Origin of the sequence: Serratia aquatilis, assembly GCF_044865145.1 — a bacterium.
GTDB lineage: Bacteria > Pseudomonadota > Gammaproteobacteria > Enterobacterales > Enterobacteriaceae > Chania > Chania aquatilis.
This window is the reverse complement of the sequence record NZ_CP173186.1, coordinates 865,070-922,740: the sequence shown is the minus strand read 5'-3', so window position 1 is coordinate 922,740 and position 57,671 is coordinate 865,070. Positions and strand designations below refer to the sequence as shown.

At 53.2% G+C, this 57,671-nt stretch carries 46 protein-coding genes and 2 pseudogenes (1 of these 48 cut by a window edge); 37 read left to right on the top strand and 11 right to left on the bottom strand.

Going from position 1 to position 57,671, the window contains the following annotated elements; all coding sequences use genetic code 11:
- The 8 genes in view from gspJ to gspC are tightly spaced (at most 16 nt apart) and all read right to left on the bottom strand, a layout consistent with a single transcriptional unit that may run on beyond the window.
- A protein-coding gene (gene gspJ, locus SAQUA_RS04245; RefSeq protein WP_380678143.1) for a type II secretion system minor pseudopilin GspJ crosses the window boundary here: on the bottom strand, positions 1-444 show its 5' portion. 156 nt of this gene lie to the left of the window's left edge; only the first 444 of its 600 coding nucleotides appear in the window; it begins with the start codon at positions 442-444; the stop codon falls past the left edge of the window.
- Entirely contained in the window at positions 441-806 is a 366-nt protein-coding gene (gspI, locus tag SAQUA_RS04240) for a type II secretion system minor pseudopilin GspI (RefSeq protein ID WP_380678141.1), read from the bottom strand. The genes gspJ and gspI overlap by 4 nt, the downstream gene beginning before the upstream one ends.
- Positions 803-1,336, bottom strand: a complete 534-nt coding sequence (gspH, locus tag SAQUA_RS04235) for a type II secretion system minor pseudopilin GspH (RefSeq protein ID WP_380678139.1) — start codon at positions 1,334-1,336, stop codon at positions 803-805. The genes gspI and gspH overlap by 4 nt, the downstream gene beginning before the upstream one ends.
- Positions 1,336-1,767, bottom strand: a complete 432-nt coding sequence (gspG, locus tag SAQUA_RS04230; protein ID WP_380678137.1) for a type II secretion system major pseudopilin GspG — start codon at positions 1,765-1,767, stop codon at positions 1,336-1,338. The genes gspH and gspG overlap by 1 nt, the downstream gene beginning before the upstream one ends.
- A 16-nt stretch (positions 1,768-1,783) precedes the next feature.
- Positions 1,784-3,007, bottom strand: coding sequence for a type II secretion system inner membrane protein GspF (gene gspF, locus SAQUA_RS04225; protein WP_380678135.1), 1,224 nt, complete (start codon positions 3,005-3,007; stop codon positions 1,784-1,786).
- Position 3,008: 1 nt separating this feature from the next.
- The gene (gene gspE, locus SAQUA_RS04220; protein WP_380678133.1) at positions 3,009-4,514 is read right to left on the bottom strand and encodes a type II secretion system ATPase GspE; all 1,506 of its coding nucleotides are present in this window, start codon (positions 4,512-4,514) and stop codon (positions 3,009-3,011) included.
- On the bottom strand, positions 4,511-6,478 hold the full coding sequence (gene gspD, locus SAQUA_RS04215) for a type II secretion system secretin GspD (protein WP_380678268.1): 1,968 nt from the start codon (positions 6,476-6,478) through the stop codon (positions 4,511-4,513). The genes gspE and gspD overlap by 4 nt, the downstream gene beginning before the upstream one ends.
- Before the next feature lie 15 nt (positions 6,479-6,493).
- Positions 6,494-7,357 carry a type II secretion system protein GspC gene (gspC, locus tag SAQUA_RS04210; protein WP_380678131.1) on the bottom strand — a complete coding sequence of 288 codons (864 nt, stop codon included), beginning with the start codon at positions 7,355-7,357 and terminating at the stop codon, positions 6,494-6,496.
- Between the two features lie 496 nt (positions 7,358-7,853).
- Between gspC and pulA the strand changes: the two genes are divergently transcribed.
- Together pulA and SAQUA_RS04200 are read left to right on the top strand one after the other, a co-directional pair.
- Positions 7,854-11,138 (top strand): pullulanase-type alpha-1,6-glucosidase, encoded by a 3,285-nt coding sequence (gene pulA / locus SAQUA_RS04205; RefSeq protein ID WP_380678129.1) that lies wholly within the window; start codon positions 7,854-7,856, stop codon positions 11,136-11,138.
- Between the two features lie 649 nt (positions 11,139-11,787).
- The gene (locus SAQUA_RS04200) at positions 11,788-14,499 is read left to right on the top strand and encodes a GH32 C-terminal domain-containing protein (protein ID WP_380678127.1); all 2,712 of its coding nucleotides are present in this window, start codon (positions 11,788-11,790) and stop codon (positions 14,497-14,499) included.
- A 46-nt stretch (positions 14,500-14,545) separates the two neighbouring features.
- Here the strand turns inward: SAQUA_RS04200 and SAQUA_RS04195 are convergent, their stop codons facing one another.
- The 3 genes from SAQUA_RS04195 to SAQUA_RS04185 are packed head-to-tail and all read right to left on the bottom strand — an operon-like array spanning position 14,546 to position 18,329.
- Complete coding sequence (locus tag SAQUA_RS04195) at positions 14,546-15,274, bottom strand: hypothetical protein (protein ID WP_380678125.1); 729 nt, start codon at positions 15,272-15,274, stop codon at positions 14,546-14,548.
- The gene (locus tag SAQUA_RS04190; RefSeq protein WP_380678123.1) at positions 15,271-16,791 is read right to left on the bottom strand and encodes an alkaline phosphatase; all 1,521 of its coding nucleotides are present in this window, start codon (positions 16,789-16,791) and stop codon (positions 15,271-15,273) included. Before SAQUA_RS04190 ends, SAQUA_RS04195 begins: the two co-directional genes overlap by 4 nt.
- A 47-nt stretch (positions 16,792-16,838) precedes the next feature.
- A complete protein-coding gene (locus SAQUA_RS04185; RefSeq protein WP_380678121.1) occupies positions 16,839-18,329 on the bottom strand; it encodes an alkaline phosphatase in 1,491 nt (496 codons plus the stop codon).
- Positions 18,330-18,899: 570 nt separating this feature from the next.
- Between SAQUA_RS04185 and SAQUA_RS04180 the strand changes: the two genes are divergently transcribed.
- From SAQUA_RS04180 to SAQUA_RS04010, 35 genes and pseudogenes are all read left to right on the top strand, one after another.
- The gene (locus SAQUA_RS04180; RefSeq protein WP_380678119.1) at positions 18,900-19,163 is read left to right on the top strand and encodes a PAAR domain-containing protein; all 264 of its coding nucleotides are present in this window, start codon (positions 18,900-18,902) and stop codon (positions 19,161-19,163) included.
- Positions 19,164-19,237: 74 nt separating this feature from the next.
- Complete coding sequence (gene tssC, locus SAQUA_RS04175; protein ID WP_380678117.1) at positions 19,238-20,689, top strand: type VI secretion system contractile sheath large subunit; 1,452 nt, start codon at positions 19,238-19,240, stop codon at positions 20,687-20,689.
- Between the two features lie 23 nt (positions 20,690-20,712).
- Positions 20,713-22,443 (top strand): type VI secretion system baseplate subunit TssF, encoded by a 1,731-nt coding sequence (gene tssF / locus SAQUA_RS04170; RefSeq protein WP_380678115.1) that lies wholly within the window; start codon positions 20,713-20,715, stop codon positions 22,441-22,443.
- A complete protein-coding gene (gene tssG / locus SAQUA_RS04165; protein WP_380678113.1) occupies positions 22,440-23,468 on the top strand; it encodes a type VI secretion system baseplate subunit TssG in 1,029 nt (342 codons plus the stop codon). Before tssF ends, tssG begins: the two co-directional genes overlap by 4 nt.
- 18 nt (positions 23,469-23,486) lie before the next feature.
- Complete coding sequence (locus SAQUA_RS04160) at positions 23,487-25,232, top strand: type VI secretion system baseplate subunit TssF (RefSeq protein ID WP_380678111.1); 1,746 nt, start codon at positions 23,487-23,489, stop codon at positions 25,230-25,232.
- 20 nt (positions 25,233-25,252) lie between these two features.
- Positions 25,253-27,562: a type VI secretion system tip protein TssI/VgrG gene (gene tssI / locus SAQUA_RS04155; protein WP_380678109.1), complete on the top strand. Its 2,310-nt coding sequence runs from the start codon at positions 25,253-25,255 to the stop codon at positions 27,560-27,562.
- A gap of 157 nt (positions 27,563-27,719) precedes the next feature.
- On the top strand, positions 27,720-28,436 hold the full coding sequence (locus tag SAQUA_RS04150; protein WP_380678107.1) for a DUF4123 domain-containing protein: 717 nt from the start codon (positions 27,720-27,722) through the stop codon (positions 28,434-28,436).
- A complete protein-coding gene (locus SAQUA_RS04145) occupies positions 28,433-29,563 on the top strand; it encodes a hypothetical protein (RefSeq protein WP_380678105.1) in 1,131 nt (376 codons plus the stop codon). Before SAQUA_RS04150 ends, SAQUA_RS04145 begins: the two co-directional genes overlap by 4 nt.
- A gap of 15 nt (positions 29,564-29,578) precedes the next feature.
- On the top strand, positions 29,579-33,442 hold the full coding sequence (locus SAQUA_RS04140; protein WP_380678103.1) for an RHS repeat-associated core domain-containing protein: 3,864 nt from the start codon (positions 29,579-29,581) through the stop codon (positions 33,440-33,442).
- 8 nt (positions 33,443-33,450) lie between these two features.
- The gene (locus SAQUA_RS04135) at positions 33,451-33,738 is read left to right on the top strand and encodes a hypothetical protein (protein ID WP_380678101.1); all 288 of its coding nucleotides are present in this window, start codon (positions 33,451-33,453) and stop codon (positions 33,736-33,738) included.
- Positions 33,739-34,076: 338 nt separating this feature from the next.
- Positions 34,077-34,424, top strand: a complete 348-nt coding sequence (locus SAQUA_RS04130; RefSeq protein WP_380678099.1) for a hypothetical protein — start codon at positions 34,077-34,079, stop codon at positions 34,422-34,424.
- Between the two features lie 838 nt (positions 34,425-35,262).
- Positions 35,263-35,469 carry an SMI1/KNR4 family protein gene (locus SAQUA_RS04125; protein ID WP_380678097.1) on the top strand — a complete coding sequence of 69 codons (207 nt, stop codon included), beginning with the start codon at positions 35,263-35,265 and terminating at the stop codon, positions 35,467-35,469.
- Positions 35,426-35,719, top strand: coding sequence for an SMI1/KNR4 family protein (locus tag SAQUA_RS04120; protein ID WP_380678266.1), 294 nt, complete (start codon positions 35,426-35,428; stop codon positions 35,717-35,719). The genes SAQUA_RS04125 and SAQUA_RS04120 overlap by 44 nt, the downstream gene beginning before the upstream one ends.
- Positions 35,720-35,861: 142 nt before the next feature.
- On the top strand, positions 35,862-36,341 hold the full coding sequence (locus SAQUA_RS04115) for a hypothetical protein (RefSeq protein WP_380678095.1): 480 nt from the start codon (positions 35,862-35,864) through the stop codon (positions 36,339-36,341).
- 80 nt (positions 36,342-36,421) lie between these two features.
- A complete protein-coding gene (locus SAQUA_RS04110) occupies positions 36,422-36,793 on the top strand; it encodes a hypothetical protein (protein WP_380678093.1) in 372 nt (123 codons plus the stop codon).
- Between the two features lie 2 nt (positions 36,794-36,795).
- Positions 36,796-38,070 carry an RHS repeat-associated core domain-containing protein gene (locus SAQUA_RS04105; protein ID WP_380678264.1) on the top strand — a complete coding sequence of 425 codons (1,275 nt, stop codon included), beginning with the start codon at positions 36,796-36,798 and terminating at the stop codon, positions 38,068-38,070.
- Entirely contained in the window at positions 38,063-38,446 is a 384-nt protein-coding gene (locus tag SAQUA_RS04100; protein ID WP_380678091.1) for a hypothetical protein, read from the top strand. The genes SAQUA_RS04105 and SAQUA_RS04100 overlap by 8 nt, the downstream gene beginning before the upstream one ends.
- 290 nt (positions 38,447-38,736) lie before the next feature.
- Entirely contained in the window at positions 38,737-39,009 is a 273-nt protein-coding gene (tnpA, locus tag SAQUA_RS04095) for an IS66 family insertion sequence element accessory protein TnpA (protein ID WP_380678089.1), read from the top strand.
- Between the two features lie 19 nt (positions 39,010-39,028).
- Positions 39,029-39,130 (top strand): annotated as a pseudogene (locus tag SAQUA_RS04090) (hypothetical protein); the annotation flags it as partial.
- Between the two features lie 12 nt (positions 39,131-39,142).
- Entirely contained in the window at positions 39,143-41,794 is a 2,652-nt protein-coding gene (locus SAQUA_RS04085; protein ID WP_404413135.1) for an RHS repeat-associated core domain-containing protein, read from the top strand.
- Positions 41,791-42,174, top strand: coding sequence for a hypothetical protein (locus SAQUA_RS04080; RefSeq protein WP_380678087.1), 384 nt, complete (start codon positions 41,791-41,793; stop codon positions 42,172-42,174). Before SAQUA_RS04085 ends, SAQUA_RS04080 begins: the two co-directional genes overlap by 4 nt.
- A gap of 66 nt (positions 42,175-42,240) precedes the next feature.
- Positions 42,241-42,405, top strand: coding sequence for an IS1 family transposase (locus tag SAQUA_RS04075; RefSeq protein ID WP_380678085.1), 165 nt, complete (start codon positions 42,241-42,243; stop codon positions 42,403-42,405).
- Positions 42,406-42,420: 15 nt separating this feature from the next.
- Complete coding sequence (locus SAQUA_RS04070) at positions 42,421-42,585, top strand: IS1-like element transposase (RefSeq protein WP_380678083.1); 165 nt, start codon at positions 42,421-42,423, stop codon at positions 42,583-42,585.
- Positions 42,570-42,853, top strand: a pseudogene (locus tag SAQUA_RS04065) (IS1 family transposase). The gene SAQUA_RS04070 and the pseudogene SAQUA_RS04065 overlap by 16 nt, the downstream one beginning before the upstream one ends.
- 11 nt (positions 42,854-42,864) lie before the next feature.
- Positions 42,865-43,311, top strand: coding sequence for an SMI1/KNR4 family protein (locus SAQUA_RS04060; protein WP_380678081.1), 447 nt, complete (start codon positions 42,865-42,867; stop codon positions 43,309-43,311).
- Positions 43,312-43,365: 54 nt separating this feature from the next.
- Positions 43,366-43,524, top strand: coding sequence for a hypothetical protein (locus SAQUA_RS04055; RefSeq protein ID WP_380678079.1), 159 nt, complete (start codon positions 43,366-43,368; stop codon positions 43,522-43,524).
- Between the two features lie 24 nt (positions 43,525-43,548).
- Positions 43,549-43,905: a hypothetical protein gene (locus SAQUA_RS04050; protein WP_380678077.1), complete on the top strand. Its 357-nt coding sequence runs from the start codon at positions 43,549-43,551 to the stop codon at positions 43,903-43,905.
- Between the two features lie 64 nt (positions 43,906-43,969).
- Positions 43,970-44,113, top strand: coding sequence for a hypothetical protein (locus SAQUA_RS04045; RefSeq protein ID WP_380678075.1), 144 nt, complete (start codon positions 43,970-43,972; stop codon positions 44,111-44,113).
- Positions 44,114-44,211: 98 nt separating this feature from the next.
- Positions 44,212-45,702: a helix-turn-helix transcriptional regulator gene (locus SAQUA_RS04040; RefSeq protein WP_380678073.1), complete on the top strand. Its 1,491-nt coding sequence runs from the start codon at positions 44,212-44,214 to the stop codon at positions 45,700-45,702.
- 167 nt (positions 45,703-45,869) lie between these two features.
- Positions 45,870-47,234: an alpha/beta hydrolase-fold protein gene (locus SAQUA_RS04035; RefSeq protein WP_380678071.1), complete on the top strand. Its 1,365-nt coding sequence runs from the start codon at positions 45,870-45,872 to the stop codon at positions 47,232-47,234.
- 136 nt (positions 47,235-47,370) lie between these two features.
- The gene (locus SAQUA_RS04030) at positions 47,371-50,019 is read left to right on the top strand and encodes an alpha-amylase family glycosyl hydrolase (RefSeq protein ID WP_380678069.1); all 2,649 of its coding nucleotides are present in this window, start codon (positions 47,371-47,373) and stop codon (positions 50,017-50,019) included.
- A gap of 690 nt (positions 50,020-50,709) precedes the next feature.
- Positions 50,710-51,495 (top strand): DUF4123 domain-containing protein, encoded by a 786-nt coding sequence (locus tag SAQUA_RS04025; protein ID WP_380678067.1) that lies wholly within the window; start codon positions 50,710-50,712, stop codon positions 51,493-51,495.
- 7 nt (positions 51,496-51,502) lie between these two features.
- Entirely contained in the window at positions 51,503-56,401 is a 4,899-nt protein-coding gene (locus tag SAQUA_RS04020; RefSeq protein ID WP_380678065.1) for an EndoU domain-containing protein, read from the top strand.
- A gap of 4 nt (positions 56,402-56,405) precedes the next feature.
- Positions 56,406-56,747, top strand: coding sequence for a hypothetical protein (locus tag SAQUA_RS04015; protein ID WP_380678063.1), 342 nt, complete (start codon positions 56,406-56,408; stop codon positions 56,745-56,747).
- A 112-nt stretch (positions 56,748-56,859) separates the two neighbouring features.
- Positions 56,860-57,558, top strand: coding sequence for a hypothetical protein (locus SAQUA_RS04010; protein WP_380678061.1), 699 nt, complete (start codon positions 56,860-56,862; stop codon positions 57,556-57,558).
- The last annotated feature ends 113 nt before the right edge of the window (positions 57,559-57,671 follow it).

Here is a 57,671-nt window from a genome sequence, read left to right as displayed (position 1 = left end):
GACGCTGCTGAGCACTACCTTAACTACCGGTGTTTCGCCTACCTGTGGATCTGGATGGCTATAGCTCAAGCGCTCTAACTGCTGATTGCGCAGGCGGTAACCCACACTCTGTAATTCCGAACGTGGCAGCCTGCCCAAAGGGTTCTGCCAGCTATTGCGCATGAAAGAAACTGCCCAGTCCTCACTCTGTAACTGGTAACGTGCGGCAGACAGCAGGCGCTCACTGCCCCGGCTGCGGCGCGGGATGATCTGGCCGAAGTCTTTGTCGATCTGCACGAATGCCCGCTGCAACTCGGCCAAGCGTTGCACCTTACGTTGGGAAATCTCATCGTTACGCATCACACCCTGTAGTACCTGGAATGCGCTGATGCTCAGCGCAGCAAAAATCGCCAACGCCAGCAGCATTTCCAACAGGGTAAATCCCCGCGCCGTTTGGCGATTCATTGCTGCACCACATAGCTGCGCAAAGAAACCAGCGCCGCCGCATCTTGTTTGTTACGCCGCACCTCAACATCCAGCGCACGCAACTGGCTGATTTGGGTATCTACGCCCTGCCAGCGCAGGTGCCACTGCTCCCCGGCAAAGGTGACCGTTTTTTCGCTCCAGCGCTTCTCCGGCCAGGTTTTCTCCAAATGCAGTTGGACCTGCTGATTATCGGCCAGCCAGCTCGCCAGTACCTTTTCTTCCATGCGGCCAATACCGCTCGCCTGCTGGGCCGTGGTTTGCAACAGCGCCAACCCCGCCAAAGCAAATACCACCAGCGCCACCAGCACTTCCAGCAAGGTCATCCCGCGCTGCATTTTCACCGTGCAGCCTCAGGTTCGGAGGTACTCACCACACCGCTGTTATCAACCTGCAGCCAGACGCCTGTTGGCCCGAAAAGCAGTTTGAACGGGGTGATCTCGCCACCCGGTAACAGCATGATATCCGGCTCGCTAGCCTCAGCCGACGGCCAGTCCTCAAGGCCGGGGAACTGTAGCTCAAGCTGCATTCCCTCCGGCATTTCGCCGCCCAGCGCCCCACGGCGCGGTTGCCACTCTTGCCAGACATACCCTTGCCAAGTGTCCGAACCCGACGATGCGGCTGCATTTTCTGGCTGCTGCCGTCGCAGGATCTTGAACTGCCAACCCTCAGGCCGCACCAGGATCCCCAACAACTGACCATTCTGTTGGCTATCGTCCAGGGCGAAATCCAACTGGGCCTGAAAACGAGCCAGTTGTTGCTGTGGGTTACTCTGCTGAACGGCAGGAAATGACATCATTACCAGGCTGGCGGCGCTGCCAATCAGCAGCACTACCAGCATCATTTCCAGCAGCGTGAAGCCGCGCTGACGCACTACTTCTTATTACCGATGGTCCAGTTGCCAATGTCATCTTCAGTGTCTGGCATGCCGTCCGGCCCGTAAGAGAAAATATCGACCTGACCGTGCTGCCCAGGGCTCAGCAATTGGTAATCCGCTCCCCATGGGTCCTGCGGCAAGCGGCGGATATAGCCGTCTTTCGGGTAATTACGCGGCTCCGGCTGGGCGGAAGGCTTGGTGACAAGCGCTTGTAGCCCCTGTTCGGTGGTGGGGTAACGGCTGTTATCGAGCTTGTACATATCCAGCGCGCTCTCGAGCGCTACCAGATCGCTGACCACCTTCTGATGATCCGCCTTATCTTTATTGCCCATCAGGTTGGGCACCACCAGGCTGGCAAGGACACCGAGGATCACAATCACCACCATAATTTCCAACAGGGTAAAGCCGCGCTGACGCTGTTGCTGCATGTTTTTCTCCGTTTATTCAGGAACTCATCAAGGTATTTAATTGCAGGATCGGTTGCAGGATCGCCAAGACAATAAACAGCACCACTCCCGCCATGCTGACCACCAGCAAGGGTTCAAACAGCCCTAATGCCAATTGCATCTGGGCAGAAAATTCACGGTCCTGATTGTCCGCCGCACGTTCCAGCATGCTGTCCAGCTCACCGCTGCGTTCGCCGCTGGCGATCATGTGGCGCATCATCGGCGGGAACAGAGCCGTCAGCTCCAAGGCTCGGTGCAGGCTCACCCCTTCGCGCACCGATTCGGTGGCAACGGCCAGTTGGCTGCGGGCATAGTCATTGGTCAGCACCTCACCGCTGATGCGCATCGCCTGCAACAGCGGCACCGCGCTGGCGTTGAGGATGCTCAACGTGCGGGCATAGCGTGCGGTATTCAGGCCCCGGGCAATGCGGCCAATCACCGGCAGGCGCAGTAACTGGCGGTGGAAAGCCACGCGCCGCGCACTCTGGCGCAACAGCACACGCATCAGCAATACGCCAAGCAGTATCAGCAGCAGCAACCAGGGGCCAAAGGTGCGCACGCCGTCACTCAACGCCATCAGCATGCGGGTGGAGAGCGGCAACGCCTGTTTCATATGAACGAACTGTTCCACCACTTTGGGCACCACGGCAGAAAGCAGGATGGCAATCACGCTGATGGCAACCACCGTCAGTACGCAGGGATAAATCATTGCCTGCAGGATCCGCCCACGCATCTGCTGGCGCTGTTCGGTGTAATCCGCCAGCCGGTTCAATACCAGATCCAGATGACCAGAGGCTTCCCCTGCGGCCACCATGGCGCAGTACAGGCGCTCAAAGCTGGCGGGGTAACCGCCCATCGCTTCCGCCAGCGAGTGCCCTTCCAGCACTTTGGTGCGCACCGCCGCCATCAGCGCCCGCTGGCGCGGTTTTTCACTCTGTTTGGCAACCGCATCCAGCGCTTCTTCCAGCGGCAGCGAAGCGGCCACCAGCGTCGCCAATTGCCGGGTCAATAACGCCAGATCGGCGCTGCTGATGCCACGCTGCCATAAGGCGCGCTTGCCGCTGCAGGCCCGTTGGCGTTCATCCTGCCCTTCATCCAGGCTGACGGGAACCAACCCTTGTTCCCGTAGCAGCTGGCGCGCATGGCGGGCAGAATCCGCCTCCTGCACGCCCCGGCGTTTTTTGCCACGTTGGTCTAACGCCTGGTAATGGAACAGTGCCATATCACTCTTCCTCCGGCAGTTGGCTTTCCGTGACGCGAACCACCTCTTCCCAACTGGTTTCGCCCGCTAACACTTTCTCGCAACCGCTACGGCGCAGCGTCACGTACTCATTGCGCAGTTGGCGGGCAATAGCGAACTCACGTTCGCCCTGGTGGATAGCTGCACGCACTCGGTCGTCGATCAACAGCAGTTCATGGATCCCGGTTCGGCCCCGGTAACCGATAAAGTTACATTGCGGGCAACCCTTAGGTTGCCAGACCGTGGTTCCCGGTGGGATCTCCATCTGTTGCGCCAGCGCCGCATCGGCCTGATAAGGGTGGCGGCAGTCGGGGCATAAGGTTCGCACCAGCCGCTGAGCCAGCACCGCCAGCAGTGAGGTCGACAGTAAAAAGGGCTCGATCCCCATATCCTGCAGGCGCGACAACGCCCCCAATGCACTGTTGGTATGCAAGGTTGATAGCACCAGATGGCCGGTCAGCGAAGCCTGCACCGCAATCTGCGCGGTTTCGCTATCGCGGATCTCTCCCACCAGTACCACATCCGGGTCCTGACGCAGGATCGCACGCAGGCCACGGGCGAAGGTCATATCCACCTTGGGATTTACCTGAGTCTGGCCGATACCGTCCAGCTCGTATTCGATGGGATCCTCCACCGTCATAATGTTGCGTTCGCTGGCGTTCAAGCGGCTGAGCGCCGCATACAGCGTGGTACTTTTACCGGAGCCGGTCGGGCCGGTCACCAATATAATGCCGTGGGGGCGCTGGATCAGCTCATCGATCTGCCGCTGGTTTTGCCGCGACATGCCAAGAGTGTCGAGATCCAAACTGACGCTGTTCTTGTCCAGCAAGCGCAGAACGATCCGCTCGCCATAATTGGAAGGCAGGGTGGAGACACGCACGTCGATAGCCCTGCCACCGACGCGCAACGCCATACGCCCATCCTGTGGAACGCGTTTTTCCGCAATATCCAGCCGCGCCATTACCTTGATGCGCGATATCAACAACGACGCCAACCGCCGCTGGGGCCGCAGGATCTCACGCAGCACGCCATCCACCCGGAAACGGATCTGCAGATGACGTTCGTAGGTTTCGATGTGGATATCCGAAGCCTTGTCTTTGATCGCCTCGGTCAGCATGGCGTTGATCAGCCGGATGATTGGCGCATCGTCGTCGGCGTCCAGCAAATCGTCGCTATCGGGTAGCTCTTCAGCCAGGGTGTAAAAATCCATTTCATTGCCAATATCGGCCATCATGCGCCGCGCCTCTTCCGAGTCACGCTGATAGCTGCTCACCAGTTGCTGCTCGAACTCTTCGGCTGAAAGCGTGCTGACGGTAAGAGCGCACCCGGCCACTCTGCGGGCTTCAAGCAGGGCGCTGCCCGCCGTATCGGCTACGCACAGCGCGTGGCACCCGGCCTGACCGCGCAGTAGCAGAATGCGTTGCGCACGGGCATAGGCGAAAGGCAGTTGAGGCCGTAGTTCACCGTGGTCGATTACGGCATCACTCATTGGGTTCCCCGCTGATAGAACGCGCTGATTGCCGCATTGACCTGGCGGAACGTCGCCCCATTCTGATCCGCTGGCAGCTTCAATACCTCGTTGTTCAAGGTCAACCCTTTGGTTTCCTTACCACGTAGCTGCTCCTGCTCCTGGTTAAACGCCTGATATTTCTCCGATGAGGCGCGGCGATACTCATCGCGGTCGCGGATAATCGATGGGCGGATAAACAGCATCAGGTTGCGCTTGGAAACCTGCTGGCTGTTGGAGCGGAACAGATACCCCAGCACCGGAATATCCCCCAGTAACGGTACTTTATCGGTGCTGTCGCGGACCGTTTTATCCAGTAAACCACCCACTACCACCGTCTCCCCACTGCCCACCAGCACGGCATTGTTCACCGTCCGGGTATTGAAGGTCGCGCCCAGATTGGCACTGCTGCTGGAAGCCGCGTCCGCCACGCTGGAAACCTCCTGCTCGATCTCCAACAGCACCGAATCCCCTTCGTTAATCTGCGGTTTTACCTTCAGTTTGATACCGACAGTTTTGCGCTCCACGGTATTGAATATGTTGTCGCCCGAGGTGGTACGTGAGCCCGACAGCACCGGGACTTCCTGGCCGACGTTGAAGGTGGCCTCCATATTATCCAGCGTGACGATGCTCGGCGTTGCCAGAATATCGTTCTTGCTGCTACTGGACAGCGCGGTCAACAGCATGGCCCAGTTGCCCTGATAAAAACCGGCGGCAATACCGTTAAAGCTGCTCAAGGCACTGGCCAGGCTGTTATTGATCGAGCCGTCCTGGTTGTACTGATTAACCCCGGCAATCGCCGTGGTGATCGGCAACCCGGTATTGGTGAACTGAGTGCCACCAGCGTGCTTGTTCGCCCACTGAATGCCCAGGTTAAGGCCATCGGCATCCTGCACTTCGGCAATGATCGCCTCCACCAGCACCTGAGCGCGGCGGATATCCAGTTGGGAAATCACTTTTTCCAGATCGCGTATCACATCCGGCGCACCGGTGAGGATCAGGGCGTTGGTCTGTTCGTGGGCCTTGATGGTGACATCTTTGCGCAGCGCTTCGGCGGGTTTGGCATTCTGCTGTTCGCTTTGAATGCTGCTGCTGACGCCGGTCAACACTTCAACCAGATCGGTCGCCTTGGCGTATTTAAGGTAAATCACTTTGGTATTGCCCTGCACCGCCTGCTCGCGGTCCAGTTGCTTGATCATGGCAACGATGCGCTGGCGGGAATTGGGTTCACCACTTACCAGTACCGAGTTGGTACGCTCGTCGGCCACCAGGCTGGCGGTCATCAGGCTTGGCATCGCCGACTTGCTGGCATCCTTGGTCAATTCAGTGACCATTTTGACCACCTCTGCCGCTGAAGCATAGGCCAGAGGCACGGTAACCACGCTGCGGTCGCCAACCTTATCGACCCGCTCGACTATCGCCATCAGGCGTTTGATCACCGCCGCTCGCCCAGTCATCAGCAGCACGTTGGAAGGCTCGTAGTGCACTACGCTGCCCGCTCCGGCGTTGTCGTTAAGCTGACGCAGCAGCGGCGCGAGATCTCTGGCCGCGACGTTGTTGACCGGCACCACCCGCGTCACTACCTCGTCCCCCTGCCCCGGTTCAGCATCATTGGCGACCGGTACCGCCGAGGTTTTAGCGTCTTTGGATCGCACCACCTTCAGCACGCCGTTCTGCATATCCACCACGGCAAAACCGTAGACGTCCAACACGCTGAGGAAGAACTGGTAGTACTGCTCTTCGTTCAACATATCGTAGCTGCGCACCGTGATCGTGCCGCGCACGGCGGGATCAATAATCACCGTTTTATTCAGATTCTTGCTGACGGTATTAATGAACTCCTGAATATCCGTGCCCTTGAAACTGGCAGAAAACTCGGCGCTCCAGGCTGGCTGAGTACCAAGCAACGCAGTGGCTAGCACCAGAACGCGTAAGCTCCTGACTATTCCTTTGTTAAACAATTAATTATCTCCAAGAGCAACGTAGATATCCTGCAATTGACCGTCACGCTCGACGGTAAGATTCAGTTCACTGAGTTCTGGTAGTTGTTTCAACGCCTGTTGAGCCTGTTGGGCATCGCGCAGGTCCAAACCATTAATCGCCACGGCTAGATCGTTTTCCTGCAGCCCGACCTGCTGGAACAACTCCTTTTGTGCGCCAGGATTCAGGCGATAGCCGGTCAGTTTGTTGTCCACCATCACCGGGGAAATATTCAGATAGTTGAGAATGTTTTGCGGCTGCTGCTTGAGCTGGGCCTTGATGGATTGAGTTTTCTCGCCCCCCCCCGTCTTGGCTACGGCGGGCGAGTCACCGAACAGCAGCAACGCTTCGTAACGCCCCTGATAGCTGATCACTACCCGGTCGGGGAAAATAGCGGCGACCTTGGCGTCGTATCCCGGCGTACTGTCACCGATGGCCAGACTGAACTGTTTGCTGTCTTTGGCGATAATGGCGATGGAGTTTGCAGGGGTAGGGCTGGCAACAATGCCGGTCAGATTGATTTTTAGCGCCGAAGGCGGTGCGTTAAGCAAAGAAGCATCGGAGCCGGTAGGGGTAGCAATAGCTTTAGCAGTAGAAGGGGCCGCGGTGCCAAACAGGGTGAAATTGTAGGCTGCTGAAGTTTCACTGCTTGCCGTCTTTACCTGCGGCAAGGTGGCTTTAAGCAAAGCGGGAGTAGGGATTTCTGCGGGTAACCAGAGACGCCAAGTCAACATCGCCAATTGGTTTAGCATCAGAAAGATGGCGGCATATAGCGCCCAACGCGGGGTTAACCACTTGAGGGCCATTTCCCTGATTGACAACGCCATCCCAGAAAATTGCATCATGCTTTCCTTTAGTCACATTCCAATCAGGAGCGCCAACACCCGATGTTTTTTGCCCGGCGTATACCTGTTCTGTCTGCGGAGCTAAACAGCCTACTACTCTATACAGACTCACATAATGAAAAAATAATTATTTATCGTTAAGGCGTGTTTTTCATCTTTCTGTTTTAAAAGTAATTTCTTGCTTTTTTGGTTTACACAATAATGCTGGCCCTCTTCTGCTTCATCATCCCTGCCCGGTTAAGCCTCCTCCTTCCCCCTACGCCCTGAAGCCTTCTTGACCGGGAGGATGCTCCTCCCCACGCTGCAATATCTAATGCCATGGCTTTACAAATTGTTACTTTCTATTACGTGAGTCTTATATACCCAAGTTACTTCAAGATGCAGGTAGGCGGCAAACGAGAGAGTCCCGATGAGCTTACTCAAGTAAGTGATTCGGGTGAACGAGAGCAGCCAACACCCCTGCATCTTGAAGGGCGACGGGTAGAAGGAATTTAGAATGCTTAAACATACCTTTAATGCCCTACTCTTCGGTTCGCTGGTGTTACTCAGCGGCTGTGATAACAATAACTCCTCCAGCAGTAACACCAATCCAGAAAATAAGCCTGAGCCACCAATTAATCAGGAACCCGTAGCTCATTTACCCAACGTCGCCGTTCCCGGTGAAGCCCTGATGGCGGAGGGCAACAAGGCGGTGATCCATCTGGTCGATGTCGCGGCCGTTACCAACGGAACTACCGGTGATTACAGTACCAAAAACCTGTTCCTGTGGAATAACGGCACCTGTGACGCGCTGCAAGAACCGCTCCCAGGTTGGAATGACACCAGTAATACCCCAGCAGGCAGCGATCAATACGGCCCATACTGGGTGTTGGATCTGAACAAAACCACCGGTTGCATCAACTTTATCCTGCGCGATGGCGAGAATAAGCTGATTGATGCCGACATGCGCGTCACGTTCAGTGATTTCCCCGATCGCACCGTATCAGTCATTGCCGGCAGCAACGCGCTATATGACACCCGCGCCGATGCTTTCCGCGCTGCCTTCGGGGTGGCACAGGCCAATGCGCACTGGGTGGACAAACAGACAATCCTCTGGCCAGCCGGTAAAGATAAACCCATTGTTCGCCTCTACTACAGCCAGAGCAGCAAAGTAGCCGCTAACAGCAATGGCGAATTTACCGACAGCTATTACTCACTGACACCGACCACCGTCAGCGAAGAGACGCGCGCGCGTTTTCCACATCTGGCCGACTATACCGCCTTTAAGTTGCCGGAAAATGTCAGTGTAGACCAATTATTGACCGGAGAGACCATTGCCCTTGCTACCGATAAGGATGGGGTCATCAGTTCAGCGACTCAGATCCAGACCGCCGGGGTGCTGGATGATCGCTTCGCAGCCGCCGCCGAAAAGCTGGAATACGGTGCGGTGGTGAACGGCTCTGATGTCACTTTCCGCCTGTGGGCTCCCACTGCCCAGCAGGTAGAACTGGTGCTGTACAGCGCAGATAAAAAAGTGATTGGCAGCCACCCGATGACACGAGATAGCGAGTCTGGTGCCTGGTCTTATCAGGGAGGTAGCGATCTCAAAGGGGCTTTCTATCGTTTCGCGCTCACCGTTTACCACCCGCAGTCGCGCAAGGTGGAGCAGTATGAGGTGACCGATCCCTACTCCCATAGCCTGTCAACCAACTCCGAGTACAGCCAGGTAGTAGACCTGAATGACAGCGAGTTGAAACCCGAAGGCTGGGACAGCCTGAAAATGCCTCATCCGCAGGCGACTCAGGCCGATATTGCCAGCATGGTGATCCATGAATCCCATATCCGCGATCTTTCTGCCTGGGACCAAACGGTACCCGAAGCCATGCGCGGCAAGTATCTGGCGCTAACCGCAGAAGACAGCAATATGGTCAAACACCTCAAGCAACTGGCGCAGTCGGGAGTGACCCACGTTGAATTGCTGCCGGTGTTCGATCTGGCTACGGTCAACGAGTTCGCGGATAAGGTGGCCGATCTGCCACAACCCTTCAGCCGTTTGTGTGAGTTGAACAGCGCCGTGCGGCAGAGCCGTTTTGCTGATTACTGCAGCAGCGCCTCGACTATTGGTGAAGTGCTCAATGAACTGAAGCAGGATGATAGCCAGGCCAATCCGCAAGTACAGGAATTGAACGGCTACGTGTCGCAGACCGACTCCTACAACTGGGGCTACGATCCTTTCCACTACACGGTGCCGGAAGGTTCCTACTCCACTAACCCGGAAGGGACGTTGCGTATCAAAGAGTTCCGCACCATGGTGCAGACCATCAAGCAGCAGTTGGGGATGAACGTGATTATGGATGTGGTGTACAACCACACCAATGCCGCTGGCCCAACCGACCGCACCTCGGTGCTGGATAAAATCGTGCCTTGGTATTATCAGCGCCTGAACGAGTCGAGCGGTAGCGTGGAATCTGCCACCTGCTGTTCCGATTCTGCACCGGAACACCGGATGTTCGCCAAGCTGATCGATGATTCTCTGGTTGTCTGGAGCAGAGACTACAAAATTGATGCCTTCCGTTTCGATCTGATGGGTTATCACCCTAAAGCTCAGATCCTCGCGGCCCGTGAAAAAGTCCAAGCGGTGAACCCTAGCGTTTATTTCTTTGGCGAGGGCTGGAATTCCGGGCAGGAAGATCGCTTTGAAATCGCCTCACAAATCAACCTGAAAGGCACCGGTATTGGTACTTTCTCCGACCGTCTGCGCGATGCGGTACGCGGCGGTGGCCCTTTTGATGAGAAAGAGGCGCTGCGGCAGAATCAGGGGTTGGGCAACGGAGCGGGCGTATTGGTTAACGAGAAAGCCCAGCAGGACGAAGACACCGTGCGCCATCTGGCGGATCTGACACGCCTGGGGATGGCGGGCAATCTGGCCGAGTTCCTGCTGATCGACAAAGACGGTAACCTGAAGAAAGGCAGCGAGATTGACTACAACGGTGCAATCGGTGGCTACGCCAGCGATCCGACAGAAATCGTCAACTATGTCTCCAAACACGACAACCAGACCCTGTGGGATATGATCGGCTACAAGGCAGCAACTGAGGCCGATCTGGCGACCCGTGTGCGGATGCAGGCGGTTTCTCTGGCTACCACCTTGCTGGGCCAAGGGCTGGCCTTCGATCAACAGGGTTCCGAACTGTTACGCTCCAAATCCTTCACCCGCGACTCCTACGACTCCGGTGACTGGTATAACCGCGTGGATTACAGCTATCAGGACAACAACTCCAACGTGGGTATGCCGCGTTTTAGTGATGACGGCGTAAACTACGATGAGATTAGCCTGGTAAAAGACGCGGTTGCCGCCCCTGGCAACGCAGAAATCACCCAGATGACCGGGTTCTATCAGGAACTCACCCAGTTACGCCAATCCTCACCGCTGATCGCGCTGGGAAGCGGCAGTGAAGTGATGAAACGCGTTGATTTCCGCAACACCGGCGCGGCACAACAGCTAGGGTTACTGGTGATGACCATTGATGACGGCACCCAGGCCGGCAAGGATCTCGATCCACAAGCCGATGGGCTGGTGGTGGTGATCAACGCCGCACCAGAAGCCAGAACGATAAATGACTTTGCGGGTAAAAATCTCAGCCTGAACGCTATCCAGCAGGATTTGGGAACCAACTCGCTGGCATCCGGTATGGTTATCGCCGAGGATGGCACCATTACCATCCCAGCGTGGTCGGTTGCACTGTTGGTTAAACCGCAGGAAACGACCCAGGGCGCAGGCCTGCCAGTTAGTAGTAAATAACCATTCTAGTCAGCAGGAACCACAAGGATGTGGTTCAAAACGCTGACAAAGCACTTTACCCAAGGAATGGAGCAAGCTGCATCTGCCCCTCCCCCCGAATGAGAGCGTTGGGGGGAGGGGTTTTCTTTTGCGAATCCACCAAGCTGAAACTAGCTGAACGTGAGTATCAGCAGGTAAAAACTCATAATAACTTCCACCAGGATCGACACCCGCCCCATCACCTTGTCTGAAAAAAAATCTAAATACGCGCCAAAGCTGAATCGATACATTTAAAAATGATTAATTCACCTGTCATCACTCATTTCAAGTTGTATAAAAGTAATAACTCGTATATTAATTTTGACGAACATCACACATATAAAACATTACCTTGTTTGTTTATGCGTTTTATTGCAATTTCATTTACACAAAATGGAAATACATAGACTCAGTTTCTTATTTTTTGACTAAATTGCTGAATCGATTCAATTAAAATGGTAGTCATTCATTTTTTGGAGATAAGCAATTAAATTCCATTAAAAACAATAAAATAACCACTAATAGCAAAAATTTCACACCAGCAGCACAGCGTAGCTGTCCGAAAGGCAGCGGACATATCCTTTAAAAATTGTTTTAACAAGAAACACCCAAGATAATTACAAGGAGCGTTATGATGCAGGTCTATTTTCAGAATAAAATCTTTATCTCTGGCTTGGTTTTAGCGGTAAGTTCAGCATTGCTCAGTGGCTGCGATAACTCCAGCAACAGCAATGGCAGCAGTAGCAATTCTCCGAGCGAACCCCATACACAATCTTCTTACCTTGAAAAGTACCGCCCCCAATTGCAGTTTACCGCAGCCAAAAACTGGCAAAACGATCCCAACGGATTAGTTTATTACGATGGCGAATATCACCTTTTTTATCAATACAACCCTAACGGCACTGGTTGGGGGTATATGTCCTGGGGGCACGCCGTCAGTACCGATCTGGTGCATTGGCAGGAGTTACCAATAGCACTGGAAGCGAAAGAAGACGCTGCCGGAAAAATACCAGAAATGTTTTTCTCCGGTAGTGCAGTGGTTGATACCAATAACACCAGCGGTTTGGGTGAACCAGGCAAGCCCGCCATGGTCGCGATATTTACCAGTTATTACCCATCCGACATAACGCTGGCAAACGGGAAGGCCATTGCCGGAGGGACACAGGCACAGTCCATTGCTTACAGCCTAGATAAAGGACGAACCTGGAAGCTGTATGATAATAATCCGGTTTTACCTCTCCCCCCGACGGGTTATGAAGACCAGTTCAAAGAGTTCCGCGACCCGAAAGTCTTCTGGTATGAACCTGAGAAAAAATGGGTCATGGTGGCAGTGCTGGCAACACAGCATAAAACCGTGCTGTATTCCTCACCAAACTTGCGGGAATGGGAATTCATGAGTGAGTTTGGGCCAGCCAATGCCACCGCAGGGGTATGGGAATGCCCCGATTTGTTCGAGTTACCGCTCGATGGTGACCACACAAAGAGTAAGTGGGTCATGATCGTCAATCTTAACCCCGGCGGCCCCGTCGGCGGCTCAGGTTCTCAGTACTTTGTCGGCAATTTCGATGGGACAGCTTTTACAGCTGACGAGGCTAGCCTGTTTGGCAGTGAGCCGCCGGCCGGTACGATTATTGAGAATTTTGAAGGTAACTATAACAGCGTAGCTTGGGCAGCCACTGGGGAGCAGACGGGAGCCTACCTGTCGCAAGGGAACAACCCCGGCCAAGGCGGCGTTAGCCAGTTCCAGGGGGCACAACTGCTGAATACGTTTATTGGTAGTGATAACACCACAGGAACTGTGACGTCCCCACCGTTCAAGATCACCGATAAATATATCAACCTGATGGTCGGCGGCGGCAATCACCCGCACGATCCGGCAAGTACCCTGGAAAGAGAGTTGCCAGCGGGGGAACCGCTGTTCTCTGGTGCGGATTTTGAAGGAGCCGATAACGTTACTTACAGTGAATTGGGTTGGAGCGCCGATGGTGACTTTATCAATCAACCAGCTTCTACCGGTACGATCCTCGATCAACAGCAGGTATCCGGTTTTCTGGGCGCACGGCTGGTAAACAGCTTCTTTGGCAAGTTAATCAATAAAGATGATGGTGACAATGCGGTCGGTAGCCTGACATCTCCGGCTTTCACCATTAGCAAACCTTACATCAACTTTCTGGTGGGTGGCGGTAATAATCCTTACAGCAAGGAAAACGCCACCGCAGTGGTGCTGCTGGTGAATGGAGAGGTCAAGCGCAGCGCCACGGGGAATAACAGTGAAAGCCTCAACTGGGCTAACTGGGATGTGTCAGAGTTTCAGGGGCAACAGGCTAAAATTGCCATCATTGATGAAAACAGCGGCGGCTGGGGCCATATTCTGGCAGACAACTTCATCGCCTCAGACGTTGCAGCCAAACCTATCTCCTCGGAAACCACGGTCAATCTGCTGGTCAACGATAACATCGTCTTTAGCGCCACGGGCTCTGATGCTGAAGCACTGAGCTGGCGTAGCTGGAACGTGGCTGCACTTCAGGGAGAAACGGCCCAGATACGCGTCATCGATAACAATACCGGCGGTTGGGGGCACATTCTGGTGGATGAAATTGTTCAGTCTGAGCAGCCGAAACAAACGGCCAACTGGTCAGATTTCGGCTCCGATTATTATGCCGCCGTTTCCTGGAACGGCGTGCCTGACGGCAAGCGTTACTGGCTGGCATGGATGAGTAACTGGAGTTATGCCGGGAGTGTTCCCACCACACCGTGGCGCGGTGGTCAAACCTTGGTCAGAGAGCTGAAGTTGCAGACCATTGGCAATCAGATAAAACTTACCCAGGTTCCGGTAGAGAGCATGACCCAATTGCGCGATAAGCCTTTGTACAGCGTGAAAGAGCAAACTCTGCTCGCCCCTGGCGACAAATTACTGGCGGATGCAGGTATTCAAGGGCAGGTTTATGAGATAGAGGCAAAAATAAGGCCTGAAAACGCCACTGAGGTCGGCTTCATGCTGCGTTCAGGGAATAATGGTGAAGTCACTCTCGTCGGTTACGACGCTCTGGCTGGGGAGGTCTATGTTGATCGTTCCAAATCTGGGGATAGCTCGTTCGACGCCAATTTTGCCGCCAAACACAGCGCCCCATTACCGCTGCAGGATGACAAGACGCTGAAGCTACGCATTATTGTCGATACCTCATCGGTTACCGTTTTCTCCGGTGATGGCGACGTGGTGCTCACCGATCTGATCTTCCCCGATCCGGCAAGCACAGGGATTGAAATCTACAGCAAAGGCGGAACCGCAAGCGTGGACTCAATGACAATATGGCCATTGAAATCAATCTGGGCTGATAAGTAAAACTATCAGGCCGTATTCTCTAGCAGAATACGGCCTGATCTCCCACTCAATCCAGCAGGTCGGAGTAATCGCCGCGTTGATAATCTGCCAGCGGTTGCCAAGGCAACGTCTGCGGATCGGCAAACGGTGTCGCCGTCATACGTTGGATCGAAGTACCATGACTATCTTGTTGCTCAATGCTACGGGCATACTGCCCCACCACATCCCAGGCAACCTTGGTGGTTCGCTCCCCTTTTTGCAGCAGATAGTGCTGGATACCGTCAACAACCGGGCCCTGTTTTTCCATGCGGCTTAACGCTGCGGGATCGACCAGCCAATATGCGGAAGCCCAGGAACCGCCGTAACCGACATTGCCATAGTGCGCCAACTCCACATCAATCACCCGTTGCAGATTGTGCAATACCACCTGTACGCTCACCTTGCCGGTTTCAGCATCCTGCGTTATCAGCAATGGCGCGCCCTGAGCCTCATTGTGCGCGTGGCCGGCATGGGGGGAAGCGTGCTCATGTTCATGCTCCCTGCTTTCACGCACACCGGCTGGCAGTTCGCGTTCGATCCAAACCAGACCGCTGCGGCGATACATCAGATCGCTATAGCGGCTATCCCGTATGATGCCATCCTGCCCGATTGCCCGGTTCTCATAGCTCAGCCGCAGATTGACGGCAGGTGCAGCGTCTGGCTGCATCTGCGGTTTCTGCTCGGCAGCGGCGGCTCCCAATGGCAGAACCACCGCCATCAGTAACCCCAAGCCAAATACCCTACGCCAACCGATCATAAACCAGCCGCCGTTTTCACCTTGGTAAACACATCGGTGTTGTCCATGGTGCCTTTGAAGATCTGGGAACCCGCACCATCGGCGTAAAGCATAACGTCACCGCCAGCATGGGTTTCCGCACCCGGCGTACCCAGATGGATGCCCACTTCCTGCAGGAAGTTATCCTGTGTGGTGTCAATGTTGGTCAAATCCTCACGCTCTGCACCGCGCGCCGGAGCAACCCATAGGGCACCGTTATCTTCCATATTCCTTTGGCTGCTGGCGTTGGGACGCCCACCGTTGCCGAAGACCAGCGTGGTGTAGGGTTTGCCATCCGCCGCTTTGGCCAGTTCACCATTCTGGTAGTTGTAAACCTTGCCGAGGATCGGGTTACCAATCTTGCCGTAGCCGTTAAAGGCAATGGAGTGGTCATGGTCAGCGGTTACCACAATCAAGGTGTTTTTCAGGCCAGGATCTTTGGCAGCCATAAAGGTCAGTACCGTCTTGATGGCTTCATCCATCGCCAGGGTATCCTCCAGCGCGCGCTTGGCATTGCTGCCATGCAGGGCGTGATCGATACGCCCGCCTTCCACCATCAGGAAAAAGCCTTTTTCATTGCGACTGAGCACTTCTAACGCTTTCTCGGCCATTTCGGCCAGGCTTGGCTGATCCAGCTCCTGATTAACGCGATCCAGTTCGTAAGCCATTTCACTTTGTGCGAACAGGCCGAGCAGTTTGTTGACCGAACCGGTGTTCAGATTACGCAGTTGAGTGCCACTGTCGATGTAGGTATAGCCAGCACTCTCCATGGCGCTCACCAGATTCAGGTTGTCGCTCCGCTTGCTGCTGGGGTTGATCGATTTCGGCAGATAGTTACGTTGCCCGCCCCCCATCAGCACGTCCACCCCATCGCCCAACCAACTGTTGTAGTTGGGGTGGCCCGGTACGGATTGCTCAGCAATGGTGTTGTAGCCGTTACGGTTACAAATATGGGCGTAGGTCGCCGCTGGCGTTGCGTGACCAACCCTTGTGGTTGATACCGCGCCAACCGAACGCCCGACGGCTTTGGAAAGTTCCAACAAGGTCTTGGCCCGCTCGCCGTTATCCGGCTGGCAGGTGCTGTCCTCACCCGAAATGTACTGGGTGCCGTCGGCTGTGTAAGCCTGGGTGTTGGCAGACATTGAAATCACTTCATTGTTTGCCTTCACGCCGGTCATATAGGCCGCCATTGACGGCGCACTGTCTGTAGTCTGGGCATCGTTGGAGAAGGTTTTAATGCGTGCGGCATACTTCAGCGACTGCATGGTCAGTTCCGCCCGTTCACTGCTGCTCAGTGAATCCGGATTAGCCACCAGCAGTTTCTCGCCTTTATAAATACGGGCAGCCGTTACCGTTACCGGCCCCATACCGTCACCCAGGAAGAAGATCACGTTCTTGGCTTCGTTCGCGGCATAAGTACTGCCGCTGGCTAACGCTAACAGGCTCGACAGGAACAGAGAACAGCCATTGATTTTGCCCACAGATTGTCTTTTTTTCATGATTTTGCTCATTCTGGAAAGAGTGGTTACGCTTGGTGAACGCAGGTTCACTGCAAGTCAATTGCTTGCTTGATCAGGCTAAACACCCGATCGTTATTCAGCGTTCCGGTGAACTGCTCCGCCCCCAGCCCTTGAGCCGTAAGGAAAACATCGCCACCGCCATGAGTTTCTGTGTTCAGCGGAATAACTGATTCCTGCAGAAAATCGGCACTTTCCAGATCGCTGTCGTCGATAGGCCCACGGGTCGCTTTGTGGGCCGGGCCGTTACCGAAACCGATAATGGTATAGGGGTTACCGTCCACATCCGTTGAGCCAGTACCGTTAACATAGTTCTTCACTACCCCCAGCACACCTGGATTACCCGCTTCCGTTTTGCCGGTGCGCTGCGCATAGCCGTTCATTTGCAGCGTATGGTCATGATCGGCAGTAACCACAATCAGGGTATTTTTCAGCTCAGGATCGATCGCTTGCATCTTTTCCAGTGCCACTTTGATGGCATCATCAAAAGCGACCGTATCCTGTAACGCACGGCGAGCATTGGTTGCATGCAGGGCGTGGTCAATGCGGCCCCCTTCCACCATCAGAAAGAAACCTTTTTCTTTAGCAGCCAATGCGTCGATGGCCTTTGAGGTCATTTCTGCCAGGCTAGGCTCCTGCTCAGGATCGCGATCCAGGTCATAAGACATATGATTAGGGGTAAACAGGCCGACCAGCTTGCTGCCATCTATCGGCAATTGATCGAACTGCTGCTTATTGGCCGCATAGTGGTAATTGGCTGCCTGCAACTCGGCGATCAGATTACGCTGGTCGCTACGGGTGCCACCCGCCGTTTTAGCAGTGAAATAGTTAGCGCCGCCACCAAGGATCACATCAATACCGTCCCCCAATTTGCTGTTAAACCCTGCGCCACCGGGCACCAGCGCAGCAGCAATGGTGTTTTCCGCATCCCGATGGCAGACATGCGCGTAGGTTGCGGCAGGCGTTGCGTGGGTGATCCGCGTGGTGGTCACGATCCCGGTGCTATAGTTTGCCGCTTTCATCTGTTCCAGCAGCGTTTCAACCGCATGGCCATTGTCCGGCGGGCAGATACTGTCAAAGTTGACATGGTAGGCTTTACCCTGTGGGTTGGTGGCTTTGGTGTCGGGCGACATCGAGAGCACTTCGTTATTCGCCTTAACCCCCGTCATATAGGCCGCCATGGAAGGGGCGCTGTCGGTCACCTGCGCATCGTTGGAATAGGTGTGAACAAAGGCCGTTTCTGGCAAGGTATCGATCGTCAGGTTGCCCTCTTCGCCGACGCTATAAATGCGTGCCGCCGTCAGCGTGGCAATCCCCATGCCGTCCCCCAGGAAGAACAGCACGTTCTTGCCAGGAATAGGTGCTGGGGCCGGGTTTGGTTCTGGGGCCGGGTTCGGAGTTGGTGCCGGGTTTGGAGTTGGTGTCGGGGTTCCGTTGTTGCTGACAGAATCACTATCATTACAACCCGCGACAGCAAAAACCAATCCGAAAATAATCAGACTGAGTATGTTGCGTTTCATCTAACCTCCCTATTTAAAAACTCAGGTCAATAACGTTTTTTGGATTAATGGGTAACACACACAAACTATAGGGAGGGTGTGACACAAATATGGCAACGAGGCGAAAAAGAGAACTGTCTTGCCGGGTAAAACGTAGTGCGTTACAAAATATTCACCGCTCAGTTCGGCTAGAATATTCTTAGCCAAGAAACCAATATTTAGAAAAGGTTTCCCGTCCTGGTTTATATCCGTTGAAGTGAGTGACCAATACCAGTTGAAAACATCAGGCAGCCTAATAACACCCCATTAGCCCCATCAGAGTAATCCCCTGTTTTTGCAAGAATTCTAACAGAAGCTGCCTTTACTTATGGCAGCTAAAAATAATAGTATTTTCGCTGTGTACGCGCGCTGCATGAATGGATAGTCAGGCCCCGGCGCAATACCTTCATCCATAGGCAATTAATGTACGGCCAGATATTCTGTTTTTTCAGCCCTGTCGTTAACACTATTCATTAGCCTCTATTATATTTCTACGCCTTTTTACTATTACCTCTCGTAATGTATCAGGACAGTATTGGACCAGGAGAGCATATGGCAGGCAGAGCAGTGATCTTACAAGGCGACAGTACCTCCCATGGTGGCAAGGTATTGCAAGGCTCGCCGGTGATGATGGTCATGGGAACCAGCGTAGCCCTGGTGGGCCACCTTGTCGCTTGCCCACAATGCAGGGGCGTCTTCCCGATTGTTACTGGTGCAGAAACCGTGCTGGTAGGGGGGCAACCGCTGGCACTGAATGGCATGAAAACCGCCTGTGGCGCAGAGCTAATCGCCTCGCAGCAGGTATGCATGGCCTGACGGCCAAGCCGTTCGGTGCTTTTACTCTCGTCACATCCGAACGGTGCTAAACACCCAGGGGAGCAAGGATCGCAGTGGCAACTCTAGACACGTTACAGATGGATGCAAACACATGTCGGCAGGGCACCTCACTCTGTAGCTGGTTGCTTGCATCGCTGAACGGCAGTGAATACAGCCTCAATGCTCGGGATATTGCACTGTTACTGCGTACCTTGCCGGAGCAAGGCCGTGGCGTCACCCTCTCCATTATGCTGATTGACCGGCTACTGCGTGAGCTGGACCAGCGCCTGAGCGAGCAGATGGATGCAATCCTGCATGCGCCGCTGTTTCAACGCATCGAATCATCCTGGCGCGCGCTAGCCCTGCTGGTAGATAACATCCCGTTTAACGAAAACATCCAACTGACACTGCTCCATGCCACCAAGGAGGAGTTGCTGGCGGATTTCGAGTTCTCCTCAGAGATTACCACCTCCGGTTATTATCGCCATGTTTACGAGGCAGGATACGGTCAGTTTGGCGGCGTGCCGGTTGCCGCAGTGATTGGTGCCTATGATTTCACCCCCGGCGTGGCGGACATCAAACTGCTGCGCTTTCTGAGCGTTGTGAGCTCAATGGCTCATGCCCCCTTTCTGTCTGCGGCGGATGCCACGTTTTTTGGCGTCGACTCACTGGCAGACCTGCCCAGTATTCGCGATCTGGACGCGGTGATGTCGTCGCCAACGCATATCCGCTGGCAGGCGCTCAGGGCCTTCCCCGATGCCCGCTATCTGGGGTTGACCGTGTGCAAATTTTTGCTGCGTGAACCCTATACCCAGACATCGAACCGGGTCAGGCAGTTTACCTATCAGGAAAACGTCGGCTCGCATCACCACCTGCTGTGGGGCAACAGCGCCTTTTTACTGGCGACCTGCCTGGCGGGCAGCTTTGCCCGTTACCGCTGGTGCCCAAACATTATCGGCGCAGACAGTGGCGGAGCAATACGTAACTTACCCGCCCACTACTATTCTGCACTCGGGCGCTGGCAGGAAAAAATTCCGACCGAGGTATTACTGTCCGATCAGTGGCAGTACTCATTGTCGATGGCCGGTTTTATCCCCCTCGGCGTGCGCAAGAAGGGGCAGGATGTGGTGTTCTATTCGGCCAACTCGGTTCAGTTGGCAGAGTCTGCCGGCCTGACGCCGGAAGCCAAGGTCAACCAACAGTTGGGCACACAACTCCCCTATCTGTTCATCATCACCCGGCTGGCGCACACCATTAAAGTACTGCAGCGTGAGCGGCTTGGCGGCTGGAAAAACCGGGGAGATCTGCAATATCAGCTCAACACCTGGTTAAAACGCTTTGTGTCCGATCAGGACAACCCGCCAGCCAGTGTGCGCAGCCGTCGCCCGTTACGCGCAGCGCGCATCGAGGTGCAAGAGGTCGACAACGATCCAGGCTGGTACCTGACGCAACTGCATGTACAGCCTCATTTTAAGCACATGGGTTCCAACTTCGTCCTCGCCTTGACTGGGCGTCTGGATAAATAACCCAAGGACAGGATGTCTTCACCATGAAGCGGGACAAAAATCGATACGCTTACCTGACACGCCAGCGAAAAGCCCTACACAAAGCAGCCGAAGCACTGCAACAGACTCATGCGCCCCTGGTCTCCTTTTTAACCACCTCAGGCCGCGATCCCGACGTGGAGCGGCAACTGGAGGGAATGGCCTGGATGAGCGGGCAATTACAGGGGCAGATGGCAGATCAGTTACCGGTTCTCACCCACCATCTATTGACCCTGTTGTGGCCCTATTTTCTTCGCCCCACCCCCAGTATGACCGTGCTGGAATGGCTGCCGGGCCTGGGTGAAACCAGCACTCAAGTCAACCGGGGTGCCACGGTAGTCAGTGTCCCACTGCCGGTAACCTCCGGTGAAGAGACACTGCGCAGCCACTTCCGCACCTGCCGGGACACTCGCTTGTGGCCGCTACAAGTCTGGTCTGTAGCCCGTGAACAGCAGCACGATCGCGACACCTTGTGTCTGCATCTGGTCACCACCGACGGCAGGCCGCTGGATCTCGCCTCGCTGGACGGGTTGCGGCTGTATCTGGGGGAGGATGCCCATACCGGGCAGCAGTTGCTTTTGTGGTTGAGCGAATACCTGAGCCATACCACGCTGGAAGTGTCGGGGGAAACCTGGCCGCTGCCCGATCTTACCCTTACCCCGGTGGGTTTCGCCGACGATGAGGCTCTGTTACCCTGGCCGCAAAATGCCGACCCAGGGTATCGCCTGTTGCAGGAACAGGCATGTTTTCCTGACGCGTTCTTATTTATGGATGTAGCGGGTTTTCCCACGCTGCCCCCTTTACCGGCTCCACACGGATTTACCCTGCGCTTCCACTTCTCGCGGCCTTTGCCTTCTACTCTGGTGTTGAACCGCCAGACGATCCGCCTGCACTGTACGCCAGCCATCAACCTGTTTACCCATTACAGTGAAGTGGTCAATCTAGACGGAACACAGTCAGACCTGCCGTTATCCCCCAGCGTGCGCCATCCCGAAGATTACGACGTGTTCTCGGTGGACGAAGTCACCGGCGTATCGCTGGCGAGTGATACGCCACGTCACTATGTGCCGTTTGAACGTTTCGCTCATCAAGACAGTGCCGGGTATTACCACGTTCGAGTCACTCAGGCCGCAGAAGGGGGCCTGAATCATCGCCTCGCCGTGATCCGCCACGGTGAAAACCTGGGCAATCTGCCAGCGGAGTCGGTGTCTGTGCGGCTGACGTGCAGCCATCGCCGTCTACCCTTGCAGTTGAAAGTCGGTGAGATCCATCAGCCGGCCACCGGTTGCCCACCTGGGGTGCGCGTGCACAACATCACTCGCCCATCCGTCCCTCTGAGCCCACGGCTGGATGCGACCCTACAGGCCGCTCTGCTGCGCAACCTCTCGCTGAACAGCCGTTCATTGCTGACTCTGGCGGCATTGCGCCAGGTACTGAGCGCCTGCGATCTGCCCGCCTGGCACAGCGCGCTGGCGGCAGGTATTTCCCGGCGGCGGCGCGCAGGGCTGCTCAGCCTTACGGTGCATCCGGCTGAACGTATCATTGACGGGGTGCCGGTAGATGGCCTCTCCTCTTTGCTCACGGTGCGGTTGCAAGGGGCGTTCGATTCTGAAGGTGAGATGTATCTGTACTGCCGAGTCTTGGCTCGGTTCCTGGCCCAACGCGCCAGCGTCAACCATTTCCATACCCTCACCGTAGTTAATCAGGATAATCAGGAGTCTTACACCTTTCTATGATCCCCAGTGCAGAGCAGGAGCAGCAGCTCCAGGTTATCGCCGAGAACGTCAGCAAGTATGAGTTCTATCGGCTGGTGGAAGGGTTGAACCGTCTGGCGGGTATTGATCCGGCGCGCTCACTCGGCCTGCAGCCGAACCAGGAAGCATTGCGCTTTACCGCTGCTGCCGGGTTGGGCTTTGCCGCCAACGATGTGGTCGAACTGCAACACCAGCCAGGGGGAGCCATTCGTCTGGTGGTCAGTTTCCTTGGCCTGCAGGGTAGCCAGTCCCCCCTGCCCTACTACTATCTGGATGATATTGCCGGGAATACCGCTCAGGGGGAGACGAGACTCAACGATTTTCTGGCGGTATTCAACCACCGGCCACTCGCCATGGCACACCAGATTTGGCGCAAATACCGCTATGAAATCACCTTTAAGCCGGGGGGCCGCGATGCCACCTCAGGGCGTATTTTTGCCCTGATGGGCCTCAGCCACCCGCAAACCCGCGAGCAGTTAGGTATCAACGCCGAGGCAATGCTGGCCTATGCCGGTCTGCTGGCCTCTCCTGGGCGGTCACCCGACGTGATCGCCAGCCTGGTGGCACACTTTTTCTCGCTCACGGATGTGACCGTCCAGCCTTATCAGACCCATGTGATGACCTTGCGGGAGGATCAGCAAAACCGTTTAGGGCAGGTCACCGCAGTTCGCGGGCAACGCCATCAACCCCGTTCGCTGTTGGGGAGCAATTTTGTTATCGGCAGCCGGATGCTGGATCGCAGTGTCAAATTTCAGCTGTCGATCAATGCATTGAGTCAGGAGCAGTACCTGTCGTTCTTGCCTGACGGGGCGCAACACCACCTGTTGGTCAATTTTGTCGAATATGTCCTGCGGGAACCACTGGTCTGGGATCTGCGCCTGACGCTGGATCGCCATCAGGCCGGCGGAATGAGGCTGGGCGACAAGCACCGCACCCAATTGGGCTGGACCACCTTTCTTGGTCAACCCGACGAAAAACCGTACACCCTGTTACCTGTTCGCAGATAACCGCAGTTAAGGAACACGATGAACTTTGCCGATCATCTCAGAGGGGAACATGCCTACCTTCGCGCACTGGCAGACAAGGTAGCGCAGGAGAACCCACCGCTGGCCGGGCAGTTGGGACGCCATGCTGGCGATCCGGACGTGGAATGCCTGATCCAAGGCGCTGCGCTGTTGAATGCCGGGCTGCGCCATCGGCTAGAAGACGGGTTCCCGGAGGTGACGCAGGGGCATCTATCACGGATTTGGCCTTTTCCACTGCGGCCTATTCCTGCCTGTGGCGTGGTGAACATCTCGGCAAAAGCGGGCACCCTGGACGAGCCGATGGCATTGCCTGCTGGTGAGTCACTCGCTCTGCTGTCAGATGGCCGCCCAATGGTGTGCCAGACCTGTCACGCCCTGACGTTGCACCCGCTTGCCCTGCTTGATCGGCAACTCACGGTGACCAACGCCCACAGCGAGATCCGCCTAACGTTTCACTATCAGGGAACAGGGGAATACTGGCAAACCCAGCCTTTGTCGCTGTTTCTTGGCAACGATCCGCAAGTGGCAGCCACGCTGGCCCTGTGGTGTGAGCAGTACCAGGATCGGCCGGTATTGCAAGTGGAAGACCGCCAGTTCCAGCTGGATTCGGTATTGTCGGCCCCTACCCCCAACGCGGAGAACCGCATTCTGCCACACGAAGGTGAAACTTCCTGGGCCTTACAGAGTCTGGCAGAGTACCTGTACCTGCCGCACGTCAAAGACTTTCTGACGCTGGATTTTGGCCCAGCGTACCCCTACGTGGCATTAGGGGATAGCCGCACTTTCACCGTGGTCCTCTCGTTCAACGGGGAGATCCCTCTCACCCAGGCCGAGCTGGCAGCCACATTTCAGTTGCACTGTGTTCCGGTTATCAGCCTGACGCAGCAGAAAAGTTCCCCTTTGCGGCTAGTGCAGGGGCAAAGCGTCTATCCCTTGCCGTACCCCGCCGATCACTGGGTATATGCCATCACCAATATCAGCATGGCGGAGGAGCCAGACACCCTGAAGCGGGGGCGGCAGGTTCATTTCCAGCCGGATAGCGAACTGACACCGGAATCACGCTATGCGCCAGACCCGACATTGTCGGTGTTTTACGCCGTGCGCATCGGCAGTGATGTGCTGGGGCGGATGCAGCATGAATTGGTGTTCTACAACAACCAGGGGGAACCACTGACCGAGCCCCCTTGCCAAGCGGTGGTCTGCGATCTGCTCATCACCTCGGCGCATACCCCGGCATTAACGCCAGGCAGCCCTTTTCTACTCGGTATGGCGGTGATCGACACGCTGGACGTCACCACTGTTACCCCGTTTTCGCCCCCTTACCCGGCGGTAGTGAACAGCCATCACCACTGGCGGTTGATGGCCAGCCTGTCGTTCAGCCCGTTCTTTCTCAATCACCGGGAAACCGTTCAGCAGGTACTCAACGACTTCTGCCTGCATGCGCTGCACAACCTGCCGCAGGTTCGGCGCATCCGGCAGGCGGTGGCGGGCATCATGGCCGTCAAGACCGAACCGGTAAATGCCCTGATGGGGGAGCGCCTGCGCCGTGGCCTGCAGATGACCCTGACGCTGGATGAGGCCGCCTTCAGCAACCCCGGTGAAACCTACACCTTCGCGGCAGCACTGAGCGTCTTTTTTACCCATTGTCTGACCACCAACAGCTTTTTGATGCTGGACGTGATCACCCAACCTTCGCAGACGCGCTGGGCATTGCCCCTGGTGCGCGGTCAGCGGGCCATGATGTGAGACAACACAAGGAGTGACCGATGGAAAGCGGATTATTTTTCAGTAGCCAACTCGGTGAACTGCCACCGGACACCTTTGCTGTGGCCGGGTTTACCCTGGAGGAAGGGCTATCCAGCCTGTTTACCCTGACCCTGAGCCTGGTCAGTACCCGCGCAGATATTGATCTGGAAGCGCAGCTGCTGCAACCCGGCGCATTGACCGTGACCGTCAGCGGCCAGGAACAGCGCACCATTCCTGGGCTGATTGCCAGCCTCACACAAGGGGAAAGCGGTTTTCGGCGCACTTACTATCAGGCGGTGATCCGCCCGGACGTTTGGGTGCTCAGCCTGAAACAGGACAGCCGGATCTTCCACTTCCTGTCCGTGCCGGACATCATCAACAAGGTGTTGGATGAACACCGCATCCCTTACCTGAGTAATTTGCAGCAGACCTATGCCCCCCGCGAGTACGTTACGCAAAAGCGCGAAAGCGATCTGGATTTTATCCTGCGGCTGATGGCAGAAGTAGGGATCACCTTCTGGTTTGAAGACAATCAACTGGTCTATGGTGATTCGCACCTGAGCATGCAGGCGGGTATCTCCGTCACCTACAACCCGCACATCCAGTCGGCCACTCAGGGGGATATTGCCCACCGGCTGACGCTGGGTGCATTTATGCAGTCACGGGAGAGCGTGCTCAAAGATCGTGAACACCGCCGCCCCGACCACCCCTTAATGTTTACCCAGCGTGACCCGACGCTGGAGCAAGGCAACACCCAGTATTCGGTGTTTGACAGCTATGGCCGTTACCAGGATGACCAGACCGGGCCACAGTTCAGCACCCTGCGGCTGGAAGCCATGCAGGCGGGCAGGCAACAGGGCAGCGCGGAAACCAACAGTATCCGGCTGATGCCGGGCACCATCTTTACCCTTCAGGGCCACCCGGTTGAGGCGCGTAACGATCGTTGGCAGGTGATCACCATCAGCCATCGAGGGGAGCAGCCAGCGGCGCTGGAGGAAGAGAGTAATGGCAGCGGCACCACCCTCTCCAACTCCCTGACCTTTGCCCCAGGGAATATCGATTGGCGCCCCGCCTACCGCTACAAGCCTATGGCCGACGGAGATGAGGTTGCCACAGTGGTCGGGCCAAAAGGGGAAGAGATTTACGTTAACGAATTTGGCTGGGTACGGGTGCACTTTCACTGGAACCGTTACGACCCGGCCGATGAAAAGGCCTCCTGCTGGGTGCCGGTTTCCAACCAGTGGGCGGGGAACGGCTTTGGCTCTGTCACGCTACCGCGCATTGGTCAGGAAGTGCTGGTCAGCTACCTGAACGGCGATATCGATCGCCCGGTAGTCAGCGGGCGCTACTACAACGGCCTGAACAAGCCGCCGTACCCGCTGCCAGCCAGCAAGACCCGCTCGGTGTGGCGCACCAAATCCCACAAGGCCGAAGGCTTTAACGAACTGTCATTTGAGGATGAAGCAGGCAAAGAAGAGATCTTCTTACATGCGCAGAAAGATCTCAAAGCCTTGGTCAATAGCGAGGCGCACTGGGACATCCGCAGTAACCAGAACAGCAAGATCGGCGGTAACAGCCTGAACGAAATCGAGGGCAACCAGGAGAGCCGCATCAAAGGTGAACTCACCCTGCACACCAGCGGCAAAAAATCCGAACTGGCCGATGGCGAGTCCCATTTGCAGGTGGGCAGCGCCTATGTGGTGAATGCCGGGCAGGAAGTCTCGATGGAGGCCGGGGCCAAAATCACCCTGTCGGCAGGCAGTGAAATTACCCTCAAGGCCGGGGGCAGTTTTATCAGACTGGCACCCGGCGGGATTTTCACCTCACCCTCGCTGATGGTGGGCAGCGGTGCTCCAGGCAGCGGGCAAGGTATCAACCTGAAGATGCCGGGTGCGGTTGCACTGCTGGCAGCCCCAACCCTGGCCCAGCAGGCGGTGTTCAACAGTGACTCCCCTTACTGTGAAGAGTGCGAAAAATGCAAAGACGGAGAATGCGCCATAGATGGAGCCCCTGCCGCTGCCGCATCGCCTGCCAAGAGTGCACCCGGCGGTTTCGGTGCAGCAATGCCATCAGCAGGCTCCAGTTGGGCCTCGGCAGGCAGTAGTGCCAGTGCGTTGCCTAACGTTGGTGGCTCCATGCCGGTCAGTGGGCTGACTTCGATGATTAACGCTGGCTCACTGCCGGTCAGTGGACTGACTTCGATGATTGACGTGGGCAGCCTGGCTGGTTCTGCAGGTAAAGACTATTTGAACCTTGCCAGCGACAAGCTCCAAGGTGCGCAACCTCTTTCAGCCGAAGAGTTATTTAAAAAGATGGGCAAAAAGCTATGAGCCAAAAGACAATCTTTTGTTCTGGGGGGTTATGGGTATCGATTTATCTGGCAGCTATTTACCCGAACGCTGCACGCGCTAGGCTGAGTCCTCTTCGGTGCGCTATCTGGCCTGATATGGCTTGATAGGGAGTTTTTTAATCAAGGAGAAGATTGCCATGTCATATCGTGTACAGGATTGGGTGAGGAAAACGGCGGGCACACCGCTGTTCGCCGTTCTGGCCAATACCCACGGTGCACAGGCCATCAAGGCCTATTACCGTGAGGATGGCAGCCGTACTCCCTGCGGGCTGTATGCCGAAACACCTTATGCCAACTGGTTTGAAGTGATGCCGGTGCTGGTGCCGCTCAACGACCACAGCCCGTTCCTGAACTGGGTGGAAGATACCCCCCTGCGCAACTGGGGCTGGCTGGCGCGTTCTACTCTGGGCCAAGCCACAATAACGGCCCATCTGCGCGGCCTGACACAGGTATTGATGCCGGACGGCAACGCGGTGTTCTTCCGTTACTGGGATGGCCGCTATCTGCTGGGCCACCTGCGCTACTGCGGTGAAAGCTGGCGCGAGGTTCTGCCGGTGTTCGCCGATTATTGGGTAAACGGCGAAGTATTTACCTGCCCAACCGACTCCGCCGCCAAGGCCATGACCAGCCCCTGGTGGCAGGTGCCGCAAGGGCTGATAGACAGCCTGTTGAGCGCTGACCCCGAACCGGTGATTGCCCAGGCATTAAAATACCTGCAGAAAGATCGCGCCGATCTCTACTGGCGCTTTGATCCCACCTTGCTGGCAGCCAAGATCCGCCATTTACTGGTGCAGGCCGATGGGGATCGGGAAGGGCTGATGACACGCATCGTCACCACACTGGAGAACGAGTGATGAGTTATTATGGCTACACCTCAACGACGAGTTCAACCACCGATTACGGCAATTACCTAAAACCGGTGACCATCGCTTCAACCCCCATTACACCGGATGCACGCTATAAAGAGATCATCAGCAACTTTAAAAACTGCCTGAAGCGTTACCACGACATAACAGAGTTTCCGCTATTGGGCAGCCTGGTATTGATGGATCAGCAACTCAAGGTAGGGGATCTTGTGGTTGCCAGTGACAGCCAGAGCAATGAAAAGATTAACGGTAGCATGACGTGTTCCCTTACTGAGCCGATCATTCTGACCCATGCCTTCCAGGCCAAGGGGTATATCCCGATTGCCGGTTCAACCTTCAAGATCATCAAGCGCAAAAAGAAGACACAGCAGGATTTTGCTCAGATGACCACAGCAATGTGGGTTAATCACGCTTCCGGTGCCTATTACGATGACTCGGCACAGCAAGGTTTTGAAGATATCGTGGTGCTGGATAAACAGACGTTTGATGATAACGGCATGGCTACCGTGCAATTAGCAGAGTGCGACAGCGGATACAGCTACCACGTTGTGGTGAACTCGCAGGCCAGTAGTGAAAGCAACCTGAAAATCCTTGATGACGCCTACACCGAGCTGATCGTCAAGTGCAGTAACATGCTCGAGAAGGTATGGGTAACGCGGCAACGGGCGGCCTGGCTGGAGTTCGTGAAGCGGGACGACGGTGTGGACTTTATTCAGGCCTTCGAGGCATTCTTTTCCGGGATCCGCAATAAGATCGTTGAGCTGTATGAGACGGCCAAAAATATCGTGGAGTGGATCACCAGCAAAAACCTCAGTGCCCTGCGGGAGTATATCGGTGAGAAAGGGGTCGAGGAAATGAAGCGGCTCTATGACGATGGCAAGAAGGAGATCGCCGATACGCTGGTGATCCTCTCCGACGAGATGCTGTTGTTTATCTGTGCCTACGCCCTTTACAGCTACTTCTGCCTGCTCACGCCCCAGCAGATCGCCGACTTTGCCGGTGAAGCGGCGGGTGAACTGGTGTTGATGTTGCTGCTCTATATCGTACTACCCGGCAGCGTAGCCCGCTTGGCCCTGGATGGATTGGACTCTGCTGCCGGTATTATCCCGGCCTGATAATAAGGATATTGAATGAAGCCGCTATTTCGTGCCGGTAAAAGCGCTGGAAATGTGTTCACCCAAGATCTCAGACAGCTGATCACCATCATCAATGAATTCATCCCCAACTATTTGACTAAAAACACCCTGCGCTCGGGTGCGCAGCCGCTGAGTATTACCAAGACAGCCACGGCAACCTCAGAAGAGTTGGGCAAGACGCTGAAAAACCAGACCAGCCTGCCAACCACCCCCAACAGACTGCATGAAATAAAGGCGAGCTCCCCCGTCGAGCAGGCTAACAGCAGCAGCAAAAACCCCCAGGGTCACAACACACAAAACAGCAAGCAGAGCAACCTGGACGGCGACCCGGTATCAATGTGCACCGGCGAAGAGCTGTTGACCCTGGCCGAAGGCACTCTGCCCGGCCTGCTGCCGTTCCACTGGCAGCGGTTTTACCGCACCAGCGCCTGCGATCTGGACCAGGGGCTGGGCTATGGCTGGTGCCACAGCCTGTCGCATACCCTGCACTTTACCGCCGAGGCGATTGTCTGGCATAACCACGAGAACCAGCGGACGGCGTTCCCCTACCCGACCACCGAACACCCGACCCTCACCAACCTGCTGGGTGGGGCCGTACTGGCGCTCAGTGCCAATGAAAACGAATACCACCTCACCTTCAGTGACGGCGACGGGGTTTATACCTTCATCCGGGAAGGCGAATGGGGGCGGTTGACCACCCTCAGTGACAAGTATCACAACCGCCTGGAAGTGGCATATGACCGCCAACAGCGCCTGAGCCATATTTACCATCCGCAGGCTCGTTTGCTGTTCCAGTACGCGGATGACAGCGACAGACACATCATGCAGGTGGACCTGCAGGCCCTGCTCCGCGAGTCTCCCCAGAGTGATGCGGCCTGGGTAACCCAGCAGGTGTTGGCACACTACCACTACAACGCGGCACAGCAACTGGTCAGCGCTATCAATGCGGGGGGTGAGCAGGAGCACTACCACTACGATGAGGCGAATGTCATCCAGCAGCGCCAGTTGGCGGGCGGGGCCTGTTTCAACTGGACGTGGGAAAGGGCTGGTGCGGCGTCCCGTTGCCTGCGGCAATACGGTAACTTCCCGCAGTTGGATACCCATTACCAGTGGGATGACAGCCAACGCAAAGTGACGCTGCGGCGCTACGACGGTAGCCAGGAAGTTTACCAGTACAACGATCAGGCCCGGTTGACGTTAAGCCAGGCCGCCAACGGGGCCCAGATTCGCCACACCTACAACGAGCAGGGGTTGCGCGTCAGTACCACCGACGCTCTGGGCCAGCAGACCCGCTATTTCTACGACGACGACGGCACACTCAGCGCCGAGATGACCCCGGATGGACGCATTACGCGCTACACCTATCTGGACGGCCAGCTCAAGCGCATGGCACGCGGCACTGGCCATCTGACGCAGGTGTGGCTCAACAGCATCAATCCCCAGGGCGATATCAGCGCCGTCCGCGCACCGGGCGAGCAGATCACCGAATACCGCTATTTCCCCGATGGCCGGGTACAATCCATCACCACGCCCGACGGCGTGACACAAAACCTGCGTTGGGATACCTTAGGGCGTTTACTGGAGATCACCGCCAGTGGCGGTAGCGTGCGCCGCTACCACTACAGCACCCTAGGCACCCAGCCGATTGCGGTGACTGATGAAGCGGGCAACACCACCCAGTATGTTTGGGATGCGCTTGGCCGCCTGCTGGAACAGACTACCCCGGATGGTCGCACCCAGCAATACCGTTACAATGCCTACGGCAAGGTGATCGAATCCCGCGATCCGGCGGGCATGGTCACACGCTACGAGTATGCCGCCCCACTCCACCTGCTGACACGCAAAATCCTGCCGGACGGCAGCGCGTTGCAGTACCGCTACGACAACGCCCATCTGCAGGTGAGCGAGATCATCAACGCCAAAGGCGAGCGTTACCGCCTGAGCTACACCGCCACTGGGTTGCTGAGTGAAGAGATCGGGTTTGACCAGGTAAAAACCACCTACGCCTACGATTTGAACGATCGGCTGATTGAAAAGCGCGAATACGGCAACCAGCATGACACAGAACCGCTGATCACCACCTACCAGCGGGACTGGCAGGGCAAACTGCTGCGCAAGACCCTGCCGGATGGGCTGGTGGAGCAGTACGACTACGACGCGCTGGGGCGATTGATTGCGGTCAATGACGGGCAGACCCCGCTGGTCTGGGAATATGACATTGCCGACCGGTTGGTGGCGGAACACCAGGGTTGGAGCACCCAGCGCCACGCCTATCACCCGCAGAGCGGCCTGCTGAGCGCCAGCCAACTGCCCGACGGCCAACGGTTGGATTACCACTATCAGTTCGGGCAGGTGCAGGGGATCACCCTGGACGGGCAACCGCTGCTGGCATTCAGCCACGACAGTGCCGGGCGTGAGCAGATTCGCCGCCAGGGCAACGGGCTGGAGAACCGCTACCAGTACGATCCGCTGGGGCGCCTGACGGAGCACCAGTTGCTGGCCCCCGGTGACGACGCACCGCACACCCTGTGGCAGCAACACTACCGTTATCAGGCACAGGGGGAACTGGCCGCTATCGAGGGCAGCCAGCCCCGTGAATACCACTACGATCCGCTGGGGCAACTGCTGAATGTGCAATTCCCCGGCACCACCAAGCCGGAAGAGCGCCACAGCGTCGCCGGTGAAAGTTTTCAGTACGACGCGGCGGGCAACCGGCTCAGCCAATTCGAGGGGGAACACACCGCGCCCGGAAACCGGCTGGCGTTCTTTGGTGACCGGCACTTTGAGTATGACCGGTTTGGCAACCTGACCGTCGAACGACGCGGCACGGCGCACAAGCTGGTGACCACCTTTGACTATGACTGTCGGCACCGGCTGATAAAACGGACCGATCCCCACGGGCGCGTTACTACCTATGCCTACGATGCGTTTAACCGCCGGACCCGCAAAACGGTAGACGGCCACACCACCGAATACCTGTGGCAAGGCAATAAGCTGATTGCGGAAACCGACAATAAAAGCCACTGGCAGACGTTCCTGTATGAGCCGGACAGCCACCGGCCAATGGCAACGGTGCTCGGTTCTAAACGCGTCAACAGCCAGAAAGTCAGCACTTACTGGTACCAGAACGATCATCTGGGCACGCCACACCGCCTGACGGATATCCGGGGCAACACGGTATGGAAAGGCAGATACAGCGCCTACGGCCAACTGCTCGAAGCGTGGACCCCACCGGATGATCCGTATGAGCATCCGCAGCCGAAGGTTGATAACCCACTGCGTTTTCAGGGGCAGTACGAAGACCCGGAAAGCGGCCTGCATTACAACCTGAACCGGTATTATGACCCAGCAACGGGTCGGTATTTGACGGCGGATCCGATAAGGCTAAATGGCGGGTTGAATGGGTATGCCTATGTGGAAGGAAACCCGGTTGGCTGGGTGGATCCGCTGGGGTTGAAGGGAATGCCGGGGGCGGATCATAAACCGACGGGGGATCGGGATCCTGAGCCTGTAGTACAATCTCCTGATCACACAAGAGTTGGCCGTTGGATGAGTGAACAAGAATACAAGATGATGGAACGTACAGGTAAGGTGCAGGAAAGTAGTTCAGGCACAACGCATGTTGCTAATCCTGCAAATGCTGAAGCATTTATGCTTCAAGCTAAACCTGGATCTTGGTATGCCGAGTTTAATGTACCCAGCAATTCTTTAGTACAAACAGGAGAAAATTGGGCTAAAATAGTTGGCCCAAACTCCTTAGAAGGCCGACTAGCTGTCAAAAAAGGTAAACCATTACCCCAAATGCCAGAATTTTGTAATTTAGAATTATGTGCAATAAAGTTACCACAGAGTAAATAGGAGTGATTATGCTAAATCTTTTTTGCAAATGGGCGGAGGCTAAAGCCTCCAAATTAAATAGTGATGGTTTTATTTCCAGACTCCACATAAATAAATCTTCAGACAACTCATCAGCATACTTAGATCTTGATGGTGAAACATCAATCGCTAGAATAACTTTTTGGAATAGTGGTGATGTATATCTGGAAGTTCTAGATATTAATACAGAAAAGAGCATATACAGTAACAATTTTAGGCTAAATGACTTTAATGATATTGATGTTTTTTTATGTGATTTTTTTAAAAAAATAAAATAAGTATAATTAATTAAAAGAGCGTTCTCCCAGCGCTCTTTCTTAAACGCCCGCGTGAATAACTATTACAAAGAATAGAACAGTTGAAGAAAATCCAGCCCGATTTAGACGATCTGTTTAATCACTGAATATTGCAAACCACCAACCAGACAGATACGCCGTTCATACCACCGATATGCGATGCTGAAAGGTATCTAAATGTAAATGGCACGATTATGCGGGATACTGCCATCTTACATTAGTCCGATTGGGTTAATAGGTGGGCTGAAACAGGAAATGTAGGTGGTAAATCTATGTCAAAAGGAAGAAAATAATGAACGGGTTGATAAGAGACGGTAGTAATGAATCATAATGAGCTATTTGTAAATGAAATTTTTACCGAGTTGATTATTAATAATATAGATGAATATAAAAGCATTCTTGAAGACAATTCTGAAAGAAAATTATCAACTACTTTTGCATCCGTGAAAAACATTTTTTCACAACTAGATGACCATGAAAAAAATTCCATGTATGATTTTTTCAGAATTATCACTTCTAATTCAGTTTCAACCATACTCGGAACAATTGATGGAACTACGTTCCTTGGATGTTTAGATGGAGAAATCAAGTTATTATATGATGATATTGAAATTCAAGGTGATTTACAGAGTGTTTTTTTAGAAAAAATGGAAAACATTAAGAGTTGAAGAGGATCATCTGCAAACAAGATTTCGCAACTGAAATTTAATTAACAAGAGCCGAGGGATAATCTAGGCCAGTTAAATTTATATACATATAATCATTAAAGATACTGGCGACTTATCTGGGGCGGTAGTAATAATGGAAGAAAAGGCAGACTCGATACCTCTACTGGAAAACCAAAAAAAATAAGGCCATTACGAATGATAAATTCATATTTTCACAAAGAAATCCTGTTAAATTAAGTAATAAATATAGTTAAAATTGATGAGTGTAAAAATAACAACCTTTGCATTTACACAAAAGAACATATAACTCATGCATCTCCAACGTTAACTTGTTATCTGGATTATTACCCAGTTGTTAATGATGAAGATGAGGAAGTTTTCCCTGATTTCTCCAACACAAATGAACTTGAACTATTTTATTATGGTGAACATTTTTTTGATGTCATCACTAATATATTAAGTCAAAAGAAAGATGCCACTATTAATGATAGTGTTAATGGATTAAATTATTACATGGGAAATTATTTATTCATAAAAATATTGTAAGTATTCTATTTAATAGATTGACATATTTTTTAGCAATAGTCAATCATGTATTTTAGTCATATTTATTTTGGTAGGAAACATTAACCATTTCAGATTTGGTCAGAAGGAGCACTCACACATAATATAATTTTATTAGGAAGCGGCGGTATGGCAGAGCTGGCGCACCCAGCGCCACGCCTATCACCTGCGGAGCGGGCTACTGGTATTCAGCCACTGCAAAGGTGCATCAGTAGGCTATTCTGAATGGGCCATACCTGCTGACGCACCTAAAAATTAACGTGAGGGAAGCAAAATGAATATTGAAAGACTTAATATCAACAATGGTGGCACTCCTACCTCTGGGTTTAATGGAGATTTATCACTAATTTATAGTGTTGAGAAAAAAATAGGTTTTAAGTTACCAAAAAACTATATTCAATTATTAAAGCGACATGATGGAGGGCATCCAGAGTTAGATACTTTTTTTCCTGTCAGAGAAAAATTCATTTGGTGTAGATAGCTTTTACTCTATAGAAAATAAAGATGAGGAAACCTTAGAAAAGGCAATTTTCCGATGGGGTGAAACACTTGGAAAAGGCTTACTACCAATAGCAAGAGATGGCGGAGATAATCAATTTTACCTTGATTTAAATGAATCAACTCCATCTGTGTGGATATATTTACATGATGAAAACGAAGCAAGAGTGAAGTTAGCTAATTCTCTTGAGGAATTTATTGATAGACTTAATATAAATCCAGATTATTTGTAAAGTAGCTCTCTGTGTTTTCCTTGTGCCAGAATAGTCACTTAAATATCTAGCCAATATACAATAGGTGGCATTCGTAATATTAAAACTCACAATTAATTAAATATTCTTTCACTAAAAACGATAGGCAACCCTAAGCTTAAATATGATTAAAATTAATGTAATTTTAGAAAAAATAGAGAAATCAAGCTTCTTTTACAATATGGGTTTTTCAGATATAGAAAGTGAAAATATTATTTTAATTAAGGATGTTGATAGGGTATTTGTTAACCCATCAGATATTGACTTTAAAGGACTTTACGAAAACGTTGAATGGTTACCAACTTCAGCAACCCAAGAAGACCCATTTTATAAAACCCAAAAAAACACCAAGGAACTTACTGAATTAAGAATTAAAGCAAATAAAGCAGTGATGAGTGCAACTAGAAACTTGCCTAGGGATAAATTCATATGCGGACCTCACGACTTTAGTCAAGCGGCAAGGAATGGGATATGTTTTTCTTTTAGGCAATATATATCTGAAAGATACCTGAATCTTGGAAATAAATGGGAGACCATTATAAACATATACTATATTGGGCATTGGCCCGTCGGTTATGCCAAGGAGAAAATAATAGTTATTTGAGACAACAACGGAAAGAAAAAAGGAAGTTCTTTCCGTTTTTAGTTACGTCCTACGCTCTAATCAAAATTTTCCCAAAATGATTGCTGTCACGCTATGTGTTGCCCACCCCACTCCGCCCACTGCTGCGCAAGACCCTGCCGGATGGGCTGGTGGAGCAGTACGACTACGATATATTGGGGCGATTGATTGCGGTCAATGACGGGCAGACCCCGCTGGTCTGGGAATATGACATTGCCGACCGGCTGGTGGCGGAACATCAGGGCTGGAGCACCCAGCGCCACGCCTATCACCCGCAGAGCGGGCTGCTGAGCGCCAGTTGCTGGCCTCCGGTGACGACGCACCACACACCCTGTGGCAGCAACACTACCGTTATCAGGCACAGGGGGAACTGGCCGCTATCGAGGGCAGCCAGCCGCGTGAGTACCACTACGATCCGCTGGGGCAACTGCTGAATGTGCAATTCCCCGGCACCGCTAAACCAGAAGAGCGCCACAGCGTAGCCGGTGAAAGTTTTCAGTACGACGCGGCGGGCAACCGGCTCAGCCAGTACGAGGGGGAACACGCCGCGCCCGGTAACCGGCTGGCGTTATTTGGTGACCGCCACTTTGAGTACGACCGGTTTGGCAACCTGACCGCCGAACGGCGCGGCACGGCCCACAAGCTGGTCACCACCTTTGACTATGACTGTCGGCACCGGCTGATAAAGCGAACTGATCCCCACGGGCGCGTCACCACCTATGCCTACGATGCGTTTAACCGCCGGACCCGCAAAACGGTAGACGGCCACATCACCGAATACCTGTGGCAAGGCAATAAGCTGATTGCGGAAACCGACAATAAAAGCCACTGGCAGACGTTCCTGTATGAGCCGAACAGCCACCGGCCAATGGCGACGGTGCTCGGTTCTAAACGCGTCAACAGCCAGAAAGTCAGCACTTACTGGTACCAGAACGATCATCTGGGCACGCCACACAGCCTGACGGATATCCGGGGCAACGCGGTATGGAAAGGCCGATACAGCGCCTACGGCCAACTGCTCGAAGAGTGGACCCCGCCGGATGATCCGTATGAACACCCTCAGCCGAAGGTTAATAACCCACTACGTTTTCAGGGGCAGTACGAAGACCCGGAAAGCGGCCTGCATTACAACCTGAACCGTTACTACGACCCGGGGATGGGGCGGTATTTAACGGCGGATCCGATAAGGCTAAATGGTGGGTTGAACGGGTATGCCTATGTGGAAGGAAACCCGGTTGGCTGGGTGGATCCGCTAGGTCTATTTAAAACAGATTCAACGGGATTTGAAAACGCAGTACTTGAAGCAGGTGAGACACCATTACCATCGTGGAAAGGTTCCGGACCGACCAGTGGTGTTCTTGGACTAGAGCCTGCATCAAAATCATCTGGGGCAGTTAGGCATTATTCTCCGCCAGAAAATGAGGCAATAGAATATGTTTTTGACCCTAAAACAGGAAAGTTTGCTGTAGGACGTCCTAAAGATCCACTTCCATTATATTCACCTCATGAAAATCTAGCAGAAGCTATAAAATCAGATAGAACAGAAGTTTTAGGTGGAATGTTTAGACGAGGACAAAACGGAGAATTTCTTACAAATGAGCATAGTGGACACTATGGAGAACGCTGGACATTAGAACTTCGCAATAAATTTGTTAACCAAATGAGAGAGTACGGAATTGATGTGAAACATCAAAGGTGGAAAAATGAGTAACGGTAAAAAAAAATTGACCATGAGGAATGGGAATGGTATCTACCTGTTGAATGATGGGCAATGGGCCGTCATGTCCAATGACAATATATTCCCCCTTAAAACCAGTAATGATTTTTGGTTTGCCTTTCCTATTTTGGAATACTCACCTAAGTCAACCAAGGAAAAACTTGGTGATAAATTCCCATATGATGAACTTTTAAAATATGCGCTTTGCAGTGAGTCTAAATATTGGTCTAGTCTTGCTTTACAATGGCTTGGTTTTATCAGTTCAGATGAAAAATTGAAATTTAAAGAGATATTGAAATTTATTTGCTCACATAAATTCCACTCCCAGCGCAGCCGGCATTTAGCTAAAAAATATTTAAAAGATATGTGATTTATTCTTTAGAAAATTAATACAATAAGTGCAGTAAACACAGCCTAATTGCAGCCTTGAGAATGGAAACTCAGGGCTGCCCCTCTCGATTACGCTAACATTTCCGCCAGCACAGCGCTGATAACGATCTCGCCTCGACTAATCTTAACCCCTACCTCAACGCGACCGGCAAACCCACTTCTGTTCAGTCAAGCATGGTAAGAAAGTAACCGAACGGCGAACTCGTATTGTTAACAAAACTCAGTTGCCACATGCTGCCTTCATTCAATACAACAAATCGGAGGTGAAATATGGCAAAACGGTATTCTCACAGTGAGCGGCAACAACATCTCGATGCCTGGCAACAGAGCGGATTAACCGAGCAGCACTATTGTCGGCAACACGATTTAAACCCAGCCACCTTCTATTATTGGCTCAAGCATCATCGCGATGACGCTACCGTGACCGTTCCTGCCGCCTTTATTCCTGCGCGCCGAGTGATACCTAGGAATAATGACGCCGACACCGTGACGCTCAACCTCCCCAACGGCTGTTCGGTCAGGTGCCCACTATCAGTGGGATGACAGCCAACGCAAAGTCACGCTGCGGCGCTACGACGGCAGCCAGGAAGTTTACCAGTACAACGATCAGGCCCGCCTGACGTTAAGCCAGGCCGCCAATGGGGCCCAGATTCGCCACACCTACAACGAGCAGGGGTTGCGCGTCAGTACCACCGACGCGCTGGGCCAGCAGACCCGCTATTTCTACGACGACGACGGCACACTCAGCGCCGAGATGACCCCGGATGGACGCATTACGCGCTACACCTATCTGGACGGCCAGCTCAAGCGCATGGCACGCGGCACTGGCCATCTGGAGCAGGTGTGGCTCAACAGCATCAATCCCCAGGGCGATATCAGCGCCGTCCGCGCACCGGGCGAGCAGATCACCGAATACCGCTATTTCCCCGATGGCCGGGTACAATCCATCACCACTCCCGACGGCGTGACACAAAACCTGCGTTGGGATACCTTAGGGCGTTTACTGGAGATCACCGCCAGTGGCGGTAGCGTGCGCCACTACCACTACAGCACCCTAGGCACCCAGCCGATTGCGGTGACTGATGAAGCGGGCAACACCACCCAGTATGTTTGGGATGCGCTTGGCCGCCTGCTGGAACAGACCACCCCGGATGGCCGCACCCAGCAATACCGTTACAATGCCTACGGCAAGGTGATCGAATCCCGCGATCCGGCGGGCATGGTCACACGCTACGAGTATGCCGCCCCACTCCACCTGCTGACACGCAAAATCCTGCCGGACGGCAGCGCATTGCAGTACCGCTACGACAACGCCCATCTGCAGGTGAGCGAGATCGTCAACGCCAAAGGCGAGCGTTACCGCCTGAGCTACACCGCCACTGGGTTGCTGAGTGAAGAGATCGGGTTTGACCAGGTAAAAACCACCTACGCCTACGATCTGAACGATCGGCTGATTGAAAAGCGCGAATACGGCAACCAGCATGACGCAGAACCGCTAATCACCACCTACCAGCGGGACTGGCAGGGCAAACTGCTGCGCAAGACCCTGCCGGATGGGCTGGTGGAGCAGTATGACTACGACGCGCTGGGGCGATTGATTGCGGTCAATGACGGGCAGACCCCGCTGGTCTGGGAATATGACATTGCCGACCGGTTGGTGGCGGAACACCAGGGCTGGGGTACCCAGCGCCACGCCTATCACCCGCAGAGCGGCCTGCTGAGCGCCAGCCAACTGCCCGACGGCCAACGGCTGGATTACCACTATCAGTTCGGGCAGGTACGGGGGATCACCCTGGACGGGCAACCGCTGCTGGCGTTCAGCCACGACAGCGCCGGGCGTGAGCAGGTTCGCCGCCAGGGTAACGGGCTGGAGAACCGCTACCAGTACGATCCGCTGGGGCGCCTGACAGAGCACCACCTGCTGGCCCCGGGTGACGACGCCCCGCACACCCTGTGGCAGCAACACTACCGTTATCAGGCACAGGGGGAACTGGCCGCTATCGAGGGCAGCCAGCCACGTGAATACCACTACGACCCGCTGGGGCAACTGCTGAATGTGCAATTCCCCGGCACCACCAAGCCGGAAGAGCGCCACAGCGTAGCCGGTGAAAGTTTTCAGTACGACGCGGCGGGCAATCGGCTCAGCCAGTTCGAGGGGGAACACGCCGCGCCCGGTAACCGGCTGGCGTTCTTTGGTGACCGGCACTTTGAATATGATCGGTTTGGCAACCTGACCGTCGAGCGACGCGGCACGGCGCACAAGCTGGTGACCACCTTTGACTATGACTGTCGGCACCGGCTGATAAAACGGACCGATCCCCACGGGCGCGTGACTACCTATGCCTACGATGCGTTTAACCGCCGGACCCGCAAAACGGTAGACGGCCACATCACCGAATACCTGTGGCAAGGCAATAAGCTGATTGCGGAAACCGACAATAAAAGCCACTGGCAGACGTTCCTGTATGAGCCGGACAGCCACCGGCCAATGGCGACGGTGCTCGGTTCTAAACGCGTCAACAGCCAGAAAGTCAGCACTTACTGGTACCAGAACGATCATCTGGGCACGCCACACAGCCTGACGGATATCCGGGGCAACACGGTATGGAAAGGCCGATACAGCGCCTACGGCCAACTGCTCGAAGCGTGGACCCCGCCGGATGATCCGTATGAACACCCACAGCCGAAGGTTAATAACCCACTGCGTTTTCAGGGGCAGTACGAAGACCCGGAAAGCGGCCTGCATTACAACCTGAACCGGTATTATGATCCGGGGATGGGGCGGTATTTAACGGCGGATCCGATAGGACTTCGAGCTGGGCTAAATAATTATCACTATGCCGATAGTAACCCGATATCATTCATTGACCCATTAGGGCTTGATGTTATTAACACCAAAACATCAACAAAGCCAGAACCTGTAGGTTCAGCAAATGGACAGTTTAGTTGGGATAAATATGATGATATCCCTGTGCTACCAGAGGCGGGGGTTGGTACTTATAACTATCGCGGTGTACATCGAGGACATCCTGATGCTGATAATAATATTAATGGGCGGATTGAGCCTGGTGATATAAATTCTGGCATTACTCCGGAGCTTCATAACGAAGGAAATGTTTCTGGTATTAGTTCATATACTTCTTGGACGCGAGACCCTGCTATAGCTCGTTCCTATGCTCAGACTGATGGTATAATTTTGAGAGTTAAAGCTGAAGCGCCAAAGGGTAATGAAAAATGGTCATGGGAGTTTTCTGATGATAAGTATTTTGAACAAGAGGTTCTTATGCAAGGGATTCGTGATAGCGGCATTGAGGTATTTAGACCATGATAACCATTGATTATTTAACAAGCAGACTCAGATGTTTTGATAATAAAAAATTGTCTAAAGAGGCAATTGATTTACTTTCGACTTCGATAAAACTGATCGAGGTCGAATATGACAAAAGCATAGCTATCAATGAATTTAAAATACATCGAAAATATCTTGGCAAGGCTGAAGTTAAATACTTTGGAATTAATGAGCTAATAGATATGCTGATGAAAATTTCAGATGAGAAAATATTAATTATAAATTGCCACAATGAAAATCACGTATTGAAAATTTTTATGGATCTAAATCATAATGTTATTGGTGTGGTTGGATTTGAAAAACGTAAAAGAACTCCAGAAGAGATTGAACGGGAAATGCATAATTTAAGAAGAAAGTAGATTTTGGGTCAAGTATTCAACGTGTTGATTGTGTTGTAAGCTCACCCTTTTGACAGAGTATATCGAATGGCAAAAGTTGATGTGAAATGCTCATTTTGTGAACGGACTGGATCCGCTAAAAAACACGGCCAGGGAAAAGCCGACCATCAGCGTTATCGGTGCCAAATGTGCTGCCGAACTTTCCAGCTCGATTACGCTTATCGCGCCTGTCACCAGGGTATGAAAAAGTAAATCTTTGACCTTGCTATGAACAACTCAGGTATCCGCGATACCGCACGGGCGTTGCATATCAGTATCAATGCTGTTGTGCGTACCTTAAAAAACTCTCGCCGCGATGTGTCACTACGCTGCCACTGGACAACCTGCCAATCCAGCTCATCTGCGAATTTGATGAAATGTGGTCATTTGTAGGCAACAAGAAGCAGCAGTGCTGGTTGTGGTATTCATGGGAACCCCGTCTCAAAAGAATTGTTGCCTATGCTTTTGGTCGCGAAGCAAAAAGACTTTCCGTAAGTTATTGAAGCTATTAGTGGTTTTAACGTTGCCTTCTGGTGCACAGATAACTTCAGCGCTTATGGACATGCTGCCGAATGAAAAGCACATCACAGGTAAGCTTTATATACAACGAATTGAGCGTGAAAATCTGAATCTTCGCAACCGATTAAAACGGCTAAATTAATGAGGGAATATATGTACAATTATCAAGAACTAATCAATGCACTAAACTCTAGCGAAGAGGAAACCTTTTGGTTTGGTGCTGTTACAGAAGATCAAATTGAAAAATTAGAATCATTATTATCAGTAAAAATCCCACGTGAATTCTCTGATTTCCTATTGAGTTGTGGCGGTGGTGGTGTAATTGAGTCTGAAATATCAGGTATAGAAGATAATGATGCGAGTATAAGTCATGGTGGAACAGTCTATTTTAATACATCATATGCGAGAAATGAATTTGGTTTGCCGAGTTATTATATTGTCATTTATCTAAAAGATGATGAGGTATGCTGGTGTATTGATTGCTCACAAGAGCTTTATGGTCAAATTATTAGCTACGACATTTTTAAAAGGAAACCGAGCAATCGAATAGCAATGAATTTTTATGATTTCTTTAATGAATATGTAGAGTTAAGAACATAAAATGAATATAGCAAAACACTGGGGCGCCTGACAGAGCACCACCTGCTGGCCCCGGTGACGACGCGCCGCACACCCTGTGGCAGCAACCGTTATCAGGCACAGGGGGAACTGGCCGCTATCGAGGGCAGCCAGCCCCGTGAATACCACTACGACCCGCTGGGGCAACTGCTGAACGTGCCATATGGTCACCTAGTACGACCATACCTGAAGTGAAAAAGATAAAAACGCGAGTGAGAAATGAAACTTGATGAAAGGATTGTCACTGCACTGTTCGATGAGCTGTTGATAGAAGATTTTCACTTATATCAGAAAAATATTGAGTCAATAGATTATGATAATACCATCAGTAAGTCTGCCTATATAGGAATGGTAAAATTATATTCTCAATTATCTAATGAGCAAAAAATTTTATTAAACTCCTTCTTAAAAATAGTAATAGCAGACACTGCATCCACTATCTTTGGCACTATTGACGGAAGTCATTTTGTTAAAAATTTAAATAAAGACTTCAAGTTAATTTATGATGACTTGGAAGTGCAAGGGGATCTGCAAGATATATTTATTGAGAGAGCGGAGCAGGAGGGGATTTACTAAGCGATTAAGAAGCTATACTTAGCTACAGACACCAATATACATCGGAGAAAAAGAGGTTAAGGAAATGAAACGCCTCTATGCCACGGGCAACAAGGAGATCGCCGATACGCTGGTGCTCCTCTCCGATGAGATGCTGCTGTTTATCTGCACCTACGCCCTTTACAGCCACCAGCCCCCCAGCAAATCTGCAAAAACCAGCCCTTCTTAATCGGTAAATTAACCTCCCCCTGCCCACGCTTCTTCTCCAGCACTCCGGTATATTGCCTATATCCGAAACACTTACCTAAAAAGTGCAGACAAAGTCTCATGGATGAATTCGAAAAGGCGTGGCAATCGCTCTTGCAACAGTTGACCAACACAACCGGGCAGGAAGTACTCAAACTCGGGGATTCGATGTGGCGTTGCGAAGATCTGCTGCGTCTGGTGGAAAACACCGCTGCCTCAGCACAGAACAGCAATATTGCCTTGCAGAAATGGTGTGAAAGCCTGCGCCTTCTCAATCTGGGGTGGTACCCCGTATGGCAAGAGTCAGGGCTCAGTTTCTGTATCACCTTTAAGGCCCTTAGCCCCTGTGCTAACTTGACCCCACTCTGGTGGCTACTACAACTCTGGTATTTGAGCCTCAGCCGTATCTATCCCTCTCTCGAATGGCGGTTGGCATGGCCTCAGTCGCAAAAAACAACCACACCACTGCATTTTCGGCTGCTTCCTTCTCATTATGCGCCCCACCCCACCCTCCATGTGGGAGCTCAACAGCAACAAAACCCGCAATCCCACCTTAACGACATACTGAGTAAGCTGTTACATCACCTCTCCCTACAGGGATCTCAGCCACAAGGGTTGTTGGAGCAAGTCAAGCAACAGTTGACGCAAGCCTTGCCGACACCGCCCCAATTGAGTGAGTTAGCCGCCCTGCACCATACGCCACCACGCACGCTACAGCGCAAGTTCCGAACGCTGGGAACCAGCTATAACCAACTATTGGAGGAGGTACGCCGCAATAATGCAATTAGCTTACTTTCTGTTAAACGCTTCACCACCCAGCAGATAGGGCAGCAATTAGGCTACAGAGATACGCCGAGCTTTCAGCGAGCGTTCCGCAAATGGTTTGCCATGTCCCCCGGAAAGTATCGTCAGCAATACTATGAACACACATCCAGCCAGAATGATGAATTGCCCGCAGTCAGCCTCTACTACGCGATCCGCCAGGAAAGGCATAAGGAACAGTATCACTGCAATGGAGCCAGGATCTGGATTGCCCTGCGCAACCTGTCGTTCGTCAAGTCCGTTACCGTCGTAGGGGAGGATAAGGACGGACTATGGCGACCTTATAGCGCTACCTTTGAACGTGCCTTGAGTAAGGAGCTTGAGTTATGGTCAACCTCAAATCTGCCTGTGCACGCGCCATTTCGCTTTCATATCAAATATCAAGTCGGCGGAAAGACGCATATTGCTAACGACCGAGGCCATGATTACTGCCTCAATGGCCCGGTGCTGCTAGGCTCGCAACCCGCAGTTTGCCATCAGTTGATCACCGTCATGGGTGATAAAGGGAAAAATGCCGTACTGGTTCGCCTCTTCAGCCGCGATTATTGGTCTCAGGTCAATGTTGTGTGCCACGACAATTCTCCTCCTCAACCACTGCGTGGTCGCCAACACCCAGGGGCTTGGGAATGGCAGGGAATAATAGATCATCCAGACACCGGATTGCCTCTGATATTCCATTTCAGTCAGGTTGGCGGGGCTAAACTGACTCTCGATAATAATGGCGTTGGATATTCCCCACAGTGCTTGTAGGTTGAGAGAGATCACACTCCAGCAAACTGGCATGAAATGCTATTTTTTTGGCGTTACATGCTAGTCACATTCCTTTCTGCTGCTATTAATATGCTTTGCTGAACCCATTCAATAAAGTATGTGCGCACCACACAATACTCTGGTTACAACTTAGGATAATAGGATACATGAAAATTCTTATAAAAAATAAAGCAAAGGGAGAGCGCATGGGTATAAATGCATCAAAGTATATTCCTGTTTTATTTTTAGCACCTTGGCTAATAACCGCATGTGATAATAAAAGTGAAAATTCACCAGCGGCTGTTCAACCGCCTAATACAGTGACGTTTTGTGTGGATAATATACCTACTGGTACTACAGAAGGAGAAAATATCTATCTGGCAGGAACGATGAATGGCTGGAATGGGGGTAATGACCTCAGCGATCTTGAAAAAAAACCGCCGCTTCCTTTACAGCCCGGCGGCGAGCAATGCCATTATAAAATTGATGTGCCATTTAACAAGATTGGCGACGTACACCAATTCAAGTTTACGCGTGGTAGTTGGGATTCAGAAGAACTGGATGAAAATGGATACGCCATTCATAACCGCCGGATTATTTTTGATGGTAAAAATAATACTCAGCATTTTTCGATAAAAAAATGGAAAGACCTGGAGGGTGGAGTAAAAGAAAAACCCTCAACATTGGTAGGTAAAGTTGAAACACAGGTATTTAGCACCCCGCAACTCACTACAGCGCAACGTACAGTCAGAATCTATCTTCCTGCAGGCTATGACCAGAATAATGAGTCTTACCCTGTGCTCTATATGTTTGATGGGCAAAATCTTTTTGATGAAATTACCGCAGGATATGGCATGGAGTGGCAGATTGACGAAACGCTTGAAAGACTCGTCAGTGAAGGAAAAACCAAAGGGGCCATTGTGGTCGGCATAGACTCACCGAATGAAAATGATGACACCGCACTGAACCCTGAAGTTAATGGGGAATATAAGAAGGCTCGTTATCGTGAATATACTGCCTGGGAATGGGATCTTGCTGGCACGGGGCATATCGTTCCGCTTGGCGAAGAGACCAGTGATTTTATTGCTGAGGTCGTCATGCCCTATATAGAGAATAATTATCGGGTGAATATCAGCCGTGAAACTACCGCTTTGGCTGGTAGTTCTATGGGGGGATATATGACCCTGTATGTAGGTACTCGTCTGAAAGAGCGTTTTTCAAAACTCATGGCTTTCTCGGTTGTCGCACAAGACGATCCTATGCACGGCTATGAATTACGCAATTATATCGAGCAAAATTCAGATCCGATTAACTATCCAACCCGGATCTATATGGATATGGGCACTCAGGAGCGTTTAGCTTATGCGCCAGAACCAGAAATGCTGATCGAAGGCATGCAAGCCATGTGCAGCAGCGTGAAAAAGGTTGGGCACTCTGATGTTTCCTGCCCATTGATCAGCGGCGGGTTGCATGATGAATTATCATGGTCAGAACGCTTTGCCGATGTTTATATGGCGACAATGGAGAGATAACCAGCGTAATGTGAAGATTATCACATAGTCGCAGACTGGCATTATAAGTCACTATTATGGCGTGAAATGCTAATTTAATTTCTCTGTTCTCTCGCAAGAATGCTTGATAGGTATTCATAGAGAACTGGGAAAATAAATGAACATAATAAGAAAGACTCGTTTGGGGCTACTGGCTACGGCGGTGTCATTGGTCTTAGCCGGTTGCTTCGATAGTAATGACAGCGGTGGGCAATCCTCTTCCTACCGCCATGTCGCCTCACCCGATTGGCGCGATCAGATCATCTACTTCCTGATGATCGATCGCTTCAACGACGGGGATAGTTCCAATAACGATCAGGGTACTGGAGAGTTCGATCCCACCAGTGACAAGAAATTTAGCGGTGGTGATATCGCAGGCGTACAGCAGAAACTGGATTACATCGCCGGGCTTGGTGCCACTACCGTCTGGATGACGCCGCCAGTAGCCAACCAGTGGTGGGATCCCGCCCAAAATTATGGCGGCTACCACGGTTATTGGGCCAGGGATATGCAAAAGATCGACGAGCATTTTGGCGATCTTGAGCAGTATCAAGCGCTGACAACTGAGCTACACCAACGTGGCATGTATCTGATCCAGGATATCGTCGTGAACCATGTTGGTAACTACTTTACCTACTCAGGTAGCTATGATCCGGCCCAACCTTGCCAAGGCTTTGAACTGATCCCCAACTCCCTGGCTGCCGGTCAGAGCCTGCCCCCTCCGCTAAACCTGAACCAGTGCAACAGCCCTGAAGCTCAGCAGGCTGCCATTTACCACTGGACGCCCCAGATAGCCGACCACAACGATCTGAACCAGCAGTTAACCTATCAGTTGTCCGATCTTGACGACCTCAACACCACCACCCCGGCGGTTCGCGATTACCTTAAACAGAGCTATCGGTACTGGATTGAGCAGGTCGGCGTGGACGCATTCCGGGTTGATACCGTCAAATTTGTCGAGCACGATTTTTACAACGACTTCTTCCATAGCCAGAATGGCATCCTGGAAAAAGCCAAAGAGACAGGACGCAACGACTTTTTGAGCCTTGGAGAAATCTTTGAAGCCTCTACCCCCTACAACACTGAGGGAGAGGAGAAACTGATTGCGTATCTGGGAACCCAGGAAAAGCCCGAGCTCGAATCTATGCTTAATTTTCCCCTTCAGGCGACCATGTCACAGGTGTTTGGGGGCGGACGCCCAACCGCAGAGTTGGGCTTTAGACTACGTAAGATGATGGAGATGTATCCCGACCCTTATCGGCTGGGTAACTTCATCGAAAACCATGACATGGCACGTTTCCTAGCTCAGGCGAATCTGAACGATCTCAAACAGGCCCTGTTCACCATGCTGACGCTACCGGGAATACCGGTTCTCTACCAAGGAACCGAGCAGGCTTTTGCCGGCTATCGTGATGCCATGTTCGAGAACGGCTATCGGGAAGATGGCCAACAGATTGATTCGTTTGATAGCAACTCGGATATGTATCGTTTCATCCAGAAGTTGACCACACTGCGTCAGCAGCACAAGGTGCTGTCACGGGGCAACTTAACCATTCTGGCTGAAGAAAAAAACGGGGCCGGTGTTCTTGCCTATCACCGTCACATTGATGGTAATGACCTTTTAGTGATCCTCAACACCGCCCAGGAGACGATACTGCTCAACAGGATGGAGACCGGCTTGGGTGGGAATACTCGCCTGCGCATTCTTAATACTCTCAACATGGACGAGAGTCAGGAGATAGTGACCGCAGAGGACGGGACCTTGACGCTTCCCCTGCAACCCAAGTCGGCGTTGATGGTGATTGCCGACGGTAGTGGGCAACCTCTTCAGCAGGACCACGCAATGGCTCTGGCGACAGATCTGCAAGGCAAGATCCTGGATACGGATTTCACTATCACCGGTACGGGCACGCCGGGCAGCCAGATAAGATTGGTCATTGATGGCCGCCTGGGAACGGCTAACAGCATTACCGTGGACGAAAACGGCAACTGGCAGGGGCTGCTCAGCTTGCGTCATTTCCAGGTCGGCTTGCAATCCCACCGCCTGGCGCTCTACGAAGAGGCTAGCGGCAGTTCAACTGCGGATGTGCATTTCCAGAGCAGTGTCATTTTCCCCGATTTACCAAGTATCACAGTGGATGACAGCGGCGATGCCGCAAATGGCATGGGGGGCCCGATGGGCAACTACAGCCTGCCAGAAGATGCCAGCTACGATAAAGTGAACCCTCAATTGGCGATAGAGCAGGCCCAGGTATACCAGGTTGGCAGCAATGTGCGCCTGAGCTTACAAATGGCCAGCGTCTCGGACACCTGGTTACCCACCTTGGGGTTCGATCATGTGGGCTTTAGCATCTTTATCCACCTACCCGGTCAAGAGGGCGGGTTAAGTATGCTGCCTAAGCTTAACGCGACTATGCCGGGTGGCCAGACATGGCATCGGCAGGTGCTGGCTTTTGGATGGCAAAACAGTCTTTACAGCAGCCAGGGGGCCACTTCCGATCAACTCGGCGAGTCTATCACTCCGGCACCAACCATCACGGTGGACAAAGCCAGTCGGACGATTAACTTCGATTTTGCAAGCACAGCCCTTGGGGATCCGATGAGCCTGGACGGCATTCAATTCTATGTCACAACCTGGGATCTCGATGGTCTTTCAAGTACCTATCGCCCACTGCAAATAGCCCCCGCTCTCTGGAGCTTTTCCGGTGGCACAGAGCGAGATCCGCTGATTTGGGATGATCTCCCGTTGATTGGCTTGAGCGATTAAATAACGGCAACAGGGTCTGGCCGCTTGCAGGAGCGGCCAGACTGGCTTGCTCGATAATACCAATACGTCCAACGAAGGTCGTATTGATAGAGAGCTAATAGCCACCCATGCCACGTAATACTTCAACACTACTAATCAAACAAACTTATCACTAGGCTGTGTCCCTTAATTGCACGTGAGCGCCGCTGGTGGTCATTTGCGCGCAGGGCAAGGCGTGAGCCGCGAGGTTTGGTGGACCAAATAAGCGGCGAACAACGCCGCAATGCGCGAAATTGGCCCCAGCCCGTAGGGTCGCGCCCCAAAAGCCCGTTCGAAGTAAAGTCGGGTTTGAACAGAGGGCCACTCTGCCCTTCCCCCTCCGCCTTGATAACGGGCTTTTGGGTCTGCGACGGCACCACGGGCAATTAAGGGACACAGCCTAATAGAGTAATCCCCTGTTTTTGCAAAAATTCTAACAGAACCCGCCTTTACTTGTACTCGTGCCTGAAGTTTCATTATCGGGGTGCTGAGACGTCCTGAAAAACCCAACTTTTGTCGTTATTTTATTGGTGATTATCCTCATTAGCTGGCCCTGACGTCGGCCCAGCAGACGGCGTTCAACAGGACGCTCCCTGCAGTAAAGAGTGCGAAAAGTGTAAACAGGAAGGGGGTGGGATTTAACCTGCCACCCGCTGTCAAGGAGCAAGACACATGCAACAGACCGTACAGGATTGGGTGAGGAAAACGGCAGGCACGCAGTTGTTCGCCGTCCTGGCCAATACCCACGGCGCGCAGGCTATCAAGGCCTATTACCGTGAGGATGGCAGCCGCACCCCCTACGGGCTCTATGCCGATACGCCCTATGCCAACTGGTTTGAAGTGATGCCGGTGCTGGTCCCACTCAACGACCACAGCCCCTTTCTGCGCTGGGTCGCAGACACGCCCCTGCGCAACTGGGGATGGCTCGCCCGTTCCCCTCTGCCGCAAGCCACGCTGACGGCCCACCTGCGTGGCCTGACCCAGGTATTGATGCCCAACGGTAACGCGGTGTTTTTCCGTTACTGGGATGGCCGCTATCTGCTCGGCCACCTGCGCTATTTTGGTGAAAGCTGGCGCGACGTTTTGCCGGTGTTCTCCGACTATTGGATGAACGGCAACGAATTTACCTGCCCGATAGACCCTGCCGCCATCGCCATGACCAGCCCCTGGTGGCGAGTGCCGCAAGGGCTGCTGGATACGCTACTGGATGAAGACCCCACGCCATTGCTCGATAACCTGCTGACCTGGTTACGCGAGAACGCATTCGAGCTCTACCAATCGGTACCGGAGCAGGTACTGCGCCAGATGGCGCTGCGACTCTACCCGCAGATCTGGCAGCAGACGCCGGATCCGGCAAAGCGCACGGCCCGTTTGTCTCAAGCGCTTCTGGACGCAGTGAATCGACGCACCAATCCTTTCGAGGTGCTCACCCTGGATGTTTCCGCTTTTCGACCGTGAGTAATGGATGATGACAACCGCTTATATCACTGGCATTGACCAGAGCCTGCTGGCCTTTAAAAACAAGACGCTGATCACAGAGGAATACCGGCAGCTCATTAAAGAGTGGGCCATACCCAACAAAGTAATTGGGGCTGCTGGTGGACCGACGCTGGAAATGGAAAAAACCCTCAGCCTCAATGGTGAGAAAACGGTGATTTCTGAGAAAGAAAAAAGCTTTGATAGCTCGGTGGTCACCTGCCCGAAGAGCGGGGAGGTCAAGATTGCCCTCGCCTACCAGTCTACGCTCAATCTGCCGATCCCCGATGTCACCATTGAGCTGTATGAAGGTTCCCGTAGGCTCCTGGGCACGAAGGTCGGCACACAAAAAACCGATCAGCAAGGTGAGGCGCGTTTCCCCAACCTGACGGCGGGCAAGAAGTATTATGTCAGAGCGATCGACACCCAACTTGAACAGCACACTGACCAGATGCTTCACGCCTATGATGGCCTGATGCTGGAGATGTACAGCACCCTGTCGGCACAATGGCTGACCTACAGACCCCAGTGGCAGCTCAACAAGATTGATGAAGCCCTGCTGACAACCTTCGGCAAGGGGCTGTACGACGGTATCTTCAGTATGTGGGGGGATATCAAGCTGGCTTTCGACGTGGTCTCCGATCCCAAAAAGTACGGGCAAAAGATCTACACAGAAGCAGGCAAATACAAAGATCTGATCACCCAGGTCGACGTGCAGAATATTGAAGCCTTACTCGGCAACAGCAAACAGATGGCCCGTGAACTGCTGGCGCTGTTCAATGATGAAGCGGCGCTGTATCTGTTTACCCGCTCGGTAGAACTGCATTTGCGCATGTACCCCTGGGGAACGCTGTTGGCACCGTTGGCGAATGCTGGCGGGGCGATGATTGGCGATACCCTGGTGGGGATTGTCATCGGTGCTCTGCTGTCGCTGGTCACCGGGGGGCTGGGGCTGGCCTTTCTGGTCTACAAGCTGGGGAAGGCGCTCAAAAAGCTGGGCAGCGCAATGCAGCTTATCTGGAAGGGGATCAAAACGATCCTGTTCTCTACGCTGAAACTGGTGGAGAGTTTCTTTAACAAAACGCGTGAATGGAACGCCAAGCGTCAAGCTAATGCGACGTTGAAACAGAACCGGGAAAACCTTCTGAGTTCGTCAACTCATGCCGAACCTGTAGACACGGCAAAAAAAGAAAAAAATCAGCCTGCACAGGACCCGGTAGGCAAACCCACACGGGACAACGAGTGTAACCCAGCGACCGGTTGCCCGGTGTCGCTGATTAATGGTGAAGAACTGTTGAGCCTGGAAGACGGGCGATTGATTGGCCTGGCCCCGTTTATCTTCCAGCGCCAGTACCGCAGCAGCGCCGTCGAACGCCCCTCGGTGTTCGGTTTTGGCTGGAGCCACAGCCTGCAGCATACAGTGGAGTTTATCGGTGACGAGGTGCGCTGGACCGATCATCAGTCGCTCACCACCGCGCTCCCTTTGCCCTCCGAGGCTGCGCCAAGCGGGCTTAACCTGCTGGCAGGAGCCGCCGCCTATCTGGGGGAAGAGGACGATGAATATTGCCTGACGGCCAACAGCCTGGAAGGCTGGATGCTGCATGTGCAGCGGGTGCCGGGGCAAACAACCGGGCACATTATCGGTTTTTCACAAAAACAATTGCGGTTGTCCGTTGAATATCACCAGGGGCTGCCGGTACGGCTGGTACACCCGGCGGGGATCGCCCTGCAGTTCAGCTATCAGCAACTGCCGCAGGGGTGGCGGCTGACGCAACTGAGCCTGGTTCCGACCACCGGGAGCAAAGACGCCCCTCACCCACTGATGACCTATGCCTACGATGAACGGGGGCAACTGAGCGCCGCCGCCAATGCGGCCGGGGAAACCGAGCGTTATCAGTACCGTGAAGACCATGTGTTCAGCCTGCGGCAACTGGCCGGTGGGGCCGAGTTTTACTGGGAATGGCAAGGGGAAGGCAAACTGGCCCGCGCCGTGCGCCACTGGAGCAACCTGCCGAATTTTGATCAGCACTACCTGTGGGACGAAGAACCGGGTGCCGTCACCGTCGTCCATCAGGATGGCTCACGCGAGACCTGGCAGCACGATACCCGCTACCGTCGTCTGCTGAAAAAGGTCGACCCGGACGGGGCGGTTCACCTGCATACCTATGGTGAACGCGGCGAACTGCTGAGTGAAACCGACCCGCTGGGTAACCGCACCGAGTATGGCTACAACCGTGACTTGCAGTGTACCTGGGTGCGCGCCCCCGACGGGCAGGAGATCCGTTATCGATACATCCGTGGCCGGGTGGTGGAGAAAACCACCTATAGCGTGGACGGCGAGGACAACGTCCGTGAGCACTACCGTTATGATACCCACGGCAACCTGACGGAAGAGACCGATGCGCTGGGTAATAGCTGCCATTACCGCTGGTCTGAACAGGGCGGGCTGGAAGAGGTGCACTACCCGGATGGCAGCCGCGAGCGTTTTGTCCGCGATGCCTTTGGCCAGGTGCTGGAGCACCATCAGCGCAATGGGCAGAGCCACTACTACCGCTACAACGCCCTGGGGCAGTTGGTGCGGCACAGTGACAACCCGCGGCTGGACGGCGCCGGGGCGAACGTCACACGCTATAGCTGGAACGCGGCCAACCGCTTGGAGACCATTCAGGCTCCTGATGGCACCACGCGGCATTACCGCTACAACGCCTATGGCAAGGTGACCAGCGAACGGGATGAAAAAGGCCTGACCACCCAGTATGAGTATTACCCCCATTCCCATCTGGTCAGCCGGGTGATTTACCCCGACCTCAGTCAGGTGGAATACCGCTATGACAACACCAAGAACTTTGTCAGCGACATCATCAACCAGAACGGTGAACACCACCGGCTGGCTTACCACCCCAACGGGCTGGTCAGTGAAGAGCACACCTTCGACGGGCGTCACTTTGTCTATGACTACGACCTTAACGGGCACCTGACACAGCGCACCGAGTACGGCACCCGCCAGAGCGAACAGACCGCACTGGTCACCCGCTATGAACGGGACGCGGCGGGCCGACTGATGCGCAAGGTATTACCGGACGGCAACGTCATCAGTTACGCCTACGACAGCTTTAACCGCCTGCGTCTGGTGGATGATGGCCAGTGGCCGCTGGCCTATGGCTACGACGAGGCCGGGCGGCTGACCGAAGAGTATCAGGGCTTTGCCAGCCTGTTCTACGGGTATGACAGTGCCGGTAACCTCACCCGCCAGCGCCTGCCCGACGGCAACCTGCTGGCGTACCATTATCATCAGGGGCAGGTCGCGCGCATTGACCTCAATGGCCGCGTACTGAGTGAACATAAGTATCGTGGCGAGCGGGAAATCCGCCGTATCACCGGCGAAGTGGTTAGCGAGTTTGACTACGACGGCCAGCAGCGGCTGCGCCATCAACAGGCCACTGCTATTGCGGCAGCGGAAACCGCCGGTGAGCAGCCCGCCATCACTCGCCTGATGCAGCGCCATTACGACTATGACCCGACGGGCAACCTGACCCATATCCTCGACCCGCACAAAGGCAACCGGGAATACCGTTACGACCATCAGCACCGCCTGACCGAGGCCCAGCATCACCCGATAGCCTACCCCGAGACCGTGCCGCAGGCGTTTCGCTGGCAGGGCACCCGTGAGCAGTTTCAGCACGACGCCGCCGGTAACGTGCTGGGGAATGGCGCAACAACCCGGGGCAACCTGCTGAAGCAGCAGGGAGACACCCGCTTCGAGTATGACGAGTTTGGCAACCTGACGCGCGAAGTTCGCAGTGAAAAACCGCGCTGGGTGCGGGAGTTCCGCTACGACTGCCAGCACCGGCTGGTGGAGTTTATCGAAGAGCGGCAGGGGCAGAAAACCCACTTCACCTACGCCTACGATGCCTTTGGCCGCCGCATCAAGAAGCGGGACCTGCTGGCCCAACGCCCGGATGCCCTTACCCGCTTCTTCTGGCAGGGTGACCGGATGGTGGCGGAATGTGCCGACAATGATAATATCTTTACCGCCGATGACCCGAAACCGGCCTACCAGGCCACCTACAAAAGCTACCTGTACAGCCCGGACAGCTTTGCGCCGTTGGCACAGTTGCTGGGCAAAGGGCGCAAGGCGGAAATCTACTACTACCTGAATGACCACCTGGGCACCCCGCAAGAGCTGGTGAATGGTAAAGGTCAGGTTGCCTGGAGTGTGGCGTACCGCGCCTACGGCAATCTGGCGGTAGCGTTCGTCGAGACCGTGGGGCAACCGCTGCGTTTTCAGGGGCAGTATTACGACAGTGAAAGCGGGCTGCACTATAACCGGCACCGTTATTACTCACCGGAAACCGCACGCTTTATCACCCCCGACCCGATAGGGCTGGCGGGTGGGCTGAACCAGACGCAGTATGTGCCGAACCCAACCGGGTGGGTAGATCCGCTGGGGCTGGCGAGTGCGCAGGGGGACTGTCCGCCCAGAGTTAACGCCGAGCATATCTTCCATGGGGAGATAAACAAGAAAGGAAAGGCAGTCGGCTTCCACCATGAACGCGGGATCGGCTATGAGGGTAAAGCTCGAGTAACAGAAATCACTCAGGCTCCTAATGAGATGGGCGTTTATAAAGGAAAAGTAGAAATATTTAACCCGGCGACAGGGCAGTGGATTGCTAAAGGTCCAGAGTCGACATTCTTCCCTAAAGAATGGGATCGAGCAAAAATATTAAATGAAGTAAAGGGTGCTTATGCTAACTCAACAACACTGCCTACAGGAAAGTGGTCCGGCACTTCACCGTCAGGTGTAAGTATCGGTGGATATATTGACAAAAATGGTAAAATTAATACAGCGTTCCCTGAGTTAGCCCCATTAAATAAAATTAAGGAGTAAGTCGATGAGGTTCTATTTAGAAGATGGCTACCCTCGATTAGATGTTGAACAAGAAAAACAATTAGTATCAGAGTTCTTGCAGTTTGATGTTCAGTCTGGGGAATATAATATTAATTTATTCTTGAATTCATGTAAGAAAGTCGCTAGTAAGGAGATTGCAGAGTGGGATGGTACAGGTAATGCTTTTACCATAACTATAAAAGCTGATAGTGTTACTATAGAGAATGCTTATACCTATGATGAACTACATTTATCCAGCATTGCCGAGTTCGAATGGTACTTGAAACAGTGGGAGAGATTGATTACCACTGGCGAGGAGTTCACCATCGAATCTCCTTTTAAATAATCCGGGCTCAGGTCGATACCGTAAAATATCGACCTGAGCATGATGTGTCCGTGATGACCACTGCTGTACCAACCATTAAGAAAAAACTTATTTGTCAGGATGATAATACGATATGAAATTATTCTCTCGCCACTCCTTTGCACTTTGCAGCCTGATTGTACCGGTCTGGGCAAATGCCACCCTGCCCTTACCCCAGCCAATCGAAGTACAGGAGGCAATTGGGCGCACACTGGACACCATTGAAATACCTATTCCTGATACCGACGATAGAAAAGCCAGAACTGCGTATCTAATACAGAAATCCTCTATTGAATCAGTGCGTTCTGCAGAGGTATTGCAAATTTCAGGATGCGTATCTGAAGGCAGCCAGAAAATAAATTGTATTATTCAAATGGATTACGGTACGGGCATAATTCCCTATATAAGCGTGCCGTTAGAGTATAAGAATAACCAGTGGGAAGCGCCTATCTTTGCAACTATTATGGATCAAGAGCCTGACTGGCGACTTCCTGTCCCAGCACCAACCTTGGAACAGGCACAAAAAGTGGCCAAGCAGTTTGCTGAGAAAGAAACGGATGAGGATAGCAAATTGTTAGCCTCTGGCCTGATCAAAATCGTTTCATTGAAGCAGGATTGCCAACTGGATAAACACGATGGCACAGTATCTTGCGAAAGCAAAATATCGCGAAGAGAGACAAAGGAACAACAGGAAGTCACTACCGAATTAATGATAGAATTTCATTTAAAAGGCAGTGAATGGCAATTTGGCAGAGCACCAAGAACAGAGAAAGGTGACACGCCAGATAATTAGAATTTAAATACCGGGGTAGATACAAGCTCCGGTCTATTCAAAGCTAGATTGTCCAAAATATGGTGCAGCAATCTGGTATTAGCTTCTGGGTATTTTTACTAAATAAAGGATTA

Excerpts from the sequence above, each read along its gene's own strand:
- SAQUA_RS04070 (WP_380678083.1), top strand. The coding sequence starts at position 42,421 with ATGAACAACTCAGGTATCCGCGATACCGCACGGGCGTTGCATATCAGT.
- SAQUA_RS04040 (WP_380678073.1), top strand. The coding sequence starts at position 44,212 with ATGGATGAATTCGAAAAGGCGTGGCAATCGCTCTTGCAACAGTTGACC.
- SAQUA_RS04015 (WP_380678063.1), top strand. The coding sequence starts at position 56,406 with ATGAGGTTCTATTTAGAAGATGGCTACCCTCGATTAGATGTTGAACAA.
- SAQUA_RS04030 (WP_380678069.1), top strand. The coding sequence starts at position 47,371 with ATGAACATAATAAGAAAGACTCGTTTGGGGCTACTGGCTACGGCGGTG.
- gspF (WP_380678135.1), bottom strand. The coding sequence starts at position 3,007 with ATGGCACTGTTCCATTACCAGGCGTTAGACCAACGTGGCAAAAAACGC.
- SAQUA_RS04190 (WP_380678123.1), bottom strand. The coding sequence starts at position 16,791 with ATGAAAAAAAGACAATCTGTGGGCAAAATCAATGGCTGTTCTCTGTTC.
- SAQUA_RS04130 (WP_380678099.1), top strand. The coding sequence starts at position 34,077 with ATGAATCATAATGAGCTATTTGTAAATGAAATTTTTACCGAGTTGATT.
- tnpA (WP_380678089.1), top strand. The coding sequence starts at position 38,737 with ATGGCAAAACGGTATTCTCACAGTGAGCGGCAACAACATCTCGATGCC.
- gspE (WP_380678133.1), bottom strand. The coding sequence starts at position 4,514 with ATGAGTGATGCCGTAATCGACCACGGTGAACTACGGCCTCAACTGCCT.
- SAQUA_RS04200 (WP_380678127.1), top strand. The coding sequence starts at position 11,788 with ATGATGCAGGTCTATTTTCAGAATAAAATCTTTATCTCTGGCTTGGTT.
- SAQUA_RS04115 (WP_380678095.1), top strand. The coding sequence starts at position 35,862 with ATGATTAAAATTAATGTAATTTTAGAAAAAATAGAGAAATCAAGCTTC.
- SAQUA_RS04080 (WP_380678087.1), top strand. The coding sequence starts at position 41,791 with ATGATAACCATTGATTATTTAACAAGCAGACTCAGATGTTTTGATAAT.
- SAQUA_RS04060 (WP_380678081.1), top strand. The coding sequence starts at position 42,865 with ATGTACAATTATCAAGAACTAATCAATGCACTAAACTCTAGCGAAGAG.
- SAQUA_RS04010 (WP_380678061.1), top strand. The coding sequence starts at position 56,860 with ATGAAATTATTCTCTCGCCACTCCTTTGCACTTTGCAGCCTGATTGTA.
- SAQUA_RS04050 (WP_380678077.1), top strand. The coding sequence starts at position 43,549 with ATGAAACTTGATGAAAGGATTGTCACTGCACTGTTCGATGAGCTGTTG.
- SAQUA_RS04140 (WP_380678103.1), top strand. The coding sequence starts at position 29,579 with ATGAAGCCGCTATTTCGTGCCGGTAAAAGCGCTGGAAATGTGTTCACC.
- SAQUA_RS04185 (WP_380678121.1), bottom strand. The coding sequence starts at position 18,329 with ATGAAACGCAACATACTCAGTCTGATTATTTTCGGATTGGTTTTTGCT.
- SAQUA_RS04160 (WP_380678111.1), top strand. The coding sequence starts at position 23,487 with ATGAACTTTGCCGATCATCTCAGAGGGGAACATGCCTACCTTCGCGCA.
- tssG (WP_380678113.1), top strand. The coding sequence starts at position 22,440 with ATGATCCCCAGTGCAGAGCAGGAGCAGCAGCTCCAGGTTATCGCCGAG.
- SAQUA_RS04180 (WP_380678119.1), top strand. The coding sequence starts at position 18,900 with ATGGCAGGCAGAGCAGTGATCTTACAAGGCGACAGTACCTCCCATGGT.
- SAQUA_RS04135 (WP_380678101.1), top strand. The coding sequence starts at position 33,451 with ATGCTAAATCTTTTTTGCAAATGGGCGGAGGCTAAAGCCTCCAAATTA.
- SAQUA_RS04025 (WP_380678067.1), top strand. The coding sequence starts at position 50,710 with ATGCAACAGACCGTACAGGATTGGGTGAGGAAAACGGCAGGCACGCAG.
- SAQUA_RS04195 (WP_380678125.1), bottom strand. The coding sequence starts at position 15,274 with ATGATCGGTTGGCGTAGGGTATTTGGCTTGGGGTTACTGATGGCGGTG.
- SAQUA_RS04035 (WP_380678071.1), top strand. The coding sequence starts at position 45,870 with ATGAAAATTCTTATAAAAAATAAAGCAAAGGGAGAGCGCATGGGTATA.
- SAQUA_RS04150 (WP_380678107.1), top strand. The coding sequence starts at position 27,720 with ATGTCATATCGTGTACAGGATTGGGTGAGGAAAACGGCGGGCACACCG.
- SAQUA_RS04075 (WP_380678085.1), top strand. The coding sequence starts at position 42,241 with ATGGCAAAAGTTGATGTGAAATGCTCATTTTGTGAACGGACTGGATCC.
- gspC (WP_380678131.1), bottom strand. The coding sequence starts at position 7,357 with ATGATGCAATTTTCTGGGATGGCGTTGTCAATCAGGGAAATGGCCCTC.
- tssF (WP_380678115.1), top strand. The coding sequence starts at position 20,713 with ATGAAGCGGGACAAAAATCGATACGCTTACCTGACACGCCAGCGAAAA.
- SAQUA_RS04045 (WP_380678075.1), top strand. The coding sequence starts at position 43,970 with ATGAAACGCCTCTATGCCACGGGCAACAAGGAGATCGCCGATACGCTG.
- SAQUA_RS04125 (WP_380678097.1), top strand. The coding sequence starts at position 35,263 with ATGAATATTGAAAGACTTAATATCAACAATGGTGGCACTCCTACCTCT.
- SAQUA_RS04100 (WP_380678091.1), top strand. The coding sequence starts at position 38,063 with ATGAGTAACGGTAAAAAAAAATTGACCATGAGGAATGGGAATGGTATC.
- pulA (WP_380678129.1), top strand. The coding sequence starts at position 7,854 with ATGCTTAAACATACCTTTAATGCCCTACTCTTCGGTTCGCTGGTGTTA.
- gspG (WP_380678137.1), bottom strand. The coding sequence starts at position 1,767 with ATGCAGCAACAGCGTCAGCGCGGCTTTACCCTGTTGGAAATTATGGTG.
- SAQUA_RS04020 (WP_380678065.1), top strand. The coding sequence starts at position 51,503 with ATGATGACAACCGCTTATATCACTGGCATTGACCAGAGCCTGCTGGCC.
- tssI (WP_380678109.1), top strand. The coding sequence starts at position 25,253 with ATGGAAAGCGGATTATTTTTCAGTAGCCAACTCGGTGAACTGCCACCG.